Source organism: Vescimonas coprocola, from assembly GCF_018408575.1.
GTDB classification, from domain to species: domain Bacteria; phylum Bacillota; class Clostridia; order Oscillospirales; family Oscillospiraceae; genus Vescimonas; species Vescimonas coprocola.
The window spans coordinates 1142078-1198530 of record NZ_AP023418.1 but is presented as its reverse complement, the minus strand read 5'-3'; the positions used below and the strand labels follow the sequence as shown (position 1 = coordinate 1198530).

Genomic DNA, 56453 nt, shown 5'->3' with positions numbered 1-56453 from the left:
GGGCCCCGGACGCCTACGGTACCCAGCACAGACTTGGGGTCGAAGCAGGAACCCACCAGCTCCAGACGGCGGCTGTCGATCATAAAGAGGTCGGCGCACTTGCCCACCGCCAGCTGGCCGATATCGTCCCGGCCCAGCAGCCGGGCGCTGCCACGGGTGGCCATTTTCAGCACGTCGTAGCCGGTGGGGGCCCGGCGGCTGGCGTTCAGGCGGTGGAGCAGGAAGGCCACCCGCAGCTCCTCCATAAGGCTGGAGCCGTCGTTGGAGGCGCTGCCGTCCACGGCCAGTCCCACGGGAACGCCCAGCTCCAGCATCTCCGGGATCCGGGCGATGCCGGAGGAGAGCTTCATGTTGCTGATGGGGCAGTGGGCCACGCCGGTGCCGGTTTTGGCCAGCACCCGCAGCTCCTCGTCGTTGAAGTGAATGCCGTGGGCGAACCACACGTCGCTGCCCGTCCAGCCCAAACGCTCCATGTACTCCAGAGGGCGGATGCCCTCCCTCTGGAGCATGAAGTTCTCCTCGTCCTTGGTCTCACACAGGTGGGTGTGCAGCCGCACGCCGTATTGGCGGGCCAGAATGGCGCTCTGGCGCAGCAGCTCCGCCGACACGGAGAAGGGAGAGCAGGGAGCCAGAGCGATGCGGTGCATGGCTCCGTAGGAGGTGTCGTGGTACTTCTCGATGAGCCGGGCGGAGTCCGTCATGATCTCATCCACCGTCTGCACTACGCTGTCCGGCGGTAGGCCGCCGTCCTTGACGCTGAGATCCATGCTGCCACGGGAGGCATACATCCGGATACCCAGCGTGTCGGCGGCGGCAAACTGGGCGCCGATCAGGTCTCCGGCGTGGGTGGGGAACACATAGTGGTGGTCGAAGCAGGTGGTGCAGCCGTGCTTCATCAGCTCGCCCATGCCGGTGAGGGAGGAGAGACGGATGACGTCCTCGTCCAGATTTTTCCAGATCTCATAGAGGGTCTTGAGCCAGTCGAACAGCTCCATATTCTGCACCTGCGGGAGGTTGCGGGAGAACACCTGATACAGGTGGTGGTGGGTGTTCACCAGACCGGGATAGCACAGCATATGGCTGGCGTCGATGGTTCGGTCGGCGGTGATGTCCAGATGGGGGCCGATCTGACGGATGAAGCCGTCCTCGCAGTAGAGGTCCACGTCCTCCAGCAGTTGGTCCTTATCGTCGCAGGTCACCAGATAGCGGATGCTGCGGATCAGCAGGCTTGCCATAGATCATTACTCCTTTCAGAAGAATATCCCCCGAAGGATCGGGGGATATTCGGTCGGTTTACCGGTCTTCCCGGAAGTAGTTCAGGCCCAGAGAGGTGGGGGGCTGATCCTCCCGCTTTTTCCGCAGGGACACGATGATCAGCACCACCAGCGTCACCACGTAGGGCAGGATCTTATACAGCTGCGTGGGGATGAAGGGAATCGTCAGACGCAGGTACAGGATCATCAGAGCGCCGAACAGCACGGAGCCCCAAATGGCGGACAGAGGACGCCACAGGCAGAAGATAACCAGCGCCACGGCCAGCCAGCCCACGCCGGACAGCCCCTCGTGGTTCCATACGCAGCCGGCGATGGTGGTGATGTACACCATGCCGCCCACAGCAGAGATGCCGCCGCCGATGATGGCGCCCAGATAGCGATAGCGGCTGACGTTGATGCCGGCGGCATCGGCAGTAGCCGGGGACTCGCCCACGGAGCGCAGCTGCAGGCCGGTGCGGCTCTTGTTGAGGAACAGGTGCATGACGATGGCCAGCACCACCCCCAGATAGAAGAAGATGCTGTTGCCGAAGAGGATCTTGCCCACATAGGGGATATCCTGCATGGCCTGAGGGAAGGGGGAGCTGATGAATACGGCCTTCAGGTCGTTGCCCACGGCCACGAAGCCGCCCTCACGGATCCGCATGATCTCGCCAATATACTGGCCCACGCCGGTGCCGAAGATGGTCAGCGCCAGACCGGTGACGTTCTGGTTGGCCCGGAGGGTGATGGTCAGGAAGCTGAAGATCAGAGAGGCGATGCCGCCGGCGATGAAGGCACACAGCAGACCGATGAGCACCGCCAGAAAAGCGCTGGGAGATTCCACGGCCTTTTCGTAGTAGAACACACCGCCAAGGCCGATGGCACCGCCCATGAACATGATGCCCTCCACGCCCAGGTTCAAGCTGCCGGATTTCTCCGTCAGCACTTCGCCCAGCGTACCGAACAGCAGAGGCGTGCCGTAGGTGATGGCGGCCACCACCAATGCGATGAACAGATTCACGGTATTCAGCATGACGCATCCTCCTTACTCTCGGTCTGATCGGACTCCGCAGCGGCGGGGGCGGCGGGAGCCTCCGCCTGCTTGCGGCGGAAGATCATGCGGTAGTTGATGAAGAACTCGCAGCCCAGCATACAGAACAGCAGGATGCCGGTGACGATGTCGCTGATGGAGGTAGGCACCTGCATGGCGGTCTGGAGGGTCTCAGCGCCCTTTTCCAAAATGGCCAGCAGGGCGGAGATGACGATCATGGCGAAGGCGTTCAGCTGGCTCAGCCATGCCACCGTGATGGAGGTGAAGCCCACGCCGTTGGCCACGCCGTCATACAGGGTGTTGTTGGCACCGGAGGCCACGATGAAGCCCACCAGACCGCTGATGGCACCGGAGAGGAACATGGTACGCATCATGACGTGGCCCACGTTCATACCGGCGTAGCGGGCGGTGTTCAGGGAGTCACCGATGACGGCGATCTCGTAGCCGTGCTTGGTGTAGTTCATGTAGAGGTGCATTACCACCACCAGCACCAGCACAATGATCCAGCCGCAGTGGACGCCGAAAACCTCCGGCAGCCAAGCGGACTGATCGAACATGGGGATGATCTGAGAGCCGGGACGACCCTCCCACGGGCCGCCCTGCAGCCAGCGGACCACGCCGATGATGATGTAGTTCATCATCAGGGTGAACAGAGTCTCGTTGGTGTTCCAGCGGGCCTTGAAGAAGGCGGGGATCAGCGCCCAAATGCCGCCGGCCACGGCGCCCGCAGCGCCCATGATGAGCAGCAGCACGGCGCTGGGGACCTTACCGACCCAGTAGAGGGCGAAGTAGGAGGCGGCGATGGCGCCGGCCGTGATCTGGCCCTCGGCGCCGATGTTCCAGAAGCGCATCTTGAAGCATGGAGCGATGGCCAGGGCGCAGCCCAACAGGGGGACGGCGATCTTCACCGTCTGGCGGATGGCGGTCTTTTTGCCCAAAGCGCCGGTGATGATGGTGCCGTAGGCTTTGAAGGGGTTCACACCGGAGATGGCGATGACCAGTGCGCCCAGCAGCAGCGCCAGCAGGATGGAGCCCACACGGATGGCCCACACCGTCCGCTTGTCCATGCCCTCTCGCTTGGCCAGACGGATCAGGGGCGTTTTCATCGAGTTATTCATGAGCGGCTTTCTCCTTTCCGCCGACACGGGTCATCAGCAGGCCTACCTCTTCCTTGGTGGTGGTGCGACCGTCTACGATGCCGCTGACCTTACCGCCGCACAGCACCAGAATACGGTCGCACAGCTCCAGCAGCACGTCCAGATCCTCGCCGACGTAAATGACGGCAGAGCCCTGCATCTTTTCCTTGGTGAGGAGGTTATAGATGGTGTAGGAGGTGTTGATATCCAGACCACGCACGGCGTAGGCGGTCATCAGCACGGAGGGGGCGGTGGCGATCTCACGGCCTACCAGCACCTTCTGCACGTTGCCGCCGGACATCCGGCGCACGGGGAAGTCGGTGCTGGGGGTGACCACCTCCAGCTCCTTCCAGACCTGCATGGCCAGCTCGTTGGGGTCCTTGCGGTTGACGAAGATGCCCTTGCCCTTTCGCCAGGAGCGGAGCATCATGTTGTCCGTCATGCCCATGGAGCCAACCAGCCCCATGCCCAAACGATCCTCCGGCACGAAGGCCATGGCCACGCCAGCCTTTTTGATCTGCATGGGGGTCTTGCCTACCAGTTCAGAGGCGGGCTTACCCTCCGGAGTGAACTGGATGGAGCCTTCAGCCACGGGATGCAGGCCGGCAATGGCCTCCAGCAGCTCCCTCTGGCCGGAACCGGCGATGCCGGCGATGCCCAGGATCTCACCGCCCAGAGCGGTGAAGGAGACGTTGTCCAACCGCTTTACGCCCTCGCCGTCGTAGCAGGTGATGCCCTTCAGGGTCAGGCGGGGGACGGGAGCGTCGTACTTGGGGCGGTCGATGTTCAGGGTCACACTGTGGCCCACCATCATGTCCGTCAGAGCCTGCGGATTCGTCTCGGAGGTCTTGACGGTGCCGATGTACTTGCCCTTGCGGAGGACGGCCACCTTGTCGGACAGGGCCATGACCTCGTGGAGCTTGTGGGTGATGATGACGATGGCCTTGCCGTCGGCCTTCATGTTCCGCAGGACGGTGAAGAGCTTCTCCGTCTCCTGCGGGGTCAGCACGGCGGTGGGCTCGTCCAGAATGAGGATATCCGCCCCACGGTACAGGACCTTGACGATCTCCACCGTCTGCTTCTGAGAGACGGACATATCGTAGATCTTCTGAGTGGGGTCGATGTCGAAGCCGTAGCGGTCGCAGATCTCCTTGACCTTGGCGTTGGCGGCCTTGATGTCCAGGCGGCCGCCCTCGTCCAGACCCAACACGATGTTCTCGGCGGCGGTGAACACGTCCACCAGCTTATAGTGCTGATGGATCATGCCGATGCCGTACTGGAAGGAATCCTTGGGGGAGCGGATGGATACGGGCTTCCCCTCTACCAAGATCTCGCCCTCGTCAGGGAAATAGATGCCGGCCAGCATATTCATCAGGGTGGTCTTACCGCTGCCGTTCTCCCCCAGCAGGGAGAGGATCTCACCACGGTTCAGGGCCAGATTGATGCCATCGTTGGCGACGACGCTGCCGAAACGTTTGGTGATGTTTCTCAGCTCAATGGCGCAAACAGTTTCCAAGGCTGTCATCCTTTCGTTGTGAATTGGGGCGCTGCCGCCCCGGTACGGTTTCCGGACAATATATAATATAAATATGTTATCATAAGCAGCCGAAAAAGTAAATAAAAACTGGGCGTCTGCTATGCAGAAAGTACCGCTGATTTTTTGGAGAAATCAACAAATCGTCAGGAAAACTAAAAATTTTTTAGATACCACCACGAAAAAAGGGTACGGCTGCCTGCGTGCAGCCGTACCCTTTTTCAGTTTACAGCTTGTTGTCCGCTTGGCTGGGGAGGGAGAGGCTTAGTTGCCGTAGGCGGAGTTCAGCCACTCGATCCCGTCGATCTGCAGGGTGAAGTAGGGGGCGGACTGGAAGTAGGACTCGTGGAAAGCGCCGTCGAACACGGCCTCCTCGGCGTCGGGGGTGAAGTCGCCGTCGGTATCCAGAGCGAAGGCGTGGGTGACGGTCTCACCTTTGACGGTGAACTTGCTGGTATCAAAGACCTGCAGAGTGCCGTCCTTCAGAGCCTTCTCCACCTCGGCCACCTTCTCGGCAGTACCCTTAGCGCAGATCTTCTCGTTCAGGGTGGTCATGACCACGGAGCCGTCGGCAATGCCCTTGCACCAGTCCTGATCGATGGTGCCGCCGTTGTAGACGGTCTCGATGGCGTACTCAAAGTAGGGAGCCCAGTCGATGCGGGTGCCGATCAGGGAGGCATCGGGAGCAACGCCGGTCATGTCGTTGTTGTAGCCGGTATGGAAAGCACCCTTGGTCTGAGCCATGGTGGCGGGGGTGGTGTTATCGGAGTGCTGGGAGATCATCACGCAGCCGGCATCGCACAGAGCGGAAGCGGCGTTGGCCTCCTCAGTGGCGTCGGACCAAGAGCCCACGAACTGGACCTTCATGGTGACGGAGGGGCAGACGCTCTTGGCGCCCAGATAGTAAGCGGTGAAGCCGGAAATGACCTCAGCGAAGGAGAAAGCGCCCACGTAGCCGATGACAGCCTGCTCGGCGGTGATGTCACCGTTGTCGATCATCTCCTGCAGCTTCATGCCAGCCACCACGCCGGCCACATAGCGGCCCTCGTAGATGTTGGCGAAGGCGTTGTGGGTGTTCTCCAGACTGTCGCTGCGGGAGCCACAGTTGGCGCAGCCGATGAACTGGATGTCCTTGTACTCGCTCTTGCCGGCCACCTTCAGCATGAAGGGCTCATGGCCGTAGGAGTTGTTGATGATGAGCTGGCAGCCTTCCTCGGCGCACTCGATGTTGGCGTTGGTGCAGTCGTCGTTCTCACCCTTGTTGTACTTGATGACCCACTCCACGTTGATGCCCTTGGCAGCCAGTGCCTGGGTAGCGGCTTCCTTACCGCGGATGAAGTTGTAGGTGTAGCCCTGATCGTTCTCGTCGCCGATGCAGATCAGACCGACCTTGATGGTGTTGGTCTTGTCGCCGTCATCGGGTGTGTCGTTGTCGTCCTTGGAGCCGCAGGCCACCAGGCTCAGAGCCATGACCAGCGCAAGGATCAGCGCAAGGATCTTTTTCATTCAATTTTCCTCCTTTAATTGTTGGCAGACGCACATTTGAACCGAAGCTGTACGAATGCTGCGGACAGGGAGAATACCCCTGTCAACTATGCGTTATTATACAGGATTTGCGCCGGGATTTCAACGGGGAATGAGGAAAATCACAAATTTACGGCCACCAGCACAAAGAAAGAGGAGAATTTTTGTGAGAATTTATAATGGGCGGAGAAAAACCCGGAGCGGTGATATGGATCTGCACTGTCAGGAATTGGGTAAACTAATAGGGCGGGGCACATAAGGTGTCCCGCCCTATCAGGAAGGCGATGTGTGTTATAGGTGGACTCTTGTACCTGTCTTACCCTCGATGCCGTGGGCACGCCCACAGGCTGCCGGCTGCGCCGGGAGCCGTGGATCAGACTGTCAGGACGGCCATCGAGGGGCGGAGGTCATTGTGGTGCAAGGAGCGGAGAGGGAGAAGGTCACAGGTGGACTCTTGTACCGGTCTTACCCTCGATGCCGTGGACACGCCCACAGGCTGCCGGCTGCGCCGGGAGCCATGGATCAGACTGTCAGGACGGCCATCGAGGGTTAGAAGCTGCTGCGGTACAAGGGATGGGGAGGGGGAAGATCACAGATGAACTCTCGTACCCGTTTTGCCCTCGATGCCGTCCTTGGCCTTCTCCAGCAGAGTGATCAGAGCCACACGACCGGGGGCGGACTCGGCGAAGGACAGGGCTGCCTGCACCTTGGGCAGCATGGAGCCGGGGGCGAACTGGCCCTCTGCGATATACTGCCGGGCCAGCTCCGGGGTCAGGTCACTGAGCCACTGCTGGTCGTGCTTGCCGAAGTTGATGGCCACCTTCTCCACGGCGGTGAGGATGATGAGCATATCGGCGTTCAGCAGCTCCGCCAGCTTGGCGGAGGCGAAATCCTTGTCGATGACGGCGGGCGTGCCTACCAGACGGCCGTTGCGGCGCACCACGGGGATACCGCCGCCGCCTACGGTGATGACCACGGTGCCGCTGTCCACCAGCGCCCGGACGGTATTCTTCTCGATGACATCCACGGGCTTGGGGGAGGGGACCACCTGACGCCAGCCACGACCGGCGTCCTCCACCATGGTGCAGCCACGCTGGGCCATGATGCGGTCGGCAGCCACCTTGTCATAGAAGGAGCCGATGGGCTTGGTGGGGTGCTGGAAGGCAGGGTCGTTTTCATCCACCAGCACCTGCGTGACTACGGTGGCCACGTCCTTCCGGAGGCCACGGGCGGTCAGCTCATTGCCGATGGCATTTTGCAGATGGTAACCGATATAGCCCTGACTCATGGCGCCACACTCCGGGAAGGGCATATCCGACTTGATGGCGCCGGCCTCGGCGGCGGTAGAGAGCCCCAGATTGATCATGCCCACCTGCGGGCCGTTGCCGTGGGCAATGATGACCTCGTTGCCGGCGGCGATGAGGTCCACGATGGGCTTAGCGGTCAGGGACACCAGCTCCAGCTGCTGGGCGGCGGTATTGCCCAGGGCGTTGCCGCCTAAGGCGATGACGATGCGTTTGGACATAGCTGTTACCTCAAAACTTTCCTTAGAGTGAAATAGCGGGAGCCGAGGCCCCCGCTATTAGTTTGCCTGATTTAGAAGGATTTACGCTTACCGTCACCCTCATCCATGGCCATCAGCGTACGAACGGGGTCCTTCACCTGAGACATGAAGATCATAGCGGCGATGATATAGGGCTTGTAGGAGGCCTGCTTGTACAGAGGCACGATGTAGCGGTCGAAGACGGAGTTGTCCACCTCGCCCTCCTCGCAGCTCAGGCCGGTGATATCGGCGGGCAGGCAGTGCATATACAGCGCCTTGCCGTCACGGGTGAGCTTCATCATCTCCTCGGTGCAGGCCCAGTCCTTATGCTCGGCGTTCTGAGCCAGCAGCTTCTTCTCCAACGCATCGATGCCGGCCTGATCGCCCTTGGCGTACAGCTTGGTGCGCTCCTCCATGGCGGCGAAGGGTGCCCAGCTCTTGGGATAGACGATATCGGCATCCCGGAAGGCTTCCTTCATGTCGTTGGTCTTGTGGAACCGGGAGCCGTACTTCTCGCAGTTCTGGCGGGCGATGGCCTCCACCTCCGGCATGACGTCGTAGCCCTCGGGATGAGCCAGCGTCACATCCATGCCGAAGCGGGTGAACAGGCCGATGACGCCCTGAGGCACGGACAGGGGCTTGCCGTAGCTGGGGGAGTAGGCCCAGGTCATGGCCACCTTCTTGCCCTTCAGGTTCTCCACACCGCCGAAGTAGTGGATGACGTGCAGCATATCGGCCATGCACTGGGTGGGGTGATCCACGTCGCACTGGAGGTTCACCAGCGTGGGGCGCTGCTCCAGAATGCCGTCCCGGTAGCCCTCCTCCAGAGCGTCCATAAAGGTCTTCTGATACTTGTGGCCCTCACCGATATACATATCGTCCCGGATGCCGATGACATCGGCCATGAAGGACACCATGTTGGCCGTCTCACGGACGGTCTCGCCGTGGGCGATCTGAGACTTCTTCTCGTCCAGCACCTGTTCCTCCAGGCCCAGCAGATTGCAGGCGGAGGCGAAGGAGAAGCGGGTACGGGTGGAGTTGTCACGGAACAGGGAGATGCCCAGACCGGAGTCAAAGATGCGGGTGCTCTTGTTGCGCTCCCGCAGGTCCCGCAGGGCGTCGGCCACGGTGAAGATGGCGTCGATCTCGTCGTCGGTCTTGTCCCAGGTCCAGTAGAAGTCGGTTTTGTACATATCGTTGATGTGCAGCGTCTCCAGATGACGTGCCAGCTCAAGCGTCTTGCTCATGGTATTTCTCCTTTGTAATATTGTAATATTATATGTAGTTGTTTTACTTGATGTCGTTGCCGGTGAGCTCCTGACGGAAGCTGGTGGCGGAGCCGTCCTTGTTCTCGGGCTTATACAGGCCGGGAACGGCGGCGTACAGAGCAGCGCAGGTCACCAGATCCTGCTTCCAGGTGATCTCATTGGGGGCGTGAGCCTGAGACTCGGCACCGGGGCCGAAGCCTACGCAGGGGATGCCGTAGCGGCCCTGAATGGACACGCCGTTGGTGGAGAAGGTCCACTTATCGGTCAGAGGACGGCCGGTGCGGGTGGACATGGCCTTCTCATCGGCGCCGATGCGCTCGGTACCCCACAGGTTGTGGTAGGCATCCACCAGCGCCTGAACATGGGGAGCGGACTCCTTGTTGATCCACGTGGGGAAGAAGCACTCGGTTTTGTACACGTGGCCGGTCCATGCGGGACGGTCATACATATACATGGAGACCTTCACGTCCTTGGCGTACTTCTTGCAGGCGGGCAGATCCTCGATCTCCTTCAGGCAGGACTGGTAAGTCTCGCCGGCGGTCATGCGGCGGTCGATGGAGATGGCGCAGCTGTCGGCCACGGCGCAGCGGGAGGGAGAGGTGTAGAAGATCTGGCTGGTGGTGCAGGTGCCACGGCCCAGGAAACGGGCATCCTCCCAGTGTTCGGGATTGTACTTGGGATCCAGCATCTTCACCAGACCCTTGATCTCCACGGAGTCGTCGGCGGGATTTTCGTTGAGATCCCGGACGTTCTGGATGACCTCGGCCATCTTGTGGATGGCGTTGTCGCCACGCTCCGGGGCGGAGCCGTGGCAGGACACACCGTGCATATCCACACGGATCTCCATACGGCCACGGTGGCCACGGTAGATGCCGCCGTCGGTGGGCTCGGTGGAAATGACGAACTCCACCTTGCTGCGGGCGTCATCGGGACCGTTGAAGTACTCGTTGACGATGGACTGCCAGCACATACCGTCGCAGTCCTCCTCCTGCACGGAGCCCACCACCATGATCTTATAGCCGGCGGGGATGAGGCCCAGATCCTTCATGATCCTGGCGCCGTAGGTGGCGGAGGCCATGCCGCCCTCCTGATCGGAGCCGCCGCGGCCGTAGATGATATCGTCGGTTTCGTAGCCCTGATAGGGGTCGGCCTCCCAGTTGTCCCGGTTGCCGATGCCCACGGTGTCCACATGGGAGTCCAGAGCGATGATCTTGTCGCCCTCGCCCATCCAGCCGATGACATTGCCCAGCTTGTCGAACTCGACCTTGTCATAACCCAGAGCCTTCATCTCCTCGGCGATGCGATGCACCACGCCCTTCTCCTCACAGGACTCGGAAGGAATGGCGATCATGTCCCGCAGGAACTTGACCATAGCGGGCTTATAGCCCTCGGCTGCTTTTTTGATGGCTTCGAAATCCATAGTATACCTCCGTTAAAATTTTATGATCGTGACAGACGTATTCAGACAAATTATTTACCCTTACAGCACCATCATACCACAGTCCCGGCAGATGTCAAACAAAAATTCATGAAACCAAAAAGTTTTTCTGAATGAGGCATTGATTTCTGCGAAAAGTGTGGTATCATGTAGCTGTGAAAGATTCAAAACAGGAGGCGGATACATGGAGACAAGACGGCTGGAAACGCTGAAGCAGATCGCCGCCGGTGTGGCGGCCCAGTTCGGGAGCAACTGCGAGGTGGTGATCCACGACGTATCGGGCAACCGGCCGGATCACACCATCGTACACATCGAAAACGGCCATGTATCCGGCCGTAAGGTGGGCGACGGAGCGTCGCAGGTGGTGCTGGACCAATTGGCCCGGCAGGACGAGCAGCCAAAGGATCACCTGTGCTATCTGACCCGTACCCCGGATGGCAAGATCCTCAAGTCCTCGTCGCTGTACATCCGCAACAGCCGGGGCGGCGTGGTAGCCATCTTCTCCATCAACTATGATGTGTCGGGGCTGATGATGATCCAGAACACCATCGGGGAGCTGCTTTCTACCCGTGACAAGGAGCAGACGGAGCCGGAGCGCATCATCAACGTCAACGCCGTCCTCGACGAGCTCATCGACCAGTCGGTGGCCATGGTGGGAAAGCCTGTGGCCCTGATGAACAAGGAGGACAAGGTTCGGGCCATCCAGTTTCTGAACCAGTCGGGGGCCTTTCTGGTGACCAAGTCCGGCGACAAAGTGGCAAAATACTTCGGTATTTCCAAATATACCCTATATTCCTACATCGACGCAAACAAAGACGGAGACAAATGAAACAGGAGGAAAAAACATGATCGATCTGTCCATCAACAAGGTTGGCTTGGAGCATAACATCCAGAAGGCCAAGGAGAACCACATTATCATCCCCACCATTGCTCAGATGCAGAACCCCGATCTGATCCCGGAGAAGATCAAGGCCAAGCTTTCCACCACCGGCCTGTGGGACGTGGATCCCGTGAACCTGTTCCGTATTTCCTGGCACAACGAGGCCAAGGAGACCGGCGGCCTGTTCCAGGCGGTCCCCAACTATGTGGAGATCCCCACCAAGCTCTCCGGCGTTCCCTGCCGTATCGTTGCCATGTCCGGCAAGTGGTTCCCCACCGGCTGCCACAAGGTGGGCGCTTCCTTCGGCTGTCTGGCTCCCCGTCTGGTGACCGGACAGTTTGACGCCACCTATCATCACGCCGTATGGCCCTCCACCGGCAACTACTGCCGTGGCGGCGCCTTCAACTCCAAGCTGCTGGCCTGCGAGTCCGTGGCGATCCTGCCGCAGGATATGTCCCGTGAGCGCTTTGACTGGCTCAAGAGCATCGCCGGTCAGATCATCGCTACCCCCGGCTGCGAGTCCAACGTCAAGGAGATTTTTGATAAGACCTGGGAGCTGAAGAAGGATCCCACTATGATGATCTTCAACCAGTTCGCTGAGATGGGCAACCCCCTGTGGCACTACAACGTTACCGGCTACGCTCTGGCAGACCTGTTCGAGGCCATCAAGAAGCCCGGTCAGAACTTCGCCGGCGCCTGTTTCACCTCCGGCTCCGCCGGCACCATGTCCGCCGGCGATCTGCTGAAGGAGCGCTATCCCCATCTGAAGCTGGCCGTGGGCGAGGCTCTGCAGTGCCCCACCATTCTGGATAACGGCTTCGGCGGCCACCGCATCGAGGGCATCGGTGACAAGCACATCCCTTGGATCCACAATGTGAAGAACACCGACATGGCCATCGCCATCGACGACGAGGACTCCCAGCGCCTGCTGCGCCTGTTCAACACCCCGGAGGGCAAGCAGTACATGAAGGACGAGCTGGGCATGAGCGCCGAGGAGATCGAGAAGATGAGCTGGCTGGGCATCTCCGGCATCGCCAATGTGCTGTGCTGCATCAAGATGGCCAAGTACTATGAGCTCACCGAGAACGACGTGGTGGCCACCGTCCTCACCGACTCCGCCGTGATGTACGGCAGCCGCATTGAGGAGCTGAACCAGCAGCACGGCGCCTACAACGCCCACGAGGCTGCTCTGGATCACGCCGTGCATATGCTGGGTCTCAAGACCGACAGTATGCTGGAGCTGACCTACACCGAGCGCAAGCGTGTCCACAACCTGAAGTACTACACTTGGGTGGAGCAGCAGGGTATGGACGTGGAGGACCTGAACGCCCAGTGGTACGACACCAAGAACACTTGGGATGCCGTTCACGCTCAGGCCAAGGAGCTGGATCAGCTGATCTGCGAGTTCAACGAGGCCACCGGCCTGCTGAAGGCTCTGTAAGCGCGAATCACCCCACAAGACGCCGCAGGGGCGGGACCTCCGTCCCGCCCTTGCGTTTTTATTCCTCTTGGAATAGAATGATCTCCTCGGCCTCCTGCATCCCGGCGATCAGAAGCGCTCTGGCCTCCTGATAGCGCTGTTGGTCGATGGCGTCGATGGCATCTGCGGTCCGGGCGCACAGAACAGTGTAGTATGCGGGGAAGTTCTGGCTGCTCTCCAAGCGATCTACCTCCTTTGGGCCGAGGATCCAAGTCCCCCGGCGTATGGTTTTCGACCATTTTATCGCACGGCATTACAAAATGCAACACATTATGCAATGCTTAATGTACCATTTATTGAAACACAAAATATAGGTACAATTTGTCATGCAAAAAAGTTGACAAGGAGTGCCTATCATGCGTAAATTCAAGATCCCCAGTCCACCCAGTTCTACCACGAAATCCATCCGCTTTCCCAACACTGTCATCAGGGAGGTGGAGGAGGCCATTCAGGGAACGGACTGCACCTTCAACGCCTTTGTGGTGGAGGCGGTGCGGGTGGCACTGGAGAATTTACGGGAAGAAGACTGAATCTTATAGAACGAGGTGTCACCATGAAAAACGTGAAATACGGAAAGTGCGTCCGCTGCGGCAAAACCTATGAGGCCACTCCGGATCTGACCAACTGCCAGTGCGGCGGTATTCTGGACATCGTCTACGACTACGACTACATCAAGTCCGTCCTCACCAAGGAGAAGCTGGCCCGGCGGGAGAACCGCTCCATGTGGCGCTACCGGGAGCTGCTGCCGGTGGAGGAAACTACCCCTGATACCCCTCTGCGGGTGGGCTGGAGCCCTCTGTACGACGAGCCTAATCTGGCCCGTGCGCTGGGGATCCGCAAGCTGTGGGTGAAGGATGACGGTCAGAACCCCACGGCGTCCCTGAAGGATCGGGCCAGTGCCATGGCCGTGGCCAAGGCCTATGAGGCGGGCGCCAAGACCATCGCCTGCTCCTCTACCGGCAACGCCGCCAGCTCTCTGGCGGGCAACGCCGCCGCTGCGGGCTTCAAGACCTATATCTTCGTGCCGGAGCGGGCTCCCAAGGGCAAGATAGCCCAGCTGATGATCTTCGGGGCCAATGTCATCTCCGTCAAGGGCAACTACGAGGAGACCTTCAAGATGTCCGCCGAGGCCATCGAGAAGTACGGCTGGTACAACCGCAACGCTGCCATCAACCCGTATCTCTCCGAAGGGAAAAAGACCGTGGCTCTGGAGATCGCCGAGCAGCTGAACTGGGAGATGCCGGACTATCTGGCTATCTCCGTGGGCGACGGCTGCACCATCGCCGGCGTGTGGAAGGGCTTCAAGGATCTGTATGCCATCGGCTTCATCGACAAGCTGCCCCGGCTCATCTCCGCCCAGTCCTACGGCTGCTATCCCATCAACCGGGCCATTCAGGAGAATAAGCCCTGGGAGCCGATGGAGGAGAACACCATTGCCGACTCCATCTCCGTGGGTGTACCCCGCAATGCCGACAAGGCACTGGCGGCCATTCGGGAGTCCAAGGGCCTTGCTATCTGCGTCACCGACGAGGAGATCCTGGCGGCGCAGCGGCTGCTGGGCCGCACCTGCGGCGTGTTCGGTGAGCCTGCCGGTGTCACCGGTACGGCGGCGCTGAAGAAGGCCTGTGAGCAGGGCCTCATCGAGAAGGATGCCACGGTGGTATCGGTGGTCACCGGCAACGGCCTGAAGGACGTGGCCAACGCCATCAAGTCCGCCGGGGAGCCTCTGCACATCGAGCCGGATCTGGATCTGATGGTGAAGGGCTTTGCCCAGCGGGGCGTCACCGTGGAATAAGCTGTCTCATGAAACAAAACAGCCTGCTGCGTGCAAGGAATGTGCGCAGCAGGCTGTTTTTTCATAGATGGACCGTTTTTTGCGATTTTTCTTGAAAATATACCGGGATAAGGGTATAATATTCTTGAGTGCTTATACACAAAAATCGTTTGGAAAGGAAGGACCGGTATGTATCAGGTAGGTGACCGGGTGGTTCACCCCATGCACGGGGCGGGGATCATCGAAAGTATCGTGCAGGAACGGCTGGGCGGACAGCTGGGCAGCTACTACGTGTTCCGAATGCCCTCCGGCGGGCTGACGCTGAAGATCCCCACAGGCAGCTGCGGGGCCATCGGCGTCCGGGCCCTGTCCACCTCCGGTCGCATCCGGGAGGTACTGAGCGCCATTCCGGGGCTGGAGATCGACCGCACCACCAACTGGAACCGACGCTATCGGGAGAACCTGAACCGGCTGAAGAGCGGTGACCTGCTGGAGGTGGCCCGTGTCATCAAGGGCCTTATGTGGCGGGACCGGGAGAAGGGCCTTTCCAACGGTGAGCGCAAGATGCTCCACAGCGCCAAACAAATATTGGTATCCGAGGTGGTGCTGGTGGAGGGACATACCTATCCCGATGCGGAGCAGCGCATTGAGCAGGCCATGATGACGGGAGCGAAGAACGAATGAAGCTATTTGATCGGCTGGGGAAGCTGCGGGATAGGCGCCGCCCTTACTGTACCATGATCGTACCGGCGGCGGGGGAATCCCGGCGCATGGGCGGCGGCAACAAGCTGCTGCTGCCGCTGGAGGGGGAGCCGGTGCTGGCCCACACCCTCCGGGCCATCGACGCCGCCACGCTGGTGGACGAGATCATACTGTCCACCCGGACGGAGTGTCTGGCGGAGATGGCGGAGCTGTGCCAGAAATGTAGCCTGCAAAAGCCCGTGCGTGTGGTGGTGGGCGGTGAGACCCGCACCCACTCGGTGCTGGCGGCGGCGCTGGAGGCCAACGAAAAGGCCCGGCTCATCGCTGTACATGACGGGGCAAGGCCCCTGATCCGCCCGGAACAGATCGACGAGCTGATCCGTTTCGGGGAGCGCACCTATGCCGCCGCCCCGGCGGTGCCGGTGTCGGATACCATCAAGCGGACGGAGCCGTCCACGGGCCGGGTGCTGGAGACGCCGGACCGGGCGGCCCTCTTTGCCGTGCAGACGCCGCAGGTGTTTCAGGCGGAGCTGCTGAAGGCGGCGCTTCAGTCGGCGGTGAACGCCGAGGTGACTCTGACGGACGACTGCTCCGCTGTGGAGCGGCTGGGCAAGGAGGTCTATCTCACCGCCGGGGATCCGGAGAACATCAAAATTACTAGGCCGCTGGACCTGCGTCTGGCGGAGGCCATTCTGGCCGAGAGGAGGAAACAGGCATGACAGGACTGCGGGTAGGACACGGGTACGACGTTCACCGTCTGGCACAGGGGAGGCCTCTGATCTTAGGCGGTGTTACCATCCCGTGGGAGAAGGGGTTGGACGGCCACTCCGATGCGGACGTGCTGACCCATGCGGTGATGGATGCCCTGCTGGGCGCTGCCGGTATGGACGATATCGGGAAGCTATTCCCGGACTGCGACAATGCCTTTCTGAACATCTCCAGCCTGACGCTGCTGGAGCGGGTGATGAAGGCCCTGACGGAGCAGGGGTGGCAGGTGGTAAATATCGACGCCACGTTGGTGGCGCAGGCCCCCAAGATCGCTCCCTACCGGCAGGAGATGCGCTGTGCGCTGGCCCGGACGCTGGGCATCCGGCCGGAGCAGGTGAACGTCAAGGCCACCACGGAGGAGCATCTGGGCTTCACCGGTGAGGGACTGGGGATATCCGCCCACGCCGTGGCGCTGATCCAGAGGGCGGAGAACTGATCCGTAAGCGATAAAAAGAGGAGGACGAGCCGTTCTCCTCTTTTTCATATGGTGGATACCGCACCGGCGGGGACGCTTTCACATAGAATGTCCCGTGAGGAGGAGTGCAGAATGAACGAGATTCTTTTCATCGCCCGCTCCGTCACCCATGCCCAGCGTATGGTGCGGGCGTTGGAGCAGTGCGGCATCCGCAGCGTCCTGTTCCGGGCCCCGGCGGGGCTTACCGGCGGCGGATGCAGCTATGCGGTGAAGGTGCGGGGCCAGCGGCGGCAGGAGGCCCAGACGTGCTTACAGACAGCGGGGCTGACGCCCCTTGGCATATATGAACGGACGGATAGCGGCTGGCAGGAGGCGGGGACATGATCTATCTGGACGCTGCGGCCACCACACTGGAAAAGCCGCCCCAGGTGCGGCAGGCCATGGCACAGGCGGCGGCAGAGCTGTCCACTCCCGGACGGGGCAGCCATCCCACCGCCCGCCGGGCGGAGGAGACGGCCTTCCGGTGTCGGGCCGAGGCGGCGGCGCTATTCGGCGTGCCGTCGCCGGAGAATGTGGTGTTCACCATGAACGCCACCCACGGGTTGAACATCGCCATCCGGTCGCTGGTGGTTCCCGGCAGCCGGGTGGTGATCTCCGGCTATGAGCACAACGCCGTCTGCCGCCCCCTGTATGCCATACCGGAGGTGCGCCTGACGGTGGTGGATGCGCCGCCCTTCCGGCGGGAGCAGGCGGCGGAGGAATTCCGACGGGCCATTCTGGCCGGGGCGGATGCGGTGATCGTCAACCATGTGTCCAACGTGTTCGGCTGCGTCCAGCCGCTGGAGGAGATCGCCGGAGTCTGCCGCAGCCGGGGTGTGCCGCTGTTGGTGGACGCCTCCCAATCGGCAGGGACGCTGCCCCTGCACCTGACGGAGCTGGGGGCGGCCTTCATTGCCATGCCGGGCCACAAGGGGCTTTACGGCCCCCAGGGGACGGGGCTGCTGCTGTGCGGCGAACGGCCCGCCCGGCCGCTGCTGCTGGGCGGCACGGGAAGCGCCTCCCGTGACCGGCAGATGCCCCCGACCCTGCCGGATCGCCTGGAGGCCGGCACCCACAATATGCCGGGCATCGCCGGGCTGTTGGAGGGACTGCGGTTCGTCCGCCGACGGACGCCGGAGGCCATCGCCTGCCGGGAGCGGCAGCTGGCGGCGGAGGCGGTGCGCCGCCTGAAGGCCCTGCCGGGGGTGGAGGTATTCACGCCCGCAAACGGCCCCCATCCCACCGGTGTGGTGTCCTTCCGGGCGGCGGGCCGGGACTGCGAAGAGCTGGCGGAGGCGCTGGGACGCCGGGGTATCGCCCTGCGGGCGGGGCTTCACTGTGCGCCGCTGGCCCACCGCACGGCGGGGACACTGGACACCGGCACGGTGCGCCTGAGCCTTTCCGACTTCAACACTCCGGCGCAAATAGAAAAGCTGGCGCAGGAGCTGCACCAGCTTTTTCGTGAGACTGTCAGATAGAGGAGCTGCTTACGACCGGCCCTCCAGATACCCGAAGTGTTGGGCGAAGAGAGCGTCCCCGGCGGCGTGCAGATCGGCACAGAAGGCGGTGTAGGCCTCCAGCAGGAGCACCGCCTCCTCCGTCAGCTGCGCTCCGCCGCCGCTCCTTCCCCCCACGGAGGTATGCAGCAGCTGGACGCCCAAGATCCGCTCCGAGGACTTGACGATGGTCCACGCCTTGGAGTAGGCCATGTTCATGGCTTTGGCCGCAGAGCGCAGAGAATGAAACTCCTGCACATGGCGCAGCAGCTGGGCGACGCCCGGACCGAAGCACTTCTCCCCGGCGAACAGGCGGACGGTATTCCGATACGATAATTTCTCTTCCATGTGTTCATTGTAGCAGGCTTGCCGCCTGCCGTCAATGGAAACCGCCGTCTGAGGATGGAAATTAGCGATAGCGGGGCGGTACGTTGGCTTTCCTCCATACCGGGGTGATTGACGAAAACGGGAAAACGTGTTATCCTCATAAAAAGAGAACGGATGGAGGAAAAACGATGCTGGTACTGATCCGGGGAGCGGGGGATATCGCCACAGGCATTGCGATGCGCCTTTGGAGGGCCGGCATGCAGGTGGTTATGACGGATCTGCCCCAGCCCACGGCCATTCGCCGCACCGTGTGCTTCTCGCAGGCCATCGTGCTGGGGGAGACGCAGGTGGAGGATGCCACGGCCCGCCGGGCGGTGGATGTCCCTCAGGCCCGGAGGATCTGTGCGGCGGGAGAGATCTCCGTGCTGGCGGACCCGGAGCTGCGGTGCCGGGAGGAACTGCGGCCGGATGCGCTGGTGGATGCCATTCTGGCCAAGCGGAATCTGGGCACCCGCATCACCGATGCACCGGTGGTGGTAGGCGTAGGGCCGGGCTTCACTGCCGGAGAGGACTGCCATGCGGTGGTGGAGACCATGCGGGGCCATACGCTGGGCCGGGTCATCTATCGGGGCAGCGCCCTGCCCAACACCAGCATACCGGGACTCGTCGGCGGCTTCGCCGGGGAGCGGGTGCTGCGTGCTCCGGCAGACGGCATCCTGCACCAACTGGCGGATATCGGGGCCACGGTTGCCGAGGGGGACGTGGTGGCTACGGTGGAGGGTCAGCCCATGCGCTGCACCATCAGCGGTGTGCTGCGGGGCATCCTGTCGGATGGGACTCCGGTGTTCCGGGGCATGAAGGCCGGAGACGTGGATCCCCGTGGCAAACGGGAATATTGTGATACGGTATCGGACAAGGCACTGGCCGTGGGCGGCGGTGTGCTGGAGGCGGTGCTGGCCCTGTCCGGGAAATTGAAGGAGGAACCATAAAATGGAAGAAAATGTAAAACTGACGAAGCTGGCCAAGTGCGCCGGCTGCGGCGCCAAGGTAGGCGCCGGTGTGCTGGCGCAGCTGCTGGAGGGTATCCAGGTCCACAAGGATCCCAATCTGCTGGTGGGCTTTGATAAGAGCGACGACGCCTCGGTGTATAAGGTATCGGACGAGCTGGCGCTGGTGCAGACGCTGGACTTTTTCCCGCCCATTGCCGACGATCCCTATACCTTCGGCCAGATCGCAGCCACCAACGCCCTGTCGGATATCTACGCCATGGGCGGTGACCCCAAGCTGGCTCTGAACATCATGTGTGTGCCGGAGGATATGCCCAAGGACACGGTGCATCAGATCCTCCGGGGCGGCTATGAGAAGGTTTATGAGGCGGGCGCCCTCATCACCGGCGGCCACAGCATCTTCGACGACGAGCCCAAGTACGGCCTGTCCGTCACGGGCTTCGTCCACCCCGACAGGATCCTCACCAACAGCGGCGCCAAGGAGGGGGATGTGCTGCTGCTGACCAAGCCCATCGGCATCGGCATCCTCACCTCCGCCATGAAGGCCGATCTTTGCTCCAAGGAGAGCACGGAGTTGGCCATGCGCCTGATGACCACCCTGAACAAGAATGGCCGGGACGCCATGGTGAAGTACCGGGTCCATGCCTGCACCGACGTGACAGGCTTTGCCCTGATGGGCCACCTGCTGGAGATGGCGCAGGGCAGCGACCTACGGGCCGAGGTGGAGGTGTCGGCGGTGGACCTGATCCCGGAGGCGCTGGAGTTTGCCCGCATGGGGGTGCTCCCGGCGGGGATGTACCGCAACCGTACCTTTGCCGAGCAGTGGGTGGATGCCGGACAGACGGAGATCGCCGTACAGGATATGCTGTATGACCCCCAGACCTCCGGCGGCCTGCTGATGGCCGTGGATCCGGCGGACGCCGATGCGCTGCTGGCGGAGCTGAAGGGTACCGTGCCAAGCGCCCAGCGGGTGGGCGTTATGCGCCGTTATGAGGGCGGCGCCCGCATCGTGCTGCATTGAGAAGGAAATCATAGCACAGGGCTTTCTTTTCCGAAGGCCCTGTGCTATACTGCTGTTATCGGCCCCGTGATCTGCGGGAGGAACAAGGAGGAACTGTCATGGAAACCTACGGATTGGAGCAGCTGGGCATCGTCAATGCGGCGGCGGTATATCGCAACCTGACCCCGGCCCAGCTGACGGAGCACGCTCTGCGCCGGGGAGAGGGAACCCTGTCTGCCACCGGGGCGCTGGTGGTAAAGACCGGGAAGTACACCGGGCGCAGCGCTAACGATAAGTTCATCGTGGACACCCCGGCGGTACACGACGATATCGCATGGGGCAAGGTGAACCGCCCCATGGAAAAAGAGAAATTCGACGCCATTTTCGCCAAGGTCACGGCGTATCTCCAGAATAAGGAGGTCTACGTCTTTGACGGCTTCGCTGGGGCAGACCCCAAGTATACCAAATCCTTCCGCATCGTCAACGAGCTGGCCAGCCAGAACCTGTTCATTCATCAGCTGCTGCGCCGGCCCACGCCGGAGCAGCTGGCAAGCTTCACGGCGGACTACACCATCGTGGCCGCCCCCGGCTTCAAGTGCGTCCCGGAGATCGATGGCACCCACAGCGAGGCCGCCATTCTGGTGGACTACGAGGCGCATCTGGTGGTGATCTGCGGCACCCGCTACGCCGGCGAGATCAAGAAGTCGGTGTTCTCCGTCATGAACTACATCCTGCCCAAGCAGGGGGTGTTCCCCATGCACTGCTCCGCCAACATCGGAACGGACGGCGACTCCGCCGTGTTCTTCGGCCTCTCCGGCACCGGTAAGACCACCCTCTCCGCCGACCCCGCCCGCAAGCTCATCGGAGACGACGAGCACGGCTGGGCCGACGACTCCGTCTTTAACTTCGAGGGCGGCTGCTACGCCAAGTGCATCAACCTCTCTGCGGAGGGGGAGCCGGAAATCTACAACGCCATCAAATTCGGCGCATTGGTGGAGAATGTGGTCATGGATCCCGACACACGGGAGTTCGACTTCGACGACGACTCGCTGGCGGTGAACAGCCGGGTGGGCTACCCGGTGGAGTATATCCCCAACGCCGAGCTCTCCGGCATGAGCCCCAGTGTCCCCAAGACGGTGATCTTCCTCACCGCCGACGCCTACGGCGTGCTGCCCCCTATCAGCAAGCTGGATAGGAATCAGGCCATGTACTACTTCGTCTCCGGCTTTACCAGCAAGGTAGCGGGGACGGAGATCGGCGTCACCGAGCCGGTACCCACTTTCTCTACCTGCTTCGGTGAACCCTTCCTGCCGCTGGATCCCTCCGTTTATGCCGCCATGCTGGCGGAGAAGGTGGAGAAGGCCGGAGCCAAGGTGTATCTGGTGAACACAGGCTGGAACGGCACCGGTCAGCGCATGAAGCTGCGCTATACCCGTGCCATGGTGACGGCGGCCCTCACCGGCGAGATCGAGAAGGCGGACTTCGTCACCGATCCCACCTTCGGCGTTCAGGTACCCACGGCCATCGAGGGCGTGCCCAGTGAGCTGCTGATCCCGGAGAATACATGGGCGGACAAGGAGGCCTACCGGGCCGCCTGCCGCAAGCTGGCAAGCTCCTTTGTGGAGAACTTCAAGAAGTACACCCGCATGAGTGCTGAGGTGGTGGCCGCAGGCCCTAAGGCGGAGTGAGCCATGATCGAGCTGAAAATTCTGCTGGACGAGGTGGACTACCGCTCCCTGTCAGAGGTGCTGATCCCGGCACTGGCGGAGAGTATGGCCAAGGATGGCGGCGTGCTGGGCGGGATGCTGTCCCAGAACAAGGAGCTGGCGGCCTCTATGGCCCGGACGGTGCTGGATAAGATGCCGCAGGAGAAGAAGGATGAACTGCTGGTGCAGCTGCTGAACCGGAACCGGGACAAGCTGCTGGAAAAGGGCAGGACCTTGGCCGCCGAGAACGGCGTGCGCCTCCAGCTATGCGACGTGTCCGCCAGAAAATTCTGACCCATGACCGCTTTATCCCCATAAGGAAAGGACCCCCGGCCGACGGCCGGGGGTCCTTGAGCCTGTCAAAAGAGGGGAGCCTTTCGTCAACGGGGCGGAAGGGTGTGTGCGGGAAACCCGGAAGGGTGTCCTGCACGATGATGATCCCCATTTTTCAGAGCTTTTTGAAGCTCTGAAAAATGCCTCAGCGTGGCGAAAAGTCTTTTCGACACGCTGAAAGGACCCCCGGCCGTCGGCCGGGGGTCCTTGTATCGATTGCGGCGTTTCGCTGTTGTTACTTTTTCAGCGCCTGCACGGCAGCCCGGAGGGCGTCCACGTTCTCCTGAGTGGTGGCCCAGCTGGCACAGAAGCGCACACCGGAGTGGGTGGGATCGGTGCGCTCCCAGTACTCATAGCCGAAGTTCTTCCCCAGAATGGCCAACTCCTCATCAGGCATAATGGGGTACTGCTGGTTGGTGGGGGAGTCAAACAGCAGGGGATATCCGGCGGAGACGAAGATATCCCGGATCTGATAGGCCATCTCATCGGCATGGCGGGAAATTCTGAAATACAGATCGTCAGTGAACAGGGCGTCGAACTGGATGCCCAGCAGACGGCCCTTGGCCATGCGGCCGCCCCGCTGCTTCATGATGAAGCGGAAGTCCTTCTTCAGAGCCGGGTTCATGATGACCACGGCCTCACCGAACAGAGCACCGACCTTGGTGCCGCCGATATAGAACACGTCGCACAGGTGGGCGATCTCCGGCAGGGTCAGGTCAGCACCGTCGGCCATGACGCCGTAGCCCAGCCGGGCGCCGTCGATGAACAGGGGCAGGCCGTACCGGCGGCACACGTCGTACAGCTCCGTCAGCTCCGCCTTGGAGTAAAGGGTGCCTCCCTCGGTGGGATAGGAGATGTAGACCATGCCGGGCTGGACGATATGCTCCGTGGACTCGTCGTTTCTGTGCCACTCTACATACTCCTGCACCTGCGGGGCCGTGATCTTGCCGTTAGTGGTGGGCAGGGTGATGACCTTGTGGCCGGTGGACTCGATGGCACCGGCCTCGTGACAGTTGATGTGTCCGCTGACGGCGCACAGCACGCCCTGCCACGGACGCAGCACGGCGGCGATGACGGTGGTGTTGGTCTGGGTGCCGCCCACCAGGAAGTGGACGTCGGCCTCCGGGGCCTGACAGGCGTTCTGGATCTTGACCCGTGCGGCGGCGCAGTACTCGTCCTCGCCGTAGCCTACGGTCTGGACCATGTTGGTCTCGTTGAGCTTTGCCATGAGGGCGGGGTGTGCGCCCTCCAGATAGTCACTGTTGAAATAGATCATGACAGTGTCTCCTTTCCACGTACAGTACCTCCATTTTACCCCACCGGAGGCCGGGTGTAAAGTCCAAAATGCACTTTCCCACCAAATAGGGCGGCGGTTTTCTTGCAAAAGCGATTGAACTGACCGGGAAAAAGGAGTATAATAAACCGAATTATCTTATTTGCTGTTTTAGGAGGCTTTGCCTTATGACTTTACAGGAATATCTCACTTCGCTGCGGCATAAGACCGTGGCGGTCATCGGCATCGGCGTCAGCAATACGCCGCTGCTGCGCCGCCTGCTGGCCGAGGGTATCGCCGTCACCGCCTGCGACAGAAGCAGCCGGGAGAAGCTGGGCCCTCTGGCCGATGAGCTGGAGGCCGCCGGAGCCATGCTCCATCTGGGGGAGGGGTATCTGGACGGCCTGACGCAGGACGTTATCTTCCGCACACCGGGTCTGCGGCCGGACGTGCCGCAGCTGCTGGCGGCGCAGCGGCAGGGCAGTACCCTCACCAGCGAGATGGAGGTGTTCTTTCAGGTCTGCCCCTGCCACATGATCGCCGTCACCGGTAGCGACGGCAAGACCACCACCACCACCATCATCGCAGAGCTGCTGAAGGCGGCGGGCAGAACCGTCCACGTGGGCGGCAACATCGGTCAGCCCCTGCTGTGTCAGGCGGATGATATGGAGCCGGAGGACTGGGCGGTGCTGGAGCTGTCCAGCTTCCAGCTGATGACCATGGATCGCAGCCCCCATATCGCCGTGGTGACCAATCTGGCTCCCAACCATCTGGACGTCCACAAGGACATGGCGGAGTATGTGGCGGCCAAGGAGAACATCTTCCGCTATCAGCGCCCCGGCGACATCGCCGTGTTCAATCAGGACAACGACATCACCCGGCAGCAGGCCTTGCGGGCCGTGGGGGCCGTCCGGCTCTTCAGCCGGCGTTCCGAGCCGGAGGAGGGCGTGTTCCTCCGGGGGGAGGATATCCTCTGCCGCCATAACGGGCAGGAGCGCCGGATCATGACCACGGCGGACATCCGCCTGCCGGGCGTCCACAATGTAGAGAACTACATGGCGGCTATCGCCGCCGTGGAGGGGCTGGTGCCGGACGGGATCATCCGGGACTTCGCTCGCACCTTCAACGGCGTGGAGCATCGCATCGAGCTGGTACGTACCTATCACGGGGTGCGGTACTATAACGACTCCATCGCCTCCAGCCCCTCCCGCACCATTGCCGGGCTGCGCTCCTTCCCGGAGCAGGTCATTCTCATCGCCGGGGGCTATGACAAGCACATTCCCTTCGAAGTGCTGGGGCCGGAGATCGTGGAGCATGTGAAGCTGCTGGTGCTGTGCGGCGCCACCGCAGGGAAGATCCGTGCCGCCGTGGAGCAGGCCCCCGGCTACTGCCCCGGCCACCCGGAAATTCTGGAGGTGACGCCCTTCCAACGTGCCGTAGAGGCTGCCCGTGACCGGGCACAGCCCGGTGACGTGGTGACGCTGTCCCCGGCCTGCGCCGCCTTCGACCAGTTCAAAAACTTCATGGAGCGTGGCAAGACCTTCAAGGCCATCGTCAACGGCTGGCGGGAGTAAGCACCCCGCCGCCCCTCCCGGCATACACTGGAGCAAGGGAGGTGCGTGCCGTGAAGAGACTGCGCTATGTGCGCCTGTCTGCCGGACGGCGGGCGGCCATCTGGGGTGTTTTCCTGCTGACGGCGGTGATGGGCCTTATGTGTGTGGCCGTGCTGCATATGAAGCCCATCCTCACCAATCTGGCGGCGGCCAGCGTCTCCAATACCGTCAACCGCATCGTGGTCACGGCGGTCTATGACGCTGTCAGCGCCGGGGAGGTGGACTACGATACGCTGGTGCATCTGGAAAAGGATCAGAGCGGCCATGTGGCGGCGGTACGCAGCGACATGGCGGCCTTCAACCGCCTGCAAAGCCGCATTGCAGACAGCATCCTCCAGCGGCTGTCGGAGGTGTCCACGCGGGAGCTGGAGATCCCCGTGGGAACGCTGACAGGCTCCTCGCTGCTGGCGGGGCGTGGCCCCTGTATCCGCATCCGGATGCAGGCTGTGGGCTCCACCACCGCCAAGCTCCGCAATGCCTTTACGGCGGCGGGCATCAACCAGACCAAGCATCAGATCCTGCTGGATGTCACCGTGCAGATGAGTATTCTCCTGCCGGGCTTCCGCACCTCCACCCAAGTCTCCAATGAGATCACCGTGGCGGAGACCATCATCATCGGCAGCGTACCGGATACCTACACCTATTTCAGCACCACGCCGGAGGATGCGGAGCAGTACGCTGAGGACTATATCATGAACAACGGATAAGGGGACGACTATGGATTATCAGGAAGAAATGAAACGGCTGCGGGACACTCTCAACGCCCACGGCTACCGCTACTACGTGCTGGACGATCCGCAGATCTCCGACTATGAATACGACCATATGCTCCGCCGTCTGGAGGATCTGGAACGGGAGCACCCGGAGGAGATCACCCCGGACTCCCCCACCCAGCGGGTGGGTGGACCCATCCTGACCCAGTTTCAGGAGGTGAAGCACCCCGTCCCACTGGAGAGCCTGCAGGACGTGTTTGACGGCGGGGAGGTGGAGGAGTTCCTGACCCACATCCGGGAGACCTTTCCAGATGCCGAATACAGCGTGGAGCCTAAGGTGGACGGCCTGTCCGTGGCGCTGGAGTACCGGGACGGCGTGTTCGTCCGTGGCGCCACCCGAGGCGACGGCCGCATCGGGGAGGACGTGACGGAGAACCTGCGAACCATCCGCTCCATCCCCATGACCCTGCCGGAGAAGCTGCCACGGCTCATCGTCCGGGGCGAGGTGTACATGGCCCGATCCGTCTTTGAAGAACTGAACCGCCAACGGGAGATCGAGGGAAAGCCCCTCATGGCCAATCCCCGCAACGCTGCTGCCGGCTCCCTGCGGCAGTTGGACCCCAAGATCGCCGCCCGGCGGCGACTGGATATCGCCGTATTCAACCTCCAGCTGGCAGAGGGACGGACGTTTTCCACCCATACCGAGACCATCGACTATCTGGCCTCCCAGCAGTTCAAGACCATCTCCTACCGCCGTCTGCGGGCCGGGGAGGAGATCATGGAGGAGATCCGTCGCCTCAACGACACCCGCATGGAGCGGCCCTTTGACATGGACGGAGCCGTCATCAAGCTCAACAGCCTGTCGGAGCGGGAGGTGCTGGGCAGCACCGCCAAATGTCCCCGCTGGGCCATCGCCTATAAGTATCCCCCGGAGCAGAAGGAGACGGTGCTGCGGGATATCGTGGTGCAGGTGGGCCGCACCGGCGTGCTGACCCCCAAGGCGGAGCTGGAGCCGGTGCGTCTGGCGGGGACCACCGTCACCTTCGCCACCCTACACAATCAGGATTACATCACCCAGAAGGATATCCGCATCGGGGATACCGTGGTGGTGCAGAAGGCCGGGGAGATCATCCCGGAAATCGTTTCCGTGGTGCCGGGCAAGCGTCCCGCCGGGGCGCAGCCCTACTATCTGCCCCATACCTGCCCCGTCTGCGGAGCGCCGGTGGAGCGGGACGAGGATGGCGCAGCCCTGCGCTGCACCGGGGCGGAGTGTCCCGCACAGCGTCTGCGGCACCTGACCCACTTTGCCAGCCGCAATGCCATGGATATCGACGGGCTGGGGCCGGCGGTGATGAACCAGCTTATCGAGAGCGGATTGGTCAAGACCCCTGCCGACCTCTACGACCTGACCCCGGCGGACCTGAAGCCGCTGGAGCGTATGGGGGACAAGTCTGCCGCCAACGCCGTGGCCGCCATCTATCAGAGCAAGGAGAACGACCTGTGGCGGCTGATCTTTGCGCTGGGCATCCGTCAGGTGGGAGAGAAGGCCGCCAAGACGCTGGCCGCCCACTTCGGCACCATGGACGCCCTGCGCTCCGCCACGGAGGAGGAACTCACCGCCATCGACGACGTGGGCGCCGTCACCGCCGGATATATCCTCCGATGGATGGAGAACCCCCAGTCCCGTGACCTGCTGGAGCGGCTCCGGGCGGCGGGGGTGAACATGACCTGCCGGGAGGAGCAGACGGATCGCCGCTTCGCCGGTATGACCTTCGTGCTCACCGGTGCGCTGGAGAAGTTTACCCGTGAGGAAGCGGGGGAGATGATCGAGCGCCGGGGCGGCAAGGCCGCCTCCTCGGTGTCCAAAAAGACCACCTATGTGGTGGCGGGAGCCAATGCCGGGTCCAAGCTGCGCAAGGCGCAGGAGCTGGGCGTGCCGGTGCTGACAGAGGATGAATTTCTGGCGCTGCTGGATGCGCCGGAGGAAGATAAAACAGTGTGAGACAGGAGGCTGCATATGGCACGTCAAACCAACACCCGCCTGCGGGAAAAAGTGATCTACAGCATTTTTGTACGCAACCATACCAAGGAGGGTACCTTTCAGGCGCTGGAGGGCGATCTGGATCGTCTGGCGGCGCTGGGTACGGACATCATCTGGCTCATGCCCATCCATCCCATCGGGGAGGCAGGCCGCAAGGGGACGCTGGGCAGCCCCTACGCCATCCGGGACTTCCGGGGCATCAACCCGGAGTACGGCACGCTGGGGGACTTCATGCATCTGGTGGGGGAGATCCACAAACGTGGCATGAAGTGCATCATCGACGTGGTGTATAACCACACCTCCCCGGATTCCATACTGGCCACCGGCCACCCGGAGTTCTTTCTCCGGGACGAGGCGGGGAATCCCACCCGCAAGGTGGCGGACTGGTCCGATGTAGTGGATCTGGATTACAGCAACCGTGAGCTGTGGAAGTACCAGATCGAGACTCTGAAAATTTGGGCGGAGATCGTGGACGGCTTCCGCTGCGACGTGGCCAGCGCCGTTCCGCTGGCCTTCTGGCGGGAGGCACGGGAGCAGGTGGAGCGGGTGCGCCCCGGCTGCATCTGGCTGGCCGAGAGCGTCCATGCCGCCCACACGATGGCCATGCGCCGGGCGGGCTACTACTGCGCCGCTGACACGGAGCTGTATGATGCCTTTGATATCACCTACGACTACGATATCTGGCCCTATTTCGAGGGCTGCTTCCAGCCCACCGGCACTCTCCGGGAGTATACGGCGCTGGTGAACTTTCAGGAGAGCGAGTACCCGGCGGGCTATGTGAAGCTGCGGTGCCTGGAGAACCACGACCAGCCCCGCTTTGCCTCCCGTGTGGACTCCGACGAGGCTCTGCGGAACTGGCTGGCGCTGCTGTACTTTGAAAAGGGAACTACCCTGCTTTACAGCGGACAGGAGTACGCCCCCCGCCACCGGGTGGATCTCTTTAACGCCGACGATGCCTACTGTGATATGCGGCTGGACCTCCAGCCCTATCTCAAGCAGCTGCGCCAGATGAAGCGCACCCTGCCCATGTCCGCCTGCTTCCAGCTGGAGGCGGTGGAGGAACGGGCTGTGGTGGGCTGCTATGACGGGCCGGAGGCCCGTGTTCGGGGCATCTTCGACCTGAAGAACGCCGGGGGCAGTGTGGCCGTAGATCTGCCCGACGGCACCTACACCGACCGCATCACCGGCCGGGAGGTCACCGTCTCCGGCGGCGCCTTCGATTTGGCGCAGGCCCCGGCGGTCATCGGCTGATTTGCCCCATCGGCACAAAAGCAGGTACTGCATCCCGGCAGAATTGGAGAATTTAACATTGACAATTCTGTAACACATGGTAAAATAAAAAATACGTTGACGGGGCGTCTGCGCCCTGTCCGGGTGACAGGACCCGTGCGGGCGGGGCGGAGGCTCCGCCCGCCGTTTCTGCACGGTTCTGTTAAAGAAAAGACGATCTATCATATCCCGAAACACAGAAAAGAGGAACGCTATGGCTATACCCTTCCAATATGAATCGGAATATAAGCGCAAGCTCTGCACCCCGGACGAGGCCGCCCGTGTGGTCAAGAGCGGTGACTGGCTGGATATCAGCATGGGCTGTGCCTTCCCGTCTCTGATGGATGCCGCCATTGCCAAACGCAAGGAGGAGCTCTACGGTGTGAAGATCCGTGGCTACCTGATCCAGCAGCCCATCCAGATGGTGGAGTGCGACCCCGGCCGGGAGCATTTTATCTACAACAGCTGGCATATGTCAGGCTATGAGCGCAAGCTCTGCGACCGGGGGATGTGCAGCTTCAACCCAATGGTGTTCCGGAATCTGGGGGCCTACTATCAGCATTTCCTGACGGTCAACGTGGCCATGATGTGCGTGACCCCCATGAACCAGCACGGCTACTTCAACTTCTCCCTGTCCAACGCCTCCGCCCGTGCGGTGCTGGATAAGGCGGATATCGTGATCCTGGAGATCAACGAGAATCTGCCGTGGGTCTACGGCGGCTTGGACGAGTGCATCCACATCGACGACGTGGATATGATCGTGGAGGGCCCCCATAACCCTCTGCCCAGTATACAAACCCCGCCGGCCTCGGAGGCGGAGACCCGCATTGCCGAGTTCGTGGTGGAGAACATGGACGACGGCGCCACCCTGCAGCTGGGCATCGGCTCACTGCCCAATGCCGTGGGCCAGATGCTGGCCCAGTCCGATCTGCGGGATCTGGGCATCCACACGGAGATGCTGTGCGACTGCTATCTGGATATGTACCGGGCCGGGAAGATCACCAACAAGCGCAAGGACATCGACCGCTATAAGAGCGTGTTCGGCTTTGCCATCGGCTCCGAGGATCTGTACGACTGGGTGCGGGAGAATCCCGGCGTGGTGACCTACCCCATCTCCTACTGCAACGCTCCCAGTACCGTCCGGAACATCGAGAACTTTGTCTCCATCAACAACTGCATCTCCGTGGACCTGTACGGCCAGATCTGCGCCGAGAGCGCCGGTACCCGCCAGATCAGCGGCACCGGCGGTCAGCTGGACTTTCTGGAGGGGGCGGCGGTGTCCCCTGGCGGCAAGGCCTTCATCTGTCTGACATCCACCTTCACCGATAAGCAGGGGGAGATGGTCTCCCGCATCACACCGCTGTTGAATCCCGGCGACATCGTTACCGATCCCCGGAGTCTGGCTTACTACATCGTCACCGAGTACGGCGGCGTGAATCTGGTGGGCTGCAGCACATGGGAGCGGGCGGAGCGGCTCATCTCCGTGGCCCACCCCAAGTTCCGGGATGAGCTGGTTGAGCACGCCCGGCAGCAGGGCATCTGGATCCGTTCCAACAAGCGGTAATACCCCTATCATGAAAAAAAGCTGAGACCCGAAGTCGGGTCTCAGCTTTTTTCATCATGATGGCAGTATGTGCTTCTCCGGCTCCTTCTGATCCCGGAGGATCTGCTTTTGGTAGCGGTCTTCCTCGCTGAACACGCAGCCGCAGTACTTCTGCATATAAAAGCCCAGCGCACGGGCCTCCTGCTGTCCCTGCCGGAAGCCGGAGCGGAAGTCCCGGTACAGGAACCGGACACCGTACTCCCGGCCCATGCGCTCCGCTGTCTCCGCCAGCAGCTCATGGTTCTGGTAGGGACTCACCAGCAGGGTGGTGGTGAAGCTGTCATAGCCGTGCCGGGCGGCATATTGGGCCGCTTGGGCCAGCCGCAGGGCATAGCACACGCTGCAGCGGTGGTCGATATCCCCGCAGACCGCCCGGCAGAACTCCCGCAGGCCGTAATTCTCCTGCACAATAAGCTCCATGCCGATGGTAGGGGCGTAGGCCATCAGCGTGTCCCGCCGGACCTTGTACTCCTGATAGGGGTGGATGTTGGGGTTATACCAGTAGGCCACCGGCTCGATGCCCTCGCTCCGCAGCTGCTGGATGCAGGAGACGGAGCAGGGAGCGCAGCAGGTGTGCATCAGTGTTTTTTCCATAGACGCTCCTTAATGCCAGCGAAAAGAGAGGGCTTTTCGGATCTTTTGCCGGGCCTTGCGCCCTGCTTCCTGCTGCCGGAGAGAAGCTGGGCCGTCAGATAGTGGTTGCGGACCTGCTGGAAGGGCTGGCGGGCGTAGGCATCGAAGAACTCCGCCCGCTGGGCCGCCTGCTTCACCGGGGAGGACAAGGCCGGATCGCCGGTCACGGCCTCCGACAGGGGCCGCAGCTCCCGCTTCAGGGGCAGCGTATCGAACACATGGGCGCCATGGGGCGTGTTCACCAGCAGCAGGGAGACACCGCTGCGCTGCTCCTGGGGGTAGGCGTCCTTGGGCAGGCCGCAGAATGCTCCCAGCGACAGATCGCCGGGCCGGTCCACGGAGGCATAGGGACAGGTGTGACAGGCCGGGCGCAGGAAGAGGTTTCCGAAAAAGCCCCTGCCGAACTCGGACTTGGACAGAGGGGAGTCGAAGGTAGTGCCATCGTCGAACCGTACCTGGAAGCAGCGCTCCCTCTGACCGGGCAGCTTGCCGCAGAATTGGACGGCCACCGGCTGCTTGCGCTTGATGTAGGCCATGGACTGCACCAGCTTGGCCCATACGCCGGGGGAGCAGACGCCCCGACACAGCACGTCGCAGGTCAGCAGCTTCTCCGGGTGCTCTCCCAGATAGTGGTAAAGTCCGTCCACCTGACAGGGCGTACCGGAGAACAGCACAGGCCGCCCCCGATCCAGCTCCTGCCGCACCTGCTGATAGATGCCGGTGACGTCGCTCTGAACGGGCTTGGCTCCCCGGATGCGGGGCAGGTCCTCCTTGCGCTTTACCGCTTCATGGCGGACCCGCAGATGGGCGTCCATCCCGGCACCGAACACCACGCCGCCGCCCTCCAGCACATAGTCCGCCAGCAGGGAGAATACACCCCCGCAGGTGGAGTTCTGCCGCACGGCATTGTCGGGGTTCCATGCGGCAAAGACCGCCGGCTCCGGATGGGCCTCCCGCTGGCGCAGCACCGGGCAGATGTGGGTGCAATGGCCGCACTGGATGCAGGCGTCCGTCACCGTGGGGTAGAGGAAGCCCTCCCGGTCGGGCAGCATATGGATGGCATTTTTGGGGCAGCCCTCGGCGCAGGCGGCGCAGCCGGTGCATTGACTGCGAGGGGGTAGCTGCGGAACGGTGTGATCGTTCATAGCGATGTCTCCCGTGATTCTTTTAGATGTTTCGTTTTTCTCCATTCTACCACGGGGAAGCAAAAATGACAAGAGCCCCTGTTTCCAGCTATGCTGATTCCTGCGAGCAGAAACAGAGTGAGCCGCCGTGGCTCTCACGGCGGCTCATAGGAGAGAGATATGTATGTAGACCGCCGTATATGCAAGGCATATGCCGCGGGGATTTTTGAAAATGTGAGCGGAGCGGGGACAACCTGTCATACCCCGGCTTCGATCTTATACCCCTTGCCCCAGACCACCGTCACATAGCGGGGATTGCTGGGGTCTACCTCGATCTTCTCCCGGATGTGGCGGATATGGACTGCCACGGAGTTTTCGGCGGCGGGAGGCTCCCGCCAGACCCGGCGATAGATCTCCTGCGGAGAGAATACCTTGCAGGGATGCTGCATGAGGAATTTCAGAATGTCGTACTCCAGTGGGGTCAGGGACACCGGCTCATCGTTGACGGTGACGGCTCTGGCATCGTCGTCCAGCGTGATGTCGCCGACGGTGAGGGTCTCCGGGGAGGGAGGACTGAGATGGAGGTAGCGGCGGAGGTGGCAGCGAATACGCACCAGCAGCTCCGCCTGCTGAAAGGGCTTAGTGATATAATCATCGGCGCCGATGGTGAGCCCCAGGATATTTTCAGTGCTGTCAGTCCCGGAGGTCAGGAGGATCACCGGCAGGTCATGCATCTGCCGCAGCCGGGTGACGGTGGTAAGACCGTCCAGCCCCGGCAGCTTCGTGCCTAGCAGGGCCAGATGGATATGCTGCTTGGACAGGATATTCAGAACCTCCCAGCCGGTGCGGGCAGTGACCACCTGATAGCCCTCGGCGGTGAGACAGGCGGTCAGGGAGGAAACAATCTCCTTTTCGTCGTCGCAGACGAGAATACGGTACATGGGAAAGAGCTCCTTTGCGTTAAGATAAAGCGATGCGGCGGGTTTATCCCCCGCCGCACCATATGCTTTCAGAAGGGCAGGACCTCCTGCCGGTCACGGCTCCGCAGATGCGCTGCGGAGACCCGGTGCTCAATGGGCTTCCACTGGGGCTTGCAGAAGAAAGCCGCCAAAGAAATGGGAATGTAGGTGAACATAAACAAGGGGAAGGTGAACATATACACGATCTTCTTGACGGGGGAGGTGCGGATATTCTTCCACTCTGTAATGGTGGTGATACCGCCCAACACCAGCAGAGTCAGGTATATATTCAGCAGCATCTGCCCCACGGACTCGAAGGCCACCAACAGATTGTCTCCGGCCAGAGCGCCGACGACACCCAGCGTGAGGTTGACGAGGATACTGACGGTGGAGAGGACGAAGGCGGGCATGATGGCCATGGACATATCGAAGCAGGAGAAGCTGCCCCGGAAGATGCCCCGGAGAAGGCGGGCGCCGTAGTCACGGAACACCTGCAGATAGCTCTGAGACCAGCGCATCCGCTGCCGCCAGGACTGGCGGAAGGTGGTGGGCTGCTCGTCGTAGAGGACGGCGTCGGGGGCGAAGGCCACCTTGCGGCCCTGAAGGATCTCGTGGACGGAGAACTGGATGTCCTCGGTCAGCAGATGGAAGGGCCAGGGGCCGGTCTCCTCCAGCACGGCCCGGCTGAAGAGGAAGCCTGTGCCGGAGACGGCGCAGCTGGTACCCAGCAGGCTGCGGGCGTGGTTGAGGTAGCGGCTCTCCCGCAGGAACCACAGGGCGTAGCCGGCGGAGATCCAGTTGTCGCCGTAGTTTTTGCTGTTGCGGTAGCTGGTGACGATATCGTGGCCCTGCGAGAAGGTGCGGTTCATGGCGGCGATGTAACCGGGGTCCAGAATGTTGTCGGCGTCAAAGACAAAGTAGCCGTCGAACCCGGCGGGGTAGTCCTGCTCCAGATGGCCCAGCAGGGTCTGGAGGGCGTAGCCCTTGCCCACCTGCACGTTATTGAAGCGCTCATAGACGGTGGCTCCGGCGCTGCGGGCAATGTCGGAGGTGTCGTCGGTGCAGTTGTCCGCCAGCACGAAGATGTGCAGCAGACTCTGGTCATAGGTTTGGCTGCGGAGACTGCCGATGAGGTCGGCAATGACGGCGGACTCGTTCCGGGCGCAGATCAGCACGGCGTAGTTGTGGGGCGTGGCCTCCAGCGCCGCCGCCTTGGCAGCCTTGCGCTTGGCCAGCAGCCACGGAACGGGAATGTACAGGAACTGATAGGTATAGCAGACAAAGAAAACAACGGCGATGATGTAATTGGTCATTCGCAAAGTATCCATAAGGAAGCATCCTTTCTCTGTATGAAGATTCTATGTGTATTAGAGATTATAGTACACATAGGATACCATATGAGAGACAGGTTGTCAAGGACTGGGAAGTGATACTTTTGTCATGCTTCGGGCCGGGGAGAGGCGGAGGAAAAAGTTCAAGATTTGTTCAAGAACTGGAAGGTGAAAAATGGCCATGCCGCATTGACGGCGGGGACGGTTCATTGTATAATAAACTAATTTAATGTGCGGAGGTATACCCTATTATGTGGATCGCAGATGGCTGGAAGGACTATGAGCTGCTGGACTGCGGCGGCGGAGAGAAGCTGGAGCGCTGGGATAAACAGATACTGGTGCGGCCGGACCCTCAGGCCATCTGGGAGACGGATCACAGTCATCCCGGCTGGCGGAGGGCCAACGGGCGGTACAGCCGTTCCTCCAGCGGCGGCGGCCACTGGGACAAGGGGAAGCTGCCGGAGAGCTGGCCCATCCACTATAAGGAGCTGACCTTTCAGGTCAAGCCCATGAATTTCAAGCATACGGGATTGTTCCCGGAGCAGGCGGCCAACTGGGACTTTGCCATGGAGCAGATTCGCCGGGCGGGACGGCCTATCCGGGTGCTGAACCTGTTCGCCTACACCGGTGGGGCCACGGTGGCCTGTGCCAAGGCGGGGGCCAGTGTGTGCCACGTGGATGCCGCCAAGGGAATGGTGGCGTGGGCCAAGGAGAACGCCCGGCTGACGGGCCTGCAGGAGGCCCCCATCCGCTGGATCGTGGATGACTGCGCCAAGTTCGTGGAGCGGGAAATTCGCCGGGGCAAGACCTATGACGCCATTATTATGGACCCGCCCAGCTATGGCCGGGGACCCGGCGGCGAGGTGTGGAAGCTGGAGGAGAACCTGTTCCCCTTTGTGAAGCTCTGCGCCCGTGTGCTGTCGGATAAGCCCCTGTTCGTGATCCTCAACTCCTATACCACGGGGCTGGCTCCGTCGGTGCTGGGATACATTCTGCAGATGCTGGTGGGCAAGCGCTTCGGCGGCAGGGTGACGTGGGACGAGCTGGGCCTGCCGTGTACGCAGTCCGGTATGGCGCTGCCCTGCGGCGCTACCGGCCGTTGGACGGCGGAATAACAAGACTTATAAGAGCTAAGAGAGAAACAGCCGGTTGCAAGAGGAGAGTGCAATGAAGAAAAACAGACTGGGCAGCGCCGAGGTGGGCAGCTGCATCTGCTACGGCCTCATGGCCTTTTTGCAGGTGGGGTGGCTGGCGGTGCTGCTGACGGCACAGCTGGTGCCGCCGGTGTGGGTGACGCTGATGGTGTACTGTGTGGCGCTGGCGCTGTTCCTACTGGGACAGACGCTGCGGGTGGTGCAGCTGCGGCGGGACGGACAGCCGGTGGGCTGGTCCGTGGTGCTGGGCGTGGCGGTGGCCTCCGTCTGGCTGTGGCAGATGCTGAAGGTCAGCCATACCATCTGAGAACGAGTGAAAAGAGAACGCAGAATATGACCATGATCGAAACAAAGGACCTGACCTTCGCCTATCCGGCGGAGGAGGGCAAGCGGAGCGAGCCGGCGCTGCGGGGCGTGAGCCTCGGCATCGAGAAGGGCAGCTTCGTGGTGGTGCTGGGGCATAACGGCTCCGGAAAATCTACTCTGGCTAAGCACATGAACGCCGTGCTGCTGCCATCCGGCGGGGCGGTGTATGTAGAGGGGATGGATACCCATAACCAGGCGATGCTGCTGGAGATCCGGCGGCGGGTTGGCATGGTGTTCCAGAACCCGGATAACCAGATCGTCGCCAACGTGGTGGAGGAGGACGTGGCCTTTGCCCCGGAGAATCTGGGTGTTCCGCCGCAGGAAATTCGCCGGCGGGTGGACGATGCGCTGGAGGCGGTGGGTATGAGCGATTTTGCCCGCCATGCGCCGCATCTGCTCTCCGGCGGACAGAAGCAGAGGGTGGCCATCGCCGGTGTCATTGCCATGGAGCCGGAGTGCATCGTGCTGGACGAGGCCACGGCTATGCTGGACCCCCACGGACGGCGGGAGGTGCTGGACACCATCCACCGGCTGAACCGGGAGCGGGGCATGACGGTGGTGCTCATCACCCACCACATGGCGGAGGCCGAGGAGGCGGACCGTGTCATTGTGATGAACGACGGCGAGGCCGCCATGGACGGTACGCCCAGAGAGATTTTTGCACAGGTGGAGCGGCTCCATGAGCTGGGGCTGGCGGCGCCGGACACGGTGGAGCTGATGCAGCGGCTGAACCGGCAGGGAGAGCACCTGCCGCTGACGGCCATCACGGTGGAGGAATGTGCGGATGCGCTGTACCGGCGGTTCGGCGCAGAAGGGAAGTAACGAATTGGAACCGATCATACGAATTGAGCAGCTCACCCATACTTACAGCGCCGGGACGCCCTTTCAGCGCAGCGCCGTGGATGGGGTAGAGCTGGATATCATGCCGGGGGAATTTTTAGGGGTCATCGGTCACACGGGCTCCGGAAAATCCACGCTGATCCAGCATCTCAACGGGCTGCTGAAGCCCACGCAGGGGCATATCTATCTCAACGGAAAGGACATCTGGGCGGACCCCAAGCAGATCCGGCAGGTGCGCTTTCAGGTGGGGCTGGTGTTCCAGTATCCGGAGTACCAGCTGTTTGAAGAAACGGTGTATAAGGACATCGCCTTCGGTCCCGGCAACATGGGGCTTGATAAAGAGGAGATCGACCGCCGGGTACGGGAATCAGCCCGGATGGTGGGCCTTGCGGAGGAGTTGCTGGAGAAGTCGCCCTTCGACCTTTCCGGCGGGCAGAAGCGCCGGGTGGCCATCGCCGGGGTCATGGCCATGGAACCCAAGGTGCTGATTCTGGACGAGCCAACGGCGGGGCTGGATCCCCGTGGCCGGGACGAAATTTTGGCGCAGATCCGGGCGTACCACGAGACGAAGCAGGCCACGGTGATCTTGGTGAGCCACAGCATGGAGGAGATCGCCCGGAACGTGGGGCGCATCGTGGTGATGCGGGATGCCCACGTCTATATGGACGGCACGCCCCGGCAGGTATTTGCACGGGCGGAGGAGCTGGAGCAGGCGGGACTGGATGTGCCGCAGGTGACGAAGATCGCCATGGCCCTGCGGAAGCGGGGGATGGACATCGATCCGGCGGTATATACCATCGAGGAGCTGGAGCAGGCGCTGCTGGCCCGGAGGGGAGGCGGCGAGGGATGCTGAAGGATATCACGCTGGGGCAGTTTTTCCCCGGCAATACCATCGTCCACCGGCTGGATCCCCGGACGAAGCTGATGGCGGTGATCTTGTACATCGTGGCGCTCTTTAATGCCAAGAGCCCCTTGACCTACGCCCTTGTGGCGGCGGTGCTGGCGGTGTGCATCGTGGCCTCCCGTGTGCCCATGAAGTCCCTGACACGGGGCCTCAAGCCCGTGTACGTCATCGTGGCGTTTACGGCGGTGATGAACATTTTCTTCACCGGCGGCACGGCGGTGGGCGAGGGTTGGCTGCTGGGCCATATCACCTATGAGGGTCTGACGGCGGCGATCTACATGGTGCTGCGGATCGTGATGCTCATTATGGGAACGTTTCTGCTGACATATACCACCAGTCCCATCGCCCTGACGGACGGACTGGAGAATTTGCTGGGGCCGCTGAAGAAGCTGCATCTGCCGGTGCATGAGCTGGCCATGATGATGTCCATTGCCCTGCGGTTTATCCCCACACTGATCGAAGAAACGGACAAAATTATGTCCGCTCAGAAGGCCAGAGGCGCCGACTTTGAGTCCGGGAACATCTTCCAGCGGGCCAAGGCACTGGTGCCTATTCTGGTGCCGCTGTTCATCAGCGCCTTCCGCCGGGCGGACGAACTGGCCACGGCCATGGAGTGCCGGTGCTACCACGGCGGCGAGGGGCGGACGGCCCTGCACGTGCTGCGGTATCAGGCGGCGGATTTTGTGGTGCTGGCAGCCTTTGTGGCGCTGGCGGCGGGACTTATCGTGCTGAAGCATATGGGTATCTAAGGAGGTGCATCGTGCGGAACATCGCACTGATCCTGATGTATAACGGAACGGCCTACCACGGGTGGCAGGTGCAGAAAACGGAGGTCACAGTGGCTCAGACGCTGGAGCGAGGCCTCTCTATGGTGTGCGGCGAACCGGTAAAGTGTACCGGCTGCGGGCGCACCGACGCCGGGGTCCACGCCGAGCACTATGTGGCCAATTTCCGGACCTCCTCCCGAATCCCGGTAGACCGCATCCCCTTTGCGGTGAACACCCATATCCCGGAGGATATCGTGGTGAAGGCGGCCTATGAGGTGGCGGAGGATTTCAACGCCATCGGCTCCTGCATCAGGAAGGAGTATACCTATCGCATCTACAATTCACGCATCAAGAATCCCTTCTATGTGGATCGGGCATATTTTTATCCCAAGCGGCTGGACGAGCAGGTGATGGACCGGGCGGCACGGGCCTTTGAAGGAACCCACGACTTTGCCGCCGTGCGGAGCGTCGGCACCAATGTGCGCAGCACCGTGCGGACCATCTACTACTGCCATGTGACCCGGAACGGGGAGCTGCTGGAATTGAAGGTATGCGCCAATGGATTTTTGTATAATATGGTACGGGCCATTACCGGGACGGTGCTCTATGCGGCGGAGGGAAAGCTGAAGCCGGAGGATATCCCGGTGATCCTGGATTCCGGAAACCGGACGCTGGCGGGGCCAACGGCACCGCCGGGAGGATTGTACCTGACGAGGGTTTGGTATGAGGATGAGCGACTCAATGGATAAACGGGAATTTGATGGGGGCAATCCCCAGCAGGACGCTCCCCGGCGGGTGGAGAAAAAGAAAATATGGACCCGTCGGCGGCTTTTGTGGCTGGGGATCGTGGCGGCGGTGCTGTTGGCGGTGGTGGCGGTGTCCTTGCTGTGGCAGCGGGGTACCTTTGACGGACTGCGCCGCAGCGTCATCTATGCCCGTGCGGAGAAGGACGAGAACGGCTGCGCCCAGCTATACCAGTATGCGGCAGACCGGGAGTATCGGTTCGTGTCCCTGTCCGGGTCGCTGGCGGCGGCCTCCAACAGCCGCATCCTGCTGATGGGTGAGGACGGACAGGTGCGATACAGCGAGAGCATCCTCTTCACCAACTGCACTGTGACCGGAAACGGCAAGTGGGCGGCGGTCTACGACGTCGGAGGCAAGGAGATCTATGTACTGGACGCTCAGGGCGAGGTCTACCGGCTGACACTGGACGGCGACATTTTGGCAGCGGCTCTGAACCCCGGCGGCTATCTGGCCGTGATGGTAAATACCTCCGGCTATAAGGCGTCGGTGGAGGTGTACGACCCCAAGGGAGAGAAGGTATTTGCCTTCCACTCCGGGGATCAGTTCCTCATGACGGCGGCGGTATCCGCCGACAGCCACCAGATGGCGGCGGTGACCATGGGGCAGGAGAACGGCAGCTTTGTCAGCAGTCTGGCTCTGTACCGGCTGGGCCGGGAGGAGCGTTACGCAGAATGTCTTCTGCCGGAGAATGCCGTGGTATATGATCTGGGTACGGTGGGCGGCAGCTACTGCGCTGTGACGGAAACGGGATTGCGGTTTGTGACCACCGGCGGCAAGCTGGCGGGGAGTTACAGCTATGACGGCGGATACCTCCACCGGTGCAGTCTGGGCGGAGACGGCTATGCGGCTCTGCTGCTGGGACGGTACAAATCCGGCAGTCAGGGCAGGCTGGTGACGGTGGACAGTCAGGGCCGGGAGCTGGCATCGCTGGATATCGACGAGGAGGTCATGAGCCTCTCCGCCGCAGGAAAGTATGTGGCGGTGCTGTATCAGGACCACCTGACCATTTATGATAAGGACTTGCAGGAATACGCCGTGCTGAAGGATGTCAGTGCGGCGGGGACGGTGCTGATGCGGAGCGACGGATCGGCGGTGCTGACAGGTGCGTCGGCGGCCAGCCTGTACCTGCCGTAAGGCGGCCTGACAAATAGGAGGAAATGCGTATGACATGGGCCATAGACGCCGTGCTGGCCGCCGTACTGGTGGGGCTGGTGTGGCTGGGTGCCAAGCGGGGCCTGATGAAGAGCCTTGCCGGCGTGATCAGCGTGGGAGCAGCGTTTTTCGGCGCCTCATGGTGCGCCAACCGCTTCGTGACGCCGGTGAGCCGGTGGCTGGAGCCGCTGCTGCGGGAGAGCATCCAGCAGAAGCTGTCCGGTCAGGACGGAGCGGATGCCGGAGAGCTGCTGTCGGCCTTCGCCTTCGATGCCCACAGTCTGGAGAAAATTCTGGAGGATGTGGCGCAGCGGGTGAAGGAGACCGGGGAGTCGGTGTTTTCCGCTGTGACGGAGAGCGTCAGCCACTCCATCGCCTACGGCATCGTGTACGCCGCCGCCTTTATCGCCATTCTGCTGGTGGTATGGCTGCTGCTCAAGCCATTGGATCTGGCGGGGAAGCTGCCGCTGGTGCGGACGGTGAATGCACTGGGCGGCGCTCTGCTGGGCTTTATATGGGCGGTGCTGCTGCTGTTTGCGGCGGTGTGGCTCATGCAGCGATTTAACTGGGTGGTGACGCCGGAGCTGATCCGGGACAGCATCCTATTGAAATTCTTTGCGGAAAACAATCCCATCGGTCTCATTGCAGCCCTGTGACGCCGGTGAAATCAACCCTGTAACGGAGGAGAACTATGCAACCTACACTTTGCTCCAAATGCAAGAAGAACGTAGCCGTGGTGTTTATCTCACGGATGAATGAAAAGGGAGAGCCTGTCAACGAGGGTCTCTGCCTGAAGTGTGCCGCCCAGCTGGGTCTGCCGCAGGTGGAGGACATGATGAAGCGTATGGGCATCACCCCGGACGATCTGGAGAATCTCAACAGCGAGATGATGCAGGCCTTCGGCGGCGCCGAGGAGCTGGGGGACGTGGCGCAGGCCAATGAGGACGGCGACGAGGATGAGGAGAGCGGAAAGACCGCCACCTTCCCCTTCCTGAACCGGCTCTTCGGCGGCAACAACAATCCCCCGGCAGAGAAGGGAGAGACCCCACAGCGGGAGACCGGCAAGGAGTCCCGCAAGGGCGAGAAGAAGCACAAATATCTGGATAACTACTGCATCAACCTCAGCCGCCGGGCCAGAGAGGGCAAGCTGGACGCCGTTATCGGCCGGGAGGAGGAGATCCAGCGGGTGGTGCAGATCCTGAACCGCCGGCAGAAGAACAATCCCTGCCTCATCGGTGAACCCGGCGTGGGCAAGACTGCCATTGCCGAGGGACTGGCCCAGCGCATCGCCGCCGGGGAGGTCCCCTTCAAGCTGCGGGACAAGGAGGTCTATCTGCTGGATCTGACGGCTCTGGTGGCCGGTACCCAGTTCCGTGGACAGTTCGAGAGCCGCATGAAGGGGCTCATCGAGGAGATCCGCAAGCTGGGCAACGTCATTCTGGTCATCGACGAGGTACACAACATCGTGGGGGCCGGAGACGCCGAGGGCAGCATGAACGCCGCCAACATCCTCAAGCCCGCCCTGTCCCGTGGGGAGATTCAGGTCATCGGAGCCACCACCTTCAACGAATACCGCAAGTATATCGAGAAGGACACGGCGCTGGAGCGGCGCTTCCAGCCGGTGACGGTGGCGGAGCCCAGCATCGAGGACACGCTGAAGATCCTCAAGGGTATCGCCCACTACTATGAGACGTACCACGGGGTGTCCATCCCGGAGGGCGTGCTGCGGCAGGCGGTGCTGCTGTCGGAGCGGTATATCACCGACCGGTTCCTGCCGGACAAGGCCATTGACCTCATCGACGAGGCCTGCTCGGATCTGAATCTGAAGGATCCTACCATCAACCGCCGGATGGAGGTGAAGCGGGATCTGGAGAACGTGACCTTCGAGCGGGAGACCCTCATGTCTTCCGAGGCCCCGGAGGGGGAGGAGCTGACGGAGGAGCAGCTGGATCAGCGCTATGCCCGCATTGCAGAGCTGCGGAGTCAGGAGATGCGCCTGCAGGAGGAGTTGACAGAGCTGGAGAAGAAGGGTGTGCCGCAGGTGACCATGGAGAACATCGCACGGGTCATCGAGATGTGGACCAAGATCCCCGCCAGCAAGATCAAGGAAGAAGAGTTCAAGCGTCTGGCGGAGCTGGATGTGCGGCTGAAGCAGCATATCGTGGGGCAGGACGAGGCTGTGGATGCGGTGTCGGCGGCCATTCGGCGCAGCCGGGTAGGCATCTCCCCCAAGCACAAGCCGGTGAGCTTCATTTTCGTGGGCAGCACCGGCGTGGGCAAGACGGAGCTGGTGAAGCAGCTGGCAGACGATCTGTTCAACTCGCCGGATTCTCTGATCCGGCTGGATATGTCGGAGTTTATGGAGAAGCACTCCGTGTCTCGGCTGGTTGGTTCGCCTCCGGGCTATGTGGGCTATGACGAGGCGGGGCAGCTGACGGAGAAGATCCGGCGCAAGCCCTACTCCGTGGTGCTGTTCGATGAGATCGAAAAGGCCCATCCGGATGTGCTGAACATCCTGCTGCAAATTCTGGATGACGGCGAGGTCACGGATGCCCACGGGCGGAAGGTGAACTTCGAGAACACCGTCATTGTTATGACCTCCAATGCCGGGTCCGGCAAGGCGGCGGGCGCTGTGGGCTTCGGCCGCAGCGCAGACGATCAGGACAAGGAACGGGTGATGAAGGCCCTGCAGGAGTTCCTGCGGCCGGAGTTTATCAACCGTGTGGACGAGATCGTATATTTCCACCAGCTGACGGAGGAGAACTTCCGGGGTATCGCCGGGATCATGCTGGAGGAGCTGAAGGCGGCGCTGGAGGAGAAGGGCTATCACTTCACCTACGACGATGCGCTGGTGGACTATCTGGTGAAGAAATCCTATTCGGCGGCCTATGGCGCACGGAACCTGCGGCGGTGCATCCAGAAGGATGTGGAGGACCCCATGGCGGCCCGTATCATCGAGAGTTATGAGACGCCCATCACGCAGATCAAGGCAACCGCAGAGGATGGGGCTGTAAAGCTCTACACACTGTAATGAAGGAGGGGGCGTACCATGCTGTTTCGTAAGAAGATCGAGCCCCGGTGCAGCTACTGCGCCAGAGGCGGGCGTGCCAATGACCATGAGGTCATCTGCGCCAAGAAGGGCATCGTGCCGGCGGAGTCCCACTGCGGTGCGTTCCGCTACGATCCCCTGAAGCGGGTGCCGCCCCGTCCGGCGAAGCTGGAGACGGAGGAGCTGCGGCAGGAGGATTTCCAATTATAAGAGAAAGCCCGGAAGCGATGCTTCCGGGCTTTCTGCGTGAGAGTCAGACGATATCGTAGAGCTGGCGCAGGTCGGTGATGCGGTAGTCGATGCGGAGGCCTTCCGGCAGGGCGGTGCCGTGGGGGTCGTACCAGCAGCAGGGGATGCCGGCGTTGTTGGCGCCCCGGATATCGCTGGAGGGGGAATCCCCGATGAGCAGGCAGTTCTCCCGTGTGATGCCGGGGATGTGGGCGAAAACATAGTCGAAGTAGGCTCGGCTGGGCTTGCTGGCCCCGGCCTCCTCGGAGATGAAGGCGTCGGTAATATAGGGAGCCACGGCGCTGCGGTGCAGGCGGCTGCGCTGGACAGAGGCCACGGCGTTGGTGACGATATAGAGGCGGTGGGTCCGGGACAGGGTGCGGCAGACCTCCTCGGCATGGGGGCGAAGAAGCGTACTTTCCCCCAGAGCCTTCAGGTGGATGCGGTTGCAGAGGGCGGGGTCACGATCCAGCGCCATGGCCTCCAGGAAACGGCGAAAGCGTTCTACCACCAGAAAATCCTTGGTACACTCGCCCCGGTCAAAAGCGGCCCACATGGCGTTGTTGCAGCGCTCATAGAGGGCAAAGGTCTCATCGGTGTCGGGGATATCGCACTGCCGGCAGACGGCGTGGAAGGCATTGCGGTTGGCGGCATCGAAATCGAAGAGAGTATTGTCGGCATCGAAAAGCAGGTAAGAATAGTGCGGCATAAAAGGGTACGCTCCAGTCTAACATATTATAAATAGTATAGCATGGAGGGGGAAGGCTTGTAAAGCCTGTGAAAAACGCACAACCTATAAGCCCAGATTTTGACAGGGATTACAAAGCGTTGAAAAAAGTTGAAAATAAGGAAAAAAGTCGTTGACAAGGAGAGGGGAGTGTGGTAAAGTAAACAAGCTGTTCGCCGGGAGGTGAGCGGCGGGGGACCGAAGCGAAAAAGTTCGAAAAGAGCCGAAAAAAGTTCTTGACAAACGTCCTCGTGAGTGGTATCCTAAATAAGCTGTCCGCAAGGGCGGCAACCATAAAGGCTTTCGATAAAAAGTTAAAAACCTTGAAAAAAGTTCTTGACAATGCAAAGCGTTTGTGGTAAAATAATGAATGTTCCGCAGAAGCGGGCGTGTATCTTGTAAATTAAACAATGAACGAACAAAAGCACCAGACGGGAGCACATGAAAATGTGCGACGAAACTTGGTGGAGCAGGGTTAAGTCAATTACCTGCGAAGCTAAGTATAAAAAAGTTTTTGAAGCTATGACAAATAGCTCTGTAACGAGATTAGCTCAGCGGAGACGCTGTGTTGATACGATTTATAGAGAGTTTGATCCTGGCTCAGGACGAACGCTGGCGGCGTGCTTAACACATGCAAGTCGAACGAGAATCTACGGATCGAGGATTCGTCCAAGTGAAGTAGAGGACAGTGGCGGACGGGTGAGTAACGCGTGAGGAACCTGCCTTTCAGAGGGGGACAACAGTTGGAAACGACTGCTAATACCGCATGACACATTGGGGTCGCATGGCCTTGATGTCAAAGATTTATCGCTGAAAGATGGCCTCGCGTCTGATTAGCTAGTTGGTGAGGTAACGGCCCACCAAGGCGACGATCAGTAGCCGGACTGAGAGGTTGACCGGCCACATTGGGACTGAGATACGGCCCAGACTCCTACGGGAGGCAGCAGTGGGGAATATTGGGCAATGGGCGCAAGCCTGACCCAGCAACGCCGCGTGAAGGAAGAAGGCTTTCGGGTTGTAAACTTCTTTTGTCAGGGACGAGTAGAAGACGGTACCTGACGAATAAGCCACGGCTAACTACGTGCCAGCAGCCGCGGTAATACGTAGGTGGCAAGCGTTGTCCGGATTTACTGGGTGTAAAGGGCGTGTAGCCGGGAAGGCAAGTCAGATGTGAAATCCACGGGCTCAACTCGTGAACTGCATTTGAAACTGTTTTTCTTGAGTATCGGAGAGGCAATCGGAATTCCTAGTGTAGCGGTGAAATGCGTAGATATTAGGAGGAACACCAGTGGCGAAGGCGGATTGCTGGACGACAACTGACGGTGAGGCGCGAAAGCGTGGGGAGCAAACAGGATTAGATACCCTGGTAGTCCACGCTGTAAACGATGAATACTAGGTGTGCGGGGGACTGACCCCCTGCGTGCCGCAGTTAACACAATAAGTATTCCACCTGGGGAGTACGATCGCAAGGTTGAAACTCAAAGGAATTGACGGGGGCCCGCACAAGCGGTGGATTATGTGGTTTAATTCGAAGCAACGCGAAGAACCTTACCAGGGCTTGACATCCTACTAACGAGATAGAGATATGTTAGGTGCCCTTCGGGGAAAGTAGAGACAGGTGGTGCATGGTTGTCGTCAGCTCGTGTCGTGAGATGTTGGGTTAAGTCCCGCAACGAGCGCAACCCCTATTGTTAGTTGCTACGCAAGAGCACTCTAGCGAGACTGCCGTTGACAAAACGGAGGAAGGTGGGGACGACGTCAAATCATCATGCCCCTTATGTCCTGGGCTACACACGTAATACAATGGCGGTCAACAGAGGGATGCGAAACCGCAAGGTGGAGCGAACCCCCTAAAAGCCGTCCCAGTTCAGATTGTGGGCTGCAACCCGCCCACATGAAGTCGGAATCGCTAGTAATCGCAGATCAGCATGCTGCGGTGAATACGTTCCCGGGCCTTGTACACACCGCCCGTCACACCATGAGAGTCGGGAACACCCGAAGCCTGTAGCCTAACCATTCGGAGGGCGCAGTCGAAGGTGGGTTCGATAATTGGGGTGAAGTCGTAACAAGGTAGCCGTTCGAGAACGAGCGGCTGGATCACCTCCTTTCTAAGGAGACCTCAGCGAGCCTACGGGCTTGGCTGTAACATCCTGGTCAGCCGAATGGGACTGAGTTTGTTCATTGTTTAATTTAGAGGGTATACGCCGGCAGGCGGAACGACAGATAGCACGGGGATATAGCTCAGCTGGGAGAGCGCCTGCCTTGCAAGCAGGAGGTCGCCGGTTCGATCCCGACTATCTCCACCAAGAGAATACCTTCGCATGGGCCCGTAGCTCAGCTGGCTAGAGCGTACGACTGATAATCGTAAGGTCGGTGGTTCGAGCCCACTCGGGCCCACCAGAGTTCCATTTTGCGGATGGATCTTAAGACCCAAGGGATTGGATCTTAAGATCTGGCTTCAAAAGAGGCTGGAGCTTGCATCTTGAAAACTGAACAAAGAAGAAAGTGATGAAAGCAAGGCAACAGAGAGGTCTTTCAAGGAAACTTGAAAGAAAAGTTGTGAATTTTAATTGTGGAACACTTCTGTGAAAGAAGAGGGTAACAATTACAATTTTGCTAGATCTGTGATTGCCTGCATAATTCAACTATAGAGAACCAAAATATCTCTAATAGGTCAAGCTATAAAGAGCGCAAGGGGGAATGCCTTGGCATCAGGAGCCGACGAAGGACGTGACAAGCTGCGATAAGCTTCGGGGAGGAGCAAATATCCTGTGATCCGGAGATTTCCGAATGGGGGAAACCCACTGGAGCAATACTCCAGTAACGTGCATTGAACAAAATAGGTGTACGTGGGGAACCGCCTGAACTGAAACATCTAAGTAGGGCGAGGAAAAGACATCAACCGAGATTCCGTAAGTAGTGGCGAGCGAACACGGAGGAGGCCAAACCGGAGGATTTATTCTCCGGGGTTAGGACTTGCATCACGATCAGAAGAATCTAACAGAACGGCATGGGAAGGCCGGCCACAGAGGGTGAGAGCCCCGTACGTGAAAGAGGAAGCTGACAGCGAGTATCCAGAGTACCGCGGGACACGTGAAACCCCGCGGGAAAACGGGTGGACCACCATCCAAGCCTAAATACTACCTGATGACCGATAGAGGAGCAGTACCGTGAGGGAAAGGTGAAAAGGACCCCGGGAGGGGAGTGAAAGAGAACCTGAAACCTTGTGCTTACAAGCACTCAAAGCACGTTAAAGTGTGATGAGGTACTTTTTGTAGAACGGTCCGGCGAGTTATAGTAACGAGCAAGCTTAAGGTATTCAGTACCGGAGGCGAAGCGAGAGCGAGTCTGAATAGGGCGCATAAAGTTCGTTGCCATAGACCCGAAACCGGGTGACCTAACCATGAGCAGGCTGAAGTGAGAGTAAAATCTCATGGAGGGCCGAACGCACGTTCGTTGCAATGACCGGCGATGACTTGTGGTTAGCGGAGAAATTCCAATCGAACTCGGAGATAGCTGGTTCTCCCCGAAATAGCTTTAGGGCTAGCGTTATCTTAGATTACCGGAGGTAAAGCACTGAATGGGCTAGGGGGCGATAAGCTTACTGAACCCTATCAAACTCTGAATGCCGGATAATTGATGGATAGCAGTCAGACAGTGTGAGATAAGTTTCATTGTCAAAAGGGAAACAGCCCAGACCCACAGCTAAGGTCCCAAATGTATGCTAAGTGGAAAACGATGTGGAGTTGCGAAAACAACCAGGATGTTGGCTTAGAAGCAGCCACTCATTAAAAGAGTGCGTAATAGCTCACTGGTCGAGTGACTCTGCGCGGAAAATGTAACGGGGCTAAGTATACAACCGAAGCTTGGGATTGTCTAAAGACAGTGGTAGGGGAGCGTCGTGTATGGGGTGAAGTCGCATCGGAAGGAGCGGTGGACTGTACACGAGTGAGAATGCCGGAATGAGTAGCGAGAATTATGTGGGAATCATAATGGCCGAAAATCTAAGGTTTCTTGGGGAAGGTTCGTCCGCCCAAGGTAAGCCGGGAGCTAAGGCGAGGCCGCAAGGCGTAGTCGATGCACATACGGTAGAAATTCCGTAGCCACCGAACCTTAAACCGGAAGGACACTTTCAGATAGCAGAACCCAGCCGTTGGTAGAGCTGGGCGAAAGGGACTGAAATATAGTAGGGAAGTCTGCGATGCTGAGAGGCGAGAAAAGCTCCGGTGTATGCTAAGGTGCCCGTACCGCAAACCGACACAGGTAGATGAGGAGAGAATCCTAAGGCCAACGGGAGAAGGGTTGTTAAGGAACTCGGCAAATTGACCCCGTAACTTCGGAAGAAGGGGAGCCCCGAAAGGGGCCGCAGTGAATAGGCCCAAGCAACTGTTTACCAAAAAACACAGGTTTATGCTAAATCGAAAGATGACGTATATGAGCTGACGCCTGCCCGGTGCCGGAAGGTTAAGAGGAGATGTCAGGAGCAATCCGAAGCATTGAATTGAAGCCCCGGTAAACGGCGGCCGTAACTATAACGGTCCTAAGGTAGCGAAATTCCTTGTCAGGTAAGTTCTGACCCGCACGAATGGCGTAATGATTTGGGCACTGTCTCAACAGCCCGCCCGGCGAAATTGTAGTACTGGTGAAGATGCCAGTTACCCGCAACTAGACGGAAAGACCCCATGGAGCTTTACTGCAGTTTAATACTGGGAATCGGTAATGCATGTACAGGATAGGTGGGAGACTTGGAAGCATAGTCGTCAGGCTATGTGGAGTCACCGGTGGGATACCACTCTTGTATTGCTGGTTTCCTAACCTGCGGCCGTGAATCCGGTCGGGGGACACTGTTAGACGGGCAGTTTGACTGGGGCGGTCGCCTCCAAAAGAGTAACGGAGGCGCTCAAAGGTTCGTTCAGCACGGACGGAAATCGTGCATTGAGTGTAAACGCATAAACGAGCCTAACTGCGAGACCGACGGGTCGAGCAGTAACGAAAGTTGGAGTTAGTGATCCGGTGGTATGTGAGTGGAAATGCCATCGCTCAACGGATAAAAGCTACCCTGGGGATAACAGGCTGATCTCCCCCAAGCGTCCACAGCGACGGGGAGGTTTGGCACCTCGATGTCGGCTCGTCGCATCCTGGGGCTGTATTCGGTCCCAAGGGTTTGGCTGTTCGCCAATTAAAGCGGCACGCGAGCTGGGTTCAGAACGTCGTGAGACAGTTCGGTCCCTATCTGTTGCGGGCGTAAGAGATTTGAAGGGAGCTGTCCTTAGTACGAGAGGACCGGGATGGACGTACCTCTGGTGCACCAGTTGTCCTGCCAAGGGCATAGCTGGGTAGCTATGTACGGACGAGATAAACGCTGAAAGCATCTAAGCGTGAAACTCTCCCTAAGATGAGATCTCTCATCCTTTATGGAGTAAGGGCCCAGAAAGACGATCTGGTTGATAGGCCGGAGGTGGAAGTGCAGTAATGTATGCAGCTGACCGGTACTAATAGCCCGAGGGCTTGACCTACGATTTATGCAGGCAATGGCCTTCCTTCCATCCTCTTCTTTGTTCGGTTTTGAAGGTGTAAGCGAAAGACATCTGAGTGATATGCACCATTAGCTCAGCTGGTAGAGCACCTGACTCTTAATCAGGGTGTCCAGGGTTCGAGTCCCTGATGGTGTACCACGGTTATTTCACAAGGATACTTGTGTGATACTATAAAAGAAAATGGCCCGTTGGTCAAGTGGTTAAGACAGAGGCCTCTCACGCCTTTAACATCGGTTCGAATCCGGTACGGGTCACCATTTCTTCTTGACAAATTGCGTAAAAGTGCATATACTACTGTTTGTTACCGCTGATACGGTTTCAATAGTTGGTGCTGATTAGGGCGAGGGTCCACCCGTTCCCATCCCGAACACGGAAGTTAAGCTCGCTTCTGCCCACAATACTTGGCTGGAGACGGCCCGGAAAGATAGGTAGCGCCAACATAAGAGAAGGCACCCAATAGGGTGTCTTTTCTTATATATGAATCACTGGTGTCTCCGCACGAGGAGCATGGAACAATGTCATCTTGCGTTTTTGCCAGATGTTGAAAATGGTTGCTGATGCTTTCATTTAGAAGATCATTTGTTGCTTCTTCGATGGTCATACCAGGTTTCCCATGCCCGCAGGCATCCTTCCGGCAGGTTCGGCCTCTGTTGCTTTTGCATCACTTGCCAATTTTCTTCTTGACATTCACCAACTTCTTTATTTTTCCTTTGTCGCGACGCAGGCAGCATGATATTATAGCTGCAACCCCCTTCACCATGCCGCCTGCGCCGTCGCTGTTACAGCTGACTCAGCACCTCACCAATAGGCGCACGGATGGTGAGATCGGCCCGGACGCCGGCGCCCACCTCTCCCTTGTTGATGACCACCAGCTTGTGGCCCCGGTAGTACTGCACCAGTCCTGCCGCCGGATACACCACCAGAGACGTGCCGCCGATGATGAGCATATCCGCCCGGCTGATATACTCCAGCGCCTGCTCCATCATCTGCATATCCAGACTCTCCTCATACAGCACCACATCTGGCTTGATGTCGCCGCCGCAGCTGCACTTGGGGGCGCCGGTGCTGTGGAGGATTGCGTCCACGCCGTAGAATTTCCCGCATCGTTCGCAGTAGTTCCGCAGGACGCTGCCGTGGAGCTCCAGCACCTCATGGCTCCCGGCCATCTGGTGCAGCCCGTCGATGTTCTGGGTGATGACAGCCTTCAGCTTCCCATCCTGTTCCCATTGGGCCAGCTTCACATGGGCGGCATTGGGCCGGGCCTCCGGAGCAATGAGCTTCTGCCGATAGAAATCAAAAAACTCCTCCTTGTGGCGCTCATAAAATGTATGGCTCAGTATGGTCTCCGGCGGATACCGGAACTTCTGGTGGTACAGGCCGTCCACACTGCGGAAGTCCGGGATACCGGACTCCGTGGATACCCCTGCCCCACCGAAAAATACGATGTTATCCGATGAAGCTACCATTTCCTTCAGCTGCATCACAGCAGGCTCCATTGTATATCCCTACCTTTCAACTTTACAGGAGGTTTCTTATGAACATTCAGATCTTCGGGCTGCGGAAGTCCTTCGACACCAAAAAGGCCGAGCGCTGGTTCAAGGAGCGCCGTATCAAGTACCAGTACATCGATCTGGCCACCAAGGGCCTCTCCGCCGGAGAGTACCGCAGCGTTCGGGCCGCCGTAGGCTGCGATGCACTGGTGGACCGGGACTGTATCGACTATCGGGAACTGGGCATCGACTATCTGCTGCCCCAGGCCGCCGAGGAGAAGCTGCTGGAATACCAGCTTTTCCGGGTGCCTATCGTCCGCAACGGCAAGCAGGCCACCGTGGGCTACTGCCCCGACGTGTGGCAGACTTGGGAATAACGCCCTGCCGGCACCGTCATGGTGCTGGCTTTTTCTTACACATAGGGATTCTCCACCGTCACCACGGCGTAGTACTCTCCCCCATCCATCTGCCGCACCCGCTCCCTGATCTGCCGGGCGGCCTCCGCCTCCGTGATATGCTCCCCGAAGGGCAGCACCGCATCAAAAATGAGATTGGTGTGGCTGGGTCCCGGCACCACCCGGAAATCGTGGATGGTCATGCCGCTGTCCACCTGCCGCACCAGCTTCGCCACCCGTCGGCGCAGCTGCACGATCTGTGCATCATCGGTGATGATGGGGTCCATGTGGATCACGGCGTTGCAGTGCAGGGTGCGCTTGAGCTCCATTTCGGCGGTGTCAATGACGTCATGCAGCTCCAGAATATCTCCGTGAGCCGGCACCTCCGCATGGAGGGACACCATCATCCGACCGGGGCCATAGTCGTGGACCACCAGATCGTGGATGCCGCAGATAGGCGGGTGGGACAGAACCATCTGCCGGATCCTCTCCACCAGCTCCTGCTCCGGCGGCTGGCCCAGCAGCGGTCCCAGCGTCTCCTTAGCCGCCTGATACCCGGAAAAGAGGATGAAGCACGCCACCACAAGGCCCACCCAACCGTCGATCATCAAGCTGGTGAACCGTCCCACCAGCATAGCCGCCAGCACCGCCGTGGTGGCGATGGCATCGGACAGGCTGTCGGTGGCCGTGGCCTCCATGGCGGCGGAAGATATCCGCCTGCCGATACGGCGGTTATACAGGTACATATACAGCTTCACGGCGATGGATGCCACCAGAATCCCCACCGCCAGCAGACTGAAGTCCACCGCCTCCGGGTGCAGGATCTTCTCCACGGAGGACTTCCCCAGCTCCACACCCATCAGCAGGATCAGTCCCGACACTACAAGACCCGATATGTACTCGATGCGCCCGTGACCGAAGGGGTGCTGGGGGTCCGGCTTCTTCCCCGCCAGCTGAAAGCCCAGCAGCGTCACCACCGACGAGCCTGCATCCGACAGGTTGTTGAAGGCATCCGCCGTCACGGCCACCGAGCCGCTGACAGTCCCGGCGAACAGCTTTCCGCCGAACAGCAGCAGGTTCAGACCGATACCTACCAGCCCGCACAGGCGGCCGTAGGCCAGCCGTACCGCCGGATCTCCGGTATTTTCCCGGTTCCGGATCAACCAATGAGACAGTAATTCGATCATACGCCGTCCTTTCGTCCGGGGATCTCCAGCGTCATACGACAGCAAAGCTGGTCCAGATCCTCATCCGTGGCCGCCGGGAGCCGCAGCTTCCCGCCGCAGGCCCGGCAGGTCAGATCCACGGCATCCCGGTGGATGCGGATGCCGTAGTCCTTGCTTCCGCAGGCACACCTTACACTGCCCCGGCCGGCCATGTCCTTCAACTCCGACAGCACCTCATACATGATGACGTTGTCGGTGAACGCCTCTCGCTGCTCCGAGCGCTCCTTGTCCACTCGGATGGCCAGCTCCTCCGTCCGGGCCATCACCTGACTCTCCTCTCCGGCGTAGCAGCACAGCTGCTTCGTCTCCGGGCAGGCCAGAGCGATGCCACGGCCCTCCAGCAGCTCCTGAGCGCTGCACTCTGCCTGATGTACCCCGCCGCACAGGCCGCAGGGTACCCACAGCCGGAAGCGCACGCCGTCGGTCTGTACCTCCAGCGCCGACTCCCCGCACTTGGGGCATTCCATCCGTACCGCCGCCGCCGACAGGGCGAACTTGCTGCGCCGGGCCACCACGGCCTTGCCGCACTTGGGGCAGACGTATCCAAAGCTTCTCGTTTCCTCCATAAAAAGCACCTCGCTTTCCCTCTTTCAAGTCATATGGTCTCAGTATACGCCATCTTGCCGCATTTTTCCAGTCCTTGTGTTCTTTTGGGCATAAAATCTGGCACATTTTCCCATTGTCAATCGCTGCTCTCTCCGCTATAATCCATCTATCTGTCTCATTTCGACTATTCTTGCACCGGAAGTGATATTTTATGCAGTCCTCTCCCTCCTCCTGGCGGTCAGCCCTGCGGGCCGCCTTCCCCCATACCATCCCTATTTTTGCAGGCTTTCTGGTGCTGGGCGTCACCTATGGGATGCTGATGCAGGCCATCGGCTACGGCCCCCTGTGGTCCGGCCTGTTCAGCGCCATCGCCTTCGGCGGCAGCACCCAGTATGCTGCCGTTCCTCTGCTGGCGGCGGGCTTCGACCCGCTGGAGGTGTTCCTGCTGAGTCTCACCATCAGCGCCCGGCACCTGTTTTACAGCGTGTCCATGCTGAAAAAATATGACGATCTGGGCTGGAAGCGCTGGATGCTGTACTATACTCTCTGCGACGAGACCTTCTCCGTTGTCTCTACCGTGGAGCCGCCGGAGGGCGTGGATGCCGGAAAATTCTATCTCTCCGTCTCCCTGCTGGACTGGAGCTACTGGGTCACGGCCTCCATGCTGGGAGGCGTATTGGGCGGCGTGCTGCCCTTCGACATTTCCGGCATGGATTTCGCCCTGACGGCTCTGTTCGTGGTGCTGTTTCTGGAGCAGCTGCGGCAGAAGCAGCGCCGCCTGCCGGGAGCCATCGGCATCGCCTGTGCCGTTGTGGCCCTGCTGGTCTGCGGCCCGGATAACCTGGTGATCCCCTCTATGGTGCTGATCTTCGCCAGTCTGCTGATAGGGAGGAAAAAGCTATGCGCCTGAACGCCATCCAAACACTCATCATCCTGCTGGCCATCACCGTGGGTACCGTCATCACCCGGTTCCTGCCGCCCATCCTGTTCCCCCACGGCAAGCCGCTGCCCAAGTTCCTGCAGGAGCTGTGTACCCTGCTGCCTCCGGCCATGATGGGCCTGCTGCTGGTGTACAGTCTGCGGAACGTCTCCTTCGCCTCCGCCGGTCAGTGGCTGCCGGAGTGTATCGCCATTGCCGTCACCGCCGGACTGCACCTGTGGCGGCGCAATTCTCTCCTGTCCATCGCCGGCGGCACCATCACCTATATGCTGCTGGTGCAGGTGGTATTTGCCTGACGGGCCGGGGTATGCTATCACGGGGTCGTACTATACCGGTACGACCCCTTTTCATCACATCGCCGCAAGGAGACGGAAGAGATGCACATCGCTATCAGCGACGACGATTCCCGGCTGGCGGCGGAGCCAAACGGGGTGGTCATCACCTCCGGCGGCGAGGCCCGGAAGCTGATGATGACCCGTGCGCTGTACAAAACGCCCCCTTCATGTTGCGGGACGAACCCACCGGCAGCGCCGGATCCGGTGCCGGAGTACGAGGTGTACCGCCGCTTCAGTCATATCTCCGGCGGACGCACCTTTGTCTAAATCAGTCACCGGCTGGCCTCCTACCGCTTCTGCGACGAGATTCTGGTGTTCGCTGCATCGTCCAGCGGGGCAGCCATCGGCAGCTGCTGGCGGAGGAGGCAGTATGCCCGGCTGTGGCACGCTCAGGCGCAGCATGATACCGATGCCCTGTGACGCCTTATCATTTCAAGTCTATCAAGTAATTTCGCATGACGGAAGATATCCCCCGGAGACAATACCTCCGGGGGGATATCTTCTGTCACTTTCTTCAGGCGGACTGTTTTTCCCGCCGCTTGCACTGAATGAAGTGTACCATCATGCACACCAAAAATACCACGCTGAGATAGCCGAACACCGGGAAGATTACGCTGATCAGATCTCCGAAGCCTGCCAGACTACCGATCCACGACAGTACCGCCGCCGCTGCCAGCGTCAGCTTTTTGTGTTTGCGGAATACCACCTGCTTCTGCTCCATGTAGGTCAGCATGGCCACCAGCGACGCCAGTGCGTTGCA

The 56453-nt window shown here is 60.4% G+C and carries 52 protein-coding genes, 4 tRNA genes and 3 rRNA genes (2 of these 59 running past the window's edge); 39 read left to right on the top strand and 20 right to left on the bottom strand.

Annotation, left to right across the window (positions count from 1 at the left end):
* From KJS28_RS05920 to KJS28_RS05885, 8 genes are all read right to left on the bottom strand, one after another.
* Nucleotides 1-1235: the 5' portion of an 8-oxoguanine deaminase gene (locus KJS28_RS05920; protein WP_213542136.1), read on the bottom strand. It extends 121 nt beyond the left edge of the window; 1235 of the gene's 1356 nt are visible here — the first part of the coding sequence; the start codon lies at nt 1233-1235; the stop codon falls past the left edge of the window.
* Between the two features lie 58 nt (nt 1236-1293).
* Nucleotides 1294-2286 carry an ABC transporter permease gene (locus KJS28_RS05915; protein WP_213542135.1) on the bottom strand — a complete coding sequence of 331 codons (993 nt, stop codon included), beginning with the start codon at nt 2284-2286 and terminating at the stop codon, nt 1294-1296.
* Nucleotides 2280-3422, bottom strand: coding sequence for an ABC transporter permease (locus KJS28_RS05910; protein ID WP_021858897.1), 1143 nt, complete (start codon nt 3420-3422; stop codon nt 2280-2282). The genes KJS28_RS05915 and KJS28_RS05910 overlap by 7 nt, the downstream gene beginning before the upstream one ends.
* On the bottom strand, nt 3415-4965 hold the full coding sequence (locus KJS28_RS05905) for an ABC transporter ATP-binding protein (RefSeq protein ID WP_213542134.1): 1551 nt from the start codon (nt 4963-4965) through the stop codon (nt 3415-3417). The genes KJS28_RS05910 and KJS28_RS05905 overlap by 8 nt, the downstream gene beginning before the upstream one ends.
* A 273-nt stretch (nt 4966-5238) precedes the next feature.
* Entirely contained in the window at nt 5239-6480 is a 1242-nt protein-coding gene (locus tag KJS28_RS05900; RefSeq protein ID WP_213542133.1) for a BMP family ABC transporter substrate-binding protein, read from the bottom strand.
* 607 nt (nt 6481-7087) lie between these two features.
* Nucleotides 7088-8023 (bottom strand): carbamate kinase, encoded by a 936-nt coding sequence (gene arcC, locus KJS28_RS05895; RefSeq protein WP_021858894.1) that lies wholly within the window; start codon nt 8021-8023, stop codon nt 7088-7090.
* A 71-nt stretch (nt 8024-8094) separates the two neighbouring features.
* Nucleotides 8095-9288, bottom strand: a complete 1194-nt coding sequence (gene ygeW, locus KJS28_RS05890; RefSeq protein ID WP_213542132.1) for a knotted carbamoyltransferase YgeW — start codon at nt 9286-9288, stop codon at nt 8095-8097.
* Between the two features lie 43 nt (nt 9289-9331).
* Nucleotides 9332-10729: a YgeY family selenium metabolism-linked hydrolase gene (locus KJS28_RS05885; protein WP_021858892.1), complete on the bottom strand. Its 1398-nt coding sequence runs from the start codon at nt 10727-10729 to the stop codon at nt 9332-9334.
* A gap of 202 nt (nt 10730-10931) precedes the next feature.
* Between KJS28_RS05885 and KJS28_RS05880 the strand changes: the two genes are divergently transcribed.
* Together KJS28_RS05880 and KJS28_RS05875 are read left to right on the top strand one after the other, a co-directional pair.
* Nucleotides 10932-11576, top strand: a complete 645-nt coding sequence (locus KJS28_RS05880) for a helix-turn-helix transcriptional regulator (protein WP_021858891.1) — start codon at nt 10932-10934, stop codon at nt 11574-11576.
* 16 nt (nt 11577-11592) lie between these two features.
* The gene (locus tag KJS28_RS05875) at nt 11593-13068 is read left to right on the top strand and encodes a pyridoxal-5-phosphate-dependent protein subunit beta (protein WP_213542131.1); all 1476 of its coding nucleotides are present in this window, start codon (nt 11593-11595) and stop codon (nt 13066-13068) included.
* A 58-nt stretch (nt 13069-13126) separates the two neighbouring features.
* On the opposite strand, the gene KJS28_RS05870 is transcribed toward KJS28_RS05875, so the two are convergent.
* Entirely contained in the window at nt 13127-13288 is a 162-nt protein-coding gene (locus KJS28_RS05870; protein ID WP_213542130.1) for a hypothetical protein, read from the bottom strand.
* Nucleotides 13289-13463: 175 nt separating this feature from the next.
* Between KJS28_RS05870 and KJS28_RS05865 the strand changes: the two genes are divergently transcribed.
* The 7 genes from KJS28_RS05865 (at nt 13464) to KJS28_RS05835 (ending at nt 18283) form a co-directional block, all read left to right on the top strand.
* Nucleotides 13464-13637 carry a YlcI/YnfO family protein gene (locus KJS28_RS05865; protein WP_213542129.1) on the top strand — a complete coding sequence of 58 codons (174 nt, stop codon included), beginning with the start codon at nt 13464-13466 and terminating at the stop codon, nt 13635-13637.
* Nucleotides 13638-13660: 23 nt separating this feature from the next.
* Nucleotides 13661-14902, top strand: coding sequence for a threonine synthase (locus KJS28_RS05860; RefSeq protein WP_213542128.1), 1242 nt, complete (start codon nt 13661-13663; stop codon nt 14900-14902).
* A 168-nt stretch (nt 14903-15070) separates the two neighbouring features.
* Nucleotides 15071-15565, top strand: coding sequence for a CarD family transcriptional regulator (locus tag KJS28_RS05855; protein ID WP_213542127.1), 495 nt, complete (start codon nt 15071-15073; stop codon nt 15563-15565).
* A complete protein-coding gene (gene ispD / locus KJS28_RS05850) occupies nt 15562-16302 on the top strand; it encodes a 2-C-methyl-D-erythritol 4-phosphate cytidylyltransferase (protein WP_213542126.1) in 741 nt (246 codons plus the stop codon). Before KJS28_RS05855 ends, ispD begins: the two co-directional genes overlap by 4 nt.
* Nucleotides 16299-16787, top strand: coding sequence for a 2-C-methyl-D-erythritol 2,4-cyclodiphosphate synthase (gene ispF, locus KJS28_RS05845; RefSeq protein WP_213542125.1), 489 nt, complete (start codon nt 16299-16301; stop codon nt 16785-16787). The genes ispD and ispF overlap by 4 nt, the downstream gene beginning before the upstream one ends.
* A 111-nt stretch (nt 16788-16898) precedes the next feature.
* On the top strand, nt 16899-17150 hold the full coding sequence (locus tag KJS28_RS05840; RefSeq protein ID WP_213542124.1) for a putative Se/S carrier protein: 252 nt from the start codon (nt 16899-16901) through the stop codon (nt 17148-17150).
* On the top strand, nt 17147-18283 hold the full coding sequence (locus KJS28_RS05835; RefSeq protein ID WP_213542123.1) for an aminotransferase class V-fold PLP-dependent enzyme: 1137 nt from the start codon (nt 17147-17149) through the stop codon (nt 18281-18283). The genes KJS28_RS05840 and KJS28_RS05835 overlap by 4 nt, the downstream gene beginning before the upstream one ends.
* A gap of 9 nt (nt 18284-18292) precedes the next feature.
* Here the strand turns inward: KJS28_RS05835 and KJS28_RS05830 are convergent, their stop codons facing one another.
* Nucleotides 18293-18649 (bottom strand): winged helix-turn-helix domain-containing protein, encoded by a 357-nt coding sequence (locus KJS28_RS05830; RefSeq protein WP_213542122.1) that lies wholly within the window; start codon nt 18647-18649, stop codon nt 18293-18295.
* A gap of 167 nt (nt 18650-18816) precedes the next feature.
* On the opposite strand from KJS28_RS05830, the gene yqeB reads away from it, so the two are divergent.
* From yqeB to KJS28_RS05810, 4 genes are all read left to right on the top strand, one after another.
* Nucleotides 18817-19617, top strand: coding sequence for a selenium-dependent molybdenum cofactor biosynthesis protein YqeB (gene yqeB / locus KJS28_RS05825; RefSeq protein WP_213542121.1), 801 nt, complete (start codon nt 18817-18819; stop codon nt 19615-19617).
* A 1-nt stretch (nt 19618) separates the two neighbouring features.
* Nucleotides 19619-20656 carry a selenide, water dikinase SelD gene (gene selD / locus KJS28_RS05820; protein ID WP_213542120.1) on the top strand — a complete coding sequence of 346 codons (1038 nt, stop codon included), beginning with the start codon at nt 19619-19621 and terminating at the stop codon, nt 20654-20656.
* A 98-nt stretch (nt 20657-20754) separates the two neighbouring features.
* Nucleotides 20755-22323, top strand: a complete 1569-nt coding sequence (pckA, locus tag KJS28_RS05815) for a phosphoenolpyruvate carboxykinase (ATP) (RefSeq protein ID WP_213542119.1) — start codon at nt 20755-20757, stop codon at nt 22321-22323.
* Nucleotides 22324-22326: 3 nt separating this feature from the next.
* Nucleotides 22327-22635 carry a hypothetical protein gene (locus KJS28_RS05810; protein WP_021858877.1) on the top strand — a complete coding sequence of 103 codons (309 nt, stop codon included), beginning with the start codon at nt 22327-22329 and terminating at the stop codon, nt 22633-22635.
* A 274-nt stretch (nt 22636-22909) separates the two neighbouring features.
* On the opposite strand, the gene KJS28_RS05805 is transcribed toward KJS28_RS05810, so the two are convergent.
* Nucleotides 22910-23950 carry a threonine aldolase family protein gene (locus KJS28_RS05805; RefSeq protein WP_213542118.1) on the bottom strand — a complete coding sequence of 347 codons (1041 nt, stop codon included), beginning with the start codon at nt 23948-23950 and terminating at the stop codon, nt 22910-22912.
* Between the two features lie 185 nt (nt 23951-24135).
* On the opposite strand from KJS28_RS05805, the gene murD reads away from it, so the two are divergent.
* The 5 genes from murD (at nt 24136) to KJS28_RS05780 (ending at nt 31147) form a co-directional block, all read left to right on the top strand.
* A complete protein-coding gene (gene murD, locus KJS28_RS05800) occupies nt 24136-25521 on the top strand; it encodes a UDP-N-acetylmuramoyl-L-alanine--D-glutamate ligase (RefSeq protein ID WP_213542117.1) in 1386 nt (461 codons plus the stop codon).
* 50 nt (nt 25522-25571) lie between these two features.
* Nucleotides 25572-26267: a sporulation protein YunB gene (gene yunB / locus KJS28_RS05795; protein WP_213542116.1), complete on the top strand. Its 696-nt coding sequence runs from the start codon at nt 25572-25574 to the stop codon at nt 26265-26267.
* Between the two features lie 10 nt (nt 26268-26277).
* On the top strand, nt 26278-28275 hold the full coding sequence (gene ligA, locus KJS28_RS05790; RefSeq protein WP_213542115.1) for an NAD-dependent DNA ligase LigA: 1998 nt from the start codon (nt 26278-26280) through the stop codon (nt 28273-28275).
* Between the two features lie 15 nt (nt 28276-28290).
* On the top strand, nt 28291-29565 hold the full coding sequence (locus tag KJS28_RS05785; protein WP_213542114.1) for an alpha-amylase family glycosyl hydrolase: 1275 nt from the start codon (nt 28291-28293) through the stop codon (nt 29563-29565).
* 232 nt (nt 29566-29797) lie between these two features.
* Nucleotides 29798-31147, top strand: a complete 1350-nt coding sequence (locus tag KJS28_RS05780) for an acetyl-CoA hydrolase/transferase family protein (protein ID WP_213542113.1) — start codon at nt 29798-29800, stop codon at nt 31145-31147.
* A gap of 54 nt (nt 31148-31201) precedes the next feature.
* Here KJS28_RS05780 and KJS28_RS05775 read toward each other — a convergent pair whose 3' ends face one another.
* The 4 genes from KJS28_RS05775 to KJS28_RS05760 all read right to left on the bottom strand — a co-directional run bounded on the left by KJS28_RS05775 (nt 31202) and on the right by KJS28_RS05760 (nt 35230).
* The gene (locus KJS28_RS05775) at nt 31202-31780 is read right to left on the bottom strand and encodes an epoxyqueuosine reductase QueH (RefSeq protein ID WP_213542112.1); all 579 of its coding nucleotides are present in this window, start codon (nt 31778-31780) and stop codon (nt 31202-31204) included.
* Nucleotides 31765-32964, bottom strand: a complete 1200-nt coding sequence (locus KJS28_RS05770; protein WP_213542111.1) for a Coenzyme F420 hydrogenase/dehydrogenase, beta subunit C-terminal domain — start codon at nt 32962-32964, stop codon at nt 31765-31767. The genes KJS28_RS05775 and KJS28_RS05770 overlap by 16 nt, the downstream gene beginning before the upstream one ends.
* A 236-nt stretch (nt 32965-33200) precedes the next feature.
* Nucleotides 33201-33884 carry a response regulator transcription factor gene (locus tag KJS28_RS05765; protein WP_213542110.1) on the bottom strand — a complete coding sequence of 228 codons (684 nt, stop codon included), beginning with the start codon at nt 33882-33884 and terminating at the stop codon, nt 33201-33203.
* 68 nt (nt 33885-33952) lie between these two features.
* Nucleotides 33953-35230, bottom strand: coding sequence for a glycosyltransferase family 2 protein (locus KJS28_RS05760; RefSeq protein ID WP_213542109.1), 1278 nt, complete (start codon nt 35228-35230; stop codon nt 33953-33955).
* Nucleotides 35231-35484: 254 nt separating this feature from the next.
* Between KJS28_RS05760 and KJS28_RS05755 the strand changes: the two genes are divergently transcribed.
* The 10 genes from KJS28_RS05755 to KJS28_RS05710 are packed head-to-tail and all read left to right on the top strand — an operon-like array spanning nt 35485 to nt 44479.
* On the top strand, nt 35485-36348 hold the full coding sequence (locus KJS28_RS05755; protein ID WP_213542108.1) for a class I SAM-dependent methyltransferase: 864 nt from the start codon (nt 35485-35487) through the stop codon (nt 36346-36348).
* Between the two features lie 52 nt (nt 36349-36400).
* Nucleotides 36401-36694, top strand: a complete 294-nt coding sequence (locus tag KJS28_RS05750; protein ID WP_213542107.1) for a hypothetical protein — start codon at nt 36401-36403, stop codon at nt 36692-36694.
* Between the two features lie 26 nt (nt 36695-36720).
* Nucleotides 36721-37575, top strand: coding sequence for an energy-coupling factor transporter ATPase (locus KJS28_RS05745; protein WP_213542106.1), 855 nt, complete (start codon nt 36721-36723; stop codon nt 37573-37575).
* A 4-nt stretch (nt 37576-37579) separates the two neighbouring features.
* Entirely contained in the window at nt 37580-38446 is an 867-nt protein-coding gene (locus tag KJS28_RS05740) for an energy-coupling factor transporter ATPase (protein ID WP_228298449.1), read from the top strand.
* Nucleotides 38440-39246, top strand: coding sequence for an energy-coupling factor transporter transmembrane component T family protein (locus KJS28_RS05735; protein WP_213542104.1), 807 nt, complete (start codon nt 38440-38442; stop codon nt 39244-39246). The genes KJS28_RS05740 and KJS28_RS05735 overlap by 7 nt, the downstream gene beginning before the upstream one ends.
* A gap of 11 nt (nt 39247-39257) precedes the next feature.
* Nucleotides 39258-40013, top strand: coding sequence for a tRNA pseudouridine(38-40) synthase TruA (gene truA, locus KJS28_RS05730; protein WP_213542103.1), 756 nt, complete (start codon nt 39258-39260; stop codon nt 40011-40013).
* Nucleotides 40006-41202, top strand: coding sequence for a DUF5711 family protein (locus tag KJS28_RS05725; protein WP_213542102.1), 1197 nt, complete (start codon nt 40006-40008; stop codon nt 41200-41202). Before truA ends, KJS28_RS05725 begins: the two co-directional genes overlap by 8 nt.
* A 29-nt stretch (nt 41203-41231) precedes the next feature.
* Entirely contained in the window at nt 41232-41876 is a 645-nt protein-coding gene (locus tag KJS28_RS05720; RefSeq protein ID WP_213542101.1) for a CvpA family protein, read from the top strand.
* Nucleotides 41877-41911: 35 nt separating this feature from the next.
* Nucleotides 41912-44251 carry an ATP-dependent Clp protease ATP-binding subunit gene (locus KJS28_RS05715; protein WP_213542100.1) on the top strand — a complete coding sequence of 780 codons (2340 nt, stop codon included), beginning with the start codon at nt 41912-41914 and terminating at the stop codon, nt 44249-44251.
* Between the two features lie 18 nt (nt 44252-44269).
* Nucleotides 44270-44479: a hypothetical protein gene (locus KJS28_RS05710; RefSeq protein WP_021858857.1), complete on the top strand. Its 210-nt coding sequence runs from the start codon at nt 44270-44272 to the stop codon at nt 44477-44479.
* Between the two features lie 43 nt (nt 44480-44522).
* On the opposite strand, the gene KJS28_RS05705 is transcribed toward KJS28_RS05710, so the two are convergent.
* A complete protein-coding gene (locus KJS28_RS05705) occupies nt 44523-45206 on the bottom strand; it encodes a YjjG family noncanonical pyrimidine nucleotidase (RefSeq protein WP_213542099.1) in 684 nt (227 codons plus the stop codon).
* A 595-nt stretch (nt 45207-45801) separates the two neighbouring features.
* Between KJS28_RS05705 and KJS28_RS05700 the strand changes: the two genes are divergently transcribed.
* The 7 genes from KJS28_RS05700 to rrf all read left to right on the top strand — a co-directional run bounded on the left by KJS28_RS05700 (nt 45802) and on the right by rrf (nt 51201).
* Nucleotides 45802-47332, top strand: a 16S ribosomal RNA gene (locus KJS28_RS05700).
* 122 nt (nt 47333-47454) lie between these two features.
* Nucleotides 47455-47530: transfer RNA gene (locus KJS28_RS05695), tRNA-Ala, on the top strand.
* Nucleotides 47531-47547: 17 nt separating this feature from the next.
* A tRNA-Ile gene (locus KJS28_RS05690) sits at nt 47548-47624 on the top strand.
* A 272-nt stretch (nt 47625-47896) separates the two neighbouring features.
* Nucleotides 47897-50740: ribosomal RNA gene (locus tag KJS28_RS05685) — 23S ribosomal RNA — on the top strand.
* Nucleotides 50741-50823: 83 nt separating this feature from the next.
* Nucleotides 50824-50899 (top strand) — tRNA-Lys (locus tag KJS28_RS05680).
* A gap of 44 nt (nt 50900-50943) precedes the next feature.
* A tRNA-Glu gene (locus KJS28_RS05675) sits at nt 50944-51018 on the top strand.
* Nucleotides 51019-51085: 67 nt separating this feature from the next.
* Nucleotides 51086-51201: ribosomal RNA gene (rrf, locus tag KJS28_RS05670) — 5S ribosomal RNA — on the top strand.
* The 16S, 23S and 5S rRNA genes sit together here with 4 tRNA genes alongside, the layout of an rRNA operon.
* A 339-nt stretch (nt 51202-51540) precedes the next feature.
* Here rrf and KJS28_RS05665 read toward each other — a convergent pair.
* Complete coding sequence (locus tag KJS28_RS05665) at nt 51541-52242, bottom strand: NAD-dependent protein deacylase (RefSeq protein ID WP_324614772.1); 702 nt, start codon at nt 52240-52242, stop codon at nt 51541-51543.
* 53 nt (nt 52243-52295) lie between these two features.
* On the opposite strand from KJS28_RS05665, the gene KJS28_RS05660 reads away from it, so the two are divergent.
* Nucleotides 52296-52628, top strand: a complete 333-nt coding sequence (locus KJS28_RS05660) for an arsenate reductase family protein (RefSeq protein WP_213542097.1) — start codon at nt 52296-52298, stop codon at nt 52626-52628.
* Nucleotides 52629-52663: 35 nt separating this feature from the next.
* Here the strand turns inward: KJS28_RS05660 and KJS28_RS05655 are convergent, their stop codons facing one another.
* Nucleotides 52664-53833, bottom strand: a complete 1170-nt coding sequence (locus KJS28_RS05655; protein WP_213542096.1) for a cation diffusion facilitator family transporter — start codon at nt 53831-53833, stop codon at nt 52664-52666.
* On the bottom strand, nt 53830-54438 hold the full coding sequence (locus tag KJS28_RS05650; RefSeq protein ID WP_213542095.1) for a hypothetical protein: 609 nt from the start codon (nt 54436-54438) through the stop codon (nt 53830-53832). Before KJS28_RS05650 ends, KJS28_RS05655 begins: the two co-directional genes overlap by 4 nt.
* A gap of 191 nt (nt 54439-54629) precedes the next feature.
* On the opposite strand from KJS28_RS05650, the gene KJS28_RS05645 reads away from it, so the two are divergent.
* The 3 genes from KJS28_RS05645 to KJS28_RS05635 all read left to right on the top strand — a co-directional run bounded on the left by KJS28_RS05645 (nt 54630) and on the right by KJS28_RS05635 (nt 55960).
* Nucleotides 54630-55328, top strand: a complete 699-nt coding sequence (locus tag KJS28_RS05645; protein WP_213542094.1) for an AzlC family ABC transporter permease — start codon at nt 54630-54632, stop codon at nt 55326-55328.
* On the top strand, nt 55319-55654 hold the full coding sequence (locus KJS28_RS05640; RefSeq protein ID WP_021858246.1) for a branched-chain amino acid transporter permease: 336 nt from the start codon (nt 55319-55321) through the stop codon (nt 55652-55654). The genes KJS28_RS05645 and KJS28_RS05640 overlap by 10 nt, the downstream gene beginning before the upstream one ends.
* Nucleotides 55655-55735: 81 nt before the next feature.
* Nucleotides 55736-55960 (top strand): hypothetical protein, encoded by a 225-nt coding sequence (locus KJS28_RS05635; protein ID WP_213542093.1) that lies wholly within the window; start codon nt 55736-55738, stop codon nt 55958-55960.
* A gap of 247 nt (nt 55961-56207) precedes the next feature.
* Here KJS28_RS05635 and KJS28_RS05630 read toward each other — a convergent pair whose 3' ends face one another.
* Nucleotides 56208-56453, bottom strand: partial view of a YkvI family membrane protein gene (locus KJS28_RS05630; protein ID WP_213542092.1) — the end only. The gene runs 825 nt beyond the window's last position; the window shows 246 of its 1071 coding nt (coding positions 826-1071); its start codon lies beyond the right edge, outside the window; its stop codon occupies nt 56208-56210.

Excerpts from the sequence above, each read along its gene's own strand:
- KJS28_RS05915 (WP_213542135.1), bottom strand. The coding sequence starts at position 2,286 with ATGCTGAATACCGTGAATCTGTTCATCGCATTGGTGGTGGCCGCCATC.
- KJS28_RS05910 (WP_021858897.1), bottom strand. The coding sequence starts at position 3,422 with ATGAATAACTCGATGAAAACGCCCCTGATCCGTCTGGCCAAGCGAGAG.
- KJS28_RS05905 (WP_213542134.1), bottom strand. The coding sequence starts at position 4,965 with ATGACAGCCTTGGAAACTGTTTGCGCCATTGAGCTGAGAAACATCACC.
- KJS28_RS05900 (WP_213542133.1), bottom strand. The coding sequence starts at position 6,480 with ATGAAAAAGATCCTTGCGCTGATCCTTGCGCTGGTCATGGCTCTGAGC.
- arcC (WP_021858894.1), bottom strand. The coding sequence starts at position 8,023 with ATGTCCAAACGCATCGTCATCGCCTTAGGCGGCAACGCCCTGGGCAAT.
- ygeW (WP_213542132.1), bottom strand. The coding sequence starts at position 9,288 with ATGAGCAAGACGCTTGAGCTGGCACGTCATCTGGAGACGCTGCACATC.
- KJS28_RS05885 (WP_021858892.1), bottom strand. The coding sequence starts at position 10,729 with ATGGATTTCGAAGCCATCAAAAAAGCAGCCGAGGGCTATAAGCCCGCT.
- KJS28_RS05880 (WP_021858891.1), top strand. The coding sequence starts at position 10,932 with ATGGAGACAAGACGGCTGGAAACGCTGAAGCAGATCGCCGCCGGTGTG.
- KJS28_RS05875 (WP_213542131.1), top strand. The coding sequence starts at position 11,593 with ATGATCGATCTGTCCATCAACAAGGTTGGCTTGGAGCATAACATCCAG.
- KJS28_RS05865 (WP_213542129.1), top strand. The coding sequence starts at position 13,464 with ATGCGTAAATTCAAGATCCCCAGTCCACCCAGTTCTACCACGAAATCC.
- KJS28_RS05860 (WP_213542128.1), top strand. The coding sequence starts at position 13,661 with ATGAAAAACGTGAAATACGGAAAGTGCGTCCGCTGCGGCAAAACCTAT.
- KJS28_RS05855 (WP_213542127.1), top strand. The coding sequence starts at position 15,071 with ATGTATCAGGTAGGTGACCGGGTGGTTCACCCCATGCACGGGGCGGGG.
- ispD (WP_213542126.1), top strand. The coding sequence starts at position 15,562 with ATGAAGCTATTTGATCGGCTGGGGAAGCTGCGGGATAGGCGCCGCCCT.
- ispF (WP_213542125.1), top strand. The coding sequence starts at position 16,299 with ATGACAGGACTGCGGGTAGGACACGGGTACGACGTTCACCGTCTGGCA.
- KJS28_RS05840 (WP_213542124.1), top strand. The coding sequence starts at position 16,899 with ATGAACGAGATTCTTTTCATCGCCCGCTCCGTCACCCATGCCCAGCGT.
- KJS28_RS05835 (WP_213542123.1), top strand. The coding sequence starts at position 17,147 with ATGATCTATCTGGACGCTGCGGCCACCACACTGGAAAAGCCGCCCCAG.
- KJS28_RS05830 (WP_213542122.1), bottom strand. The coding sequence starts at position 18,649 with ATGGAAGAGAAATTATCGTATCGGAATACCGTCCGCCTGTTCGCCGGG.
- yqeB (WP_213542121.1), top strand. The coding sequence starts at position 18,817 with ATGCTGGTACTGATCCGGGGAGCGGGGGATATCGCCACAGGCATTGCG.
- selD (WP_213542120.1), top strand. The coding sequence starts at position 19,619 with ATGGAAGAAAATGTAAAACTGACGAAGCTGGCCAAGTGCGCCGGCTGC.
- pckA (WP_213542119.1), top strand. The coding sequence starts at position 20,755 with ATGGAAACCTACGGATTGGAGCAGCTGGGCATCGTCAATGCGGCGGCG.
- KJS28_RS05810 (WP_021858877.1), top strand. The coding sequence starts at position 22,327 with ATGATCGAGCTGAAAATTCTGCTGGACGAGGTGGACTACCGCTCCCTG.
- KJS28_RS05805 (WP_213542118.1), bottom strand. The coding sequence starts at position 23,950 with ATGATCTATTTCAACAGTGACTATCTGGAGGGCGCACACCCCGCCCTC.
- murD (WP_213542117.1), top strand. The coding sequence starts at position 24,136 with ATGACTTTACAGGAATATCTCACTTCGCTGCGGCATAAGACCGTGGCG.
- ligA (WP_213542115.1), top strand. The coding sequence starts at position 26,278 with ATGGATTATCAGGAAGAAATGAAACGGCTGCGGGACACTCTCAACGCC.
- KJS28_RS05785 (WP_213542114.1), top strand. The coding sequence starts at position 28,291 with ATGGCACGTCAAACCAACACCCGCCTGCGGGAAAAAGTGATCTACAGC.
- KJS28_RS05780 (WP_213542113.1), top strand. The coding sequence starts at position 29,798 with ATGGCTATACCCTTCCAATATGAATCGGAATATAAGCGCAAGCTCTGC.
- KJS28_RS05775 (WP_213542112.1), bottom strand. The coding sequence starts at position 31,780 with ATGGAAAAAACACTGATGCACACCTGCTGCGCTCCCTGCTCCGTCTCC.
- KJS28_RS05770 (WP_213542111.1), bottom strand. The coding sequence starts at position 32,964 with ATGAACGATCACACCGTTCCGCAGCTACCCCCTCGCAGTCAATGCACC.
- KJS28_RS05765 (WP_213542110.1), bottom strand. The coding sequence starts at position 33,884 with ATGTACCGTATTCTCGTCTGCGACGACGAAAAGGAGATTGTTTCCTCC.
- KJS28_RS05760 (WP_213542109.1), bottom strand. The coding sequence starts at position 35,230 with ATGGATACTTTGCGAATGACCAATTACATCATCGCCGTTGTTTTCTTT.
- KJS28_RS05755 (WP_213542108.1), top strand. The coding sequence starts at position 35,485 with ATGTGGATCGCAGATGGCTGGAAGGACTATGAGCTGCTGGACTGCGGC.
- KJS28_RS05750 (WP_213542107.1), top strand. The coding sequence starts at position 36,401 with ATGAAGAAAAACAGACTGGGCAGCGCCGAGGTGGGCAGCTGCATCTGC.
- KJS28_RS05745 (WP_213542106.1), top strand. The coding sequence starts at position 36,721 with ATGACCATGATCGAAACAAAGGACCTGACCTTCGCCTATCCGGCGGAG.
- KJS28_RS05735 (WP_213542104.1), top strand. The coding sequence starts at position 38,440 with ATGCTGAAGGATATCACGCTGGGGCAGTTTTTCCCCGGCAATACCATC.
- KJS28_RS05725 (WP_213542102.1), top strand. The coding sequence starts at position 40,006 with ATGGATAAACGGGAATTTGATGGGGGCAATCCCCAGCAGGACGCTCCC.
- KJS28_RS05720 (WP_213542101.1), top strand. The coding sequence starts at position 41,232 with ATGACATGGGCCATAGACGCCGTGCTGGCCGCCGTACTGGTGGGGCTG.
- KJS28_RS05715 (WP_213542100.1), top strand. The coding sequence starts at position 41,912 with ATGCAACCTACACTTTGCTCCAAATGCAAGAAGAACGTAGCCGTGGTG.
- KJS28_RS05710 (WP_021858857.1), top strand. The coding sequence starts at position 44,270 with ATGCTGTTTCGTAAGAAGATCGAGCCCCGGTGCAGCTACTGCGCCAGA.
- KJS28_RS05705 (WP_213542099.1), bottom strand. The coding sequence starts at position 45,206 with ATGCCGCACTATTCTTACCTGCTTTTCGATGCCGACAATACTCTCTTC.
- KJS28_RS05665 (WP_324614772.1), bottom strand. The coding sequence starts at position 52,242 with ATGCAGCTGAAGGAAATGGTAGCTTCATCGGATAACATCGTATTTTTC.
- KJS28_RS05660 (WP_213542097.1), top strand. The coding sequence starts at position 52,296 with ATGAACATTCAGATCTTCGGGCTGCGGAAGTCCTTCGACACCAAAAAG.
- KJS28_RS05655 (WP_213542096.1), bottom strand. The coding sequence starts at position 53,833 with ATGATCGAATTACTGTCTCATTGGTTGATCCGGAACCGGGAAAATACC.
- KJS28_RS05650 (WP_213542095.1), bottom strand. The coding sequence starts at position 54,438 with ATGGAGGAAACGAGAAGCTTTGGATACGTCTGCCCCAAGTGCGGCAAG.
- KJS28_RS05645 (WP_213542094.1), top strand. The coding sequence starts at position 54,630 with ATGCAGTCCTCTCCCTCCTCCTGGCGGTCAGCCCTGCGGGCCGCCTTC.
- KJS28_RS05640 (WP_021858246.1), top strand. The coding sequence starts at position 55,319 with ATGCGCCTGAACGCCATCCAAACACTCATCATCCTGCTGGCCATCACC.
- KJS28_RS05635 (WP_213542093.1), top strand. The coding sequence starts at position 55,736 with ATGCACATCGCTATCAGCGACGACGATTCCCGGCTGGCGGCGGAGCCA.